This is a genomic window from Flavobacterium phragmitis (assembly GCF_900112575.1).
GTDB lineage: Bacteria > Bacteroidota > Bacteroidia > Flavobacteriales > Flavobacteriaceae > Flavobacterium > Flavobacterium phragmitis.
In genome coordinates, this window is record NZ_FOMH01000006.1 from 1 (window position 1) to 57,671 (window position 57,671).

50 protein-coding genes, 2 tRNA genes, 1 pseudogene and 1 riboswitch (1 of these 54 running past the window's edge) are annotated in these 57,671 nt (G+C 34.6%); of the genes and pseudogenes, 25 read left to right on the forward strand and 28 right to left on the reverse strand.

Translation table 11 applies throughout. The features are described from left to right. The 12 genes and pseudogenes from BM289_RS11550 to BM289_RS11605 form a co-directional block, all read right to left on the reverse strand. Positions 1-2,273 (reverse strand): annotated as a pseudogene (locus tag BM289_RS11550) (DUF11 domain-containing protein); the annotation flags it as partial. A gap of 489 nt (positions 2,274-2,762) precedes the next feature. Next, positions 2,763-3,686: a tRNA epoxyqueuosine(34) reductase QueG gene (gene queG, locus BM289_RS11555; protein ID WP_091493422.1), complete on the reverse strand. Its 924-nt coding sequence runs from the start codon at positions 3,684-3,686 to the stop codon at positions 2,763-2,765. Further along, positions 3,686-5,032, reverse strand: a complete 1,347-nt coding sequence (locus tag BM289_RS11560; RefSeq protein WP_091493425.1) for a cytochrome P450 — start codon at positions 5,030-5,032, stop codon at positions 3,686-3,688. The genes queG and BM289_RS11560 overlap by 1 nt, the downstream gene beginning before the upstream one ends. 10 nt (positions 5,033-5,042) lie before the next feature. Further along, positions 5,043-6,065, reverse strand: coding sequence for a Holliday junction branch migration DNA helicase RuvB (gene ruvB, locus BM289_RS11565; RefSeq protein ID WP_091493427.1), 1,023 nt, complete (start codon positions 6,063-6,065; stop codon positions 5,043-5,045). Between the two features lie 106 nt (positions 6,066-6,171). Beyond that, complete coding sequence (locus tag BM289_RS11570; protein ID WP_091493430.1) at positions 6,172-7,974, reverse strand: cytochrome c oxidase subunit I; 1,803 nt, start codon at positions 7,972-7,974, stop codon at positions 6,172-6,174. A gap of 32 nt (positions 7,975-8,006) precedes the next feature. Further along, positions 8,007-9,197 carry a cytochrome c oxidase subunit II gene (locus tag BM289_RS11575; RefSeq protein WP_091493433.1) on the reverse strand — a complete coding sequence of 397 codons (1,191 nt, stop codon included), beginning with the start codon at positions 9,195-9,197 and terminating at the stop codon, positions 8,007-8,009. Positions 9,198-9,216: 19 nt separating this feature from the next. Beyond that, positions 9,217-10,611 carry a cation-translocating P-type ATPase gene (locus tag BM289_RS11580; RefSeq protein WP_091493436.1) on the reverse strand — a complete coding sequence of 465 codons (1,395 nt, stop codon included), beginning with the start codon at positions 10,609-10,611 and terminating at the stop codon, positions 9,217-9,219. A 27-nt stretch (positions 10,612-10,638) separates the two neighbouring features. After that, a complete protein-coding gene (locus BM289_RS11585; RefSeq protein WP_091493439.1) occupies positions 10,639-11,184 on the reverse strand; it encodes a c-type cytochrome in 546 nt (181 codons plus the stop codon). 8 nt (positions 11,185-11,192) lie between these two features. Beyond that, positions 11,193-11,717, reverse strand: coding sequence for a DUF3341 domain-containing protein (locus tag BM289_RS11590; RefSeq protein WP_008466841.1), 525 nt, complete (start codon positions 11,715-11,717; stop codon positions 11,193-11,195). Further along, positions 11,710-13,113: an NrfD/PsrC family molybdoenzyme membrane anchor subunit gene (nrfD, locus tag BM289_RS11595; RefSeq protein ID WP_008466839.1), complete on the reverse strand. Its 1,404-nt coding sequence runs from the start codon at positions 13,111-13,113 to the stop codon at positions 11,710-11,712. Before nrfD ends, BM289_RS11590 begins: the two co-directional genes overlap by 8 nt. A 34-nt stretch (positions 13,114-13,147) precedes the next feature. Continuing rightward, a complete protein-coding gene (locus BM289_RS11600) occupies positions 13,148-16,198 on the reverse strand; it encodes a TAT-variant-translocated molybdopterin oxidoreductase (RefSeq protein WP_091493442.1) in 3,051 nt (1,016 codons plus the stop codon). 32 nt (positions 16,199-16,230) lie between these two features. Continuing rightward, a complete protein-coding gene (locus BM289_RS11605; RefSeq protein WP_091494214.1) occupies positions 16,231-17,565 on the reverse strand; it encodes a c-type cytochrome in 1,335 nt (444 codons plus the stop codon). A 220-nt stretch (positions 17,566-17,785) separates the two neighbouring features. On the opposite strand from BM289_RS11605, the gene BM289_RS11610 reads away from it, so the two are divergent. Further along, positions 17,786-18,175, forward strand: a complete 390-nt coding sequence (locus BM289_RS11610; protein WP_091493445.1) for an SPOR domain-containing protein — start codon at positions 17,786-17,788, stop codon at positions 18,173-18,175. 90 nt (positions 18,176-18,265) lie between these two features. On the opposite strand, the gene BM289_RS11615 is transcribed toward BM289_RS11610, so the two are convergent. The 4 genes from BM289_RS11615 to rimP form a co-directional block, all read right to left on the reverse strand. Next, a complete protein-coding gene (locus BM289_RS11615) occupies positions 18,266-18,775 on the reverse strand; it encodes a DUF4920 domain-containing protein (protein ID WP_091493448.1) in 510 nt (169 codons plus the stop codon). Between the two features lie 135 nt (positions 18,776-18,910). Then, a complete protein-coding gene (infB, locus tag BM289_RS11620) occupies positions 18,911-21,793 on the reverse strand; it encodes a translation initiation factor IF-2 (RefSeq protein WP_091493450.1) in 2,883 nt (960 codons plus the stop codon). A 60-nt stretch (positions 21,794-21,853) separates the two neighbouring features. Then, positions 21,854-23,107, reverse strand: coding sequence for a transcription termination factor NusA (gene nusA, locus BM289_RS11625; RefSeq protein ID WP_091493453.1), 1,254 nt, complete (start codon positions 23,105-23,107; stop codon positions 21,854-21,856). A 19-nt stretch (positions 23,108-23,126) separates the two neighbouring features. Then, complete coding sequence (gene rimP, locus BM289_RS11630) at positions 23,127-23,591, reverse strand: ribosome assembly cofactor RimP (RefSeq protein WP_167365417.1); 465 nt, start codon at positions 23,589-23,591, stop codon at positions 23,127-23,129. Positions 23,592-23,765: 174 nt separating this feature from the next. Here rimP and BM289_RS11635 point away from each other — a divergent pair, with 174 nt between their 5' ends. The 3 genes from BM289_RS11635 (at position 23,766) to BM289_RS11645 (ending at position 27,082) form a co-directional block, all read left to right on the forward strand. Then, positions 23,766-24,590, forward strand: coding sequence for a universal stress protein (locus BM289_RS11635; RefSeq protein WP_091493460.1), 825 nt, complete (start codon positions 23,766-23,768; stop codon positions 24,588-24,590). A gap of 187 nt (positions 24,591-24,777) precedes the next feature. Continuing rightward, a complete protein-coding gene (locus BM289_RS11640; RefSeq protein ID WP_091493463.1) occupies positions 24,778-26,199 on the forward strand; it encodes an aldehyde dehydrogenase family protein in 1,422 nt (473 codons plus the stop codon). Between the two features lie 61 nt (positions 26,200-26,260). Next, positions 26,261-27,082 (forward strand): helix-turn-helix domain-containing protein, encoded by an 822-nt coding sequence (locus BM289_RS11645; protein WP_091493466.1) that lies wholly within the window; start codon positions 26,261-26,263, stop codon positions 27,080-27,082. Positions 27,083-27,267: 185 nt separating this feature from the next. Here BM289_RS11645 and BM289_RS11650 read toward each other — a convergent pair. Both BM289_RS11650 and BM289_RS11655 read right to left on the reverse strand, forming a co-directional pair. Continuing rightward, positions 27,268-27,338: transfer RNA gene (locus BM289_RS11650), tRNA-Gln, on the reverse strand. A gap of 110 nt (positions 27,339-27,448) precedes the next feature. Then, positions 27,449-27,519 (reverse strand) — tRNA-Gln (locus BM289_RS11655). 245 nt (positions 27,520-27,764) lie between these two features. Here BM289_RS11655 and BM289_RS11660 point away from each other — a divergent pair. Together BM289_RS11660 and BM289_RS11665 are read left to right on the forward strand one after the other, a co-directional pair. Further along, entirely contained in the window at positions 27,765-31,043 is a 3,279-nt protein-coding gene (locus BM289_RS11660) for a glycosyltransferase family 117 protein (RefSeq protein WP_091493469.1), read from the forward strand. A gap of 97 nt (positions 31,044-31,140) precedes the next feature. After that, on the forward strand, positions 31,141-31,782 hold the full coding sequence (locus BM289_RS11665) for a polysaccharide deacetylase family protein (protein WP_091493472.1): 642 nt from the start codon (positions 31,141-31,143) through the stop codon (positions 31,780-31,782). Positions 31,783-31,805: 23 nt separating this feature from the next. Here the strand turns inward: BM289_RS11665 and BM289_RS11670 are convergent, their stop codons facing one another. The 7 genes from BM289_RS11670 to BM289_RS11700 form a co-directional block, all read right to left on the reverse strand. Beyond that, positions 31,806-32,108 carry a thioredoxin family protein gene (locus BM289_RS11670; protein WP_008466807.1) on the reverse strand — a complete coding sequence of 101 codons (303 nt, stop codon included), beginning with the start codon at positions 32,106-32,108 and terminating at the stop codon, positions 31,806-31,808. 73 nt (positions 32,109-32,181) lie between these two features. Further along, the gene (locus BM289_RS11675; protein ID WP_091493474.1) at positions 32,182-33,417 is read right to left on the reverse strand and encodes a metallophosphoesterase; all 1,236 of its coding nucleotides are present in this window, start codon (positions 33,415-33,417) and stop codon (positions 32,182-32,184) included. Positions 33,418-33,577: 160 nt separating this feature from the next. Beyond that, positions 33,578-33,772 carry a hypothetical protein gene (locus BM289_RS11680; protein ID WP_091493477.1) on the reverse strand — a complete coding sequence of 65 codons (195 nt, stop codon included), beginning with the start codon at positions 33,770-33,772 and terminating at the stop codon, positions 33,578-33,580. Between the two features lie 105 nt (positions 33,773-33,877). Beyond that, positions 33,878-35,206, reverse strand: coding sequence for a sensor histidine kinase (locus BM289_RS11685; RefSeq protein ID WP_244165365.1), 1,329 nt, complete (start codon positions 35,204-35,206; stop codon positions 33,878-33,880). A 9-nt stretch (positions 35,207-35,215) separates the two neighbouring features. Beyond that, positions 35,216-35,890 (reverse strand): response regulator transcription factor, encoded by a 675-nt coding sequence (locus BM289_RS11690; protein ID WP_091493482.1) that lies wholly within the window; start codon positions 35,888-35,890, stop codon positions 35,216-35,218. 179 nt (positions 35,891-36,069) lie between these two features. Then, on the reverse strand, positions 36,070-36,252 hold the full coding sequence (locus BM289_RS11695; protein WP_091493484.1) for a hypothetical protein: 183 nt from the start codon (positions 36,250-36,252) through the stop codon (positions 36,070-36,072). 52 nt (positions 36,253-36,304) lie between these two features. Then, on the reverse strand, positions 36,305-36,523 hold the full coding sequence (locus tag BM289_RS11700; protein ID WP_091493487.1) for a hypothetical protein: 219 nt from the start codon (positions 36,521-36,523) through the stop codon (positions 36,305-36,307). A gap of 293 nt (positions 36,524-36,816) precedes the next feature. Here BM289_RS11700 and polA point away from each other — a divergent pair, with 293 nt between their 5' ends. Further along, entirely contained in the window at positions 36,817-39,654 is a 2,838-nt protein-coding gene (gene polA / locus BM289_RS11705) for a DNA polymerase I (RefSeq protein WP_091493490.1), read from the forward strand. A 237-nt stretch (positions 39,655-39,891) separates the two neighbouring features. Here the strand turns inward: polA and BM289_RS11710 are convergent, their stop codons facing one another. Both BM289_RS11710 and BM289_RS11715 read right to left on the reverse strand, forming a co-directional pair. Next, entirely contained in the window at positions 39,892-40,413 is a 522-nt protein-coding gene (locus tag BM289_RS11710) for a CatB-related O-acetyltransferase (protein ID WP_091493492.1), read from the reverse strand. Positions 40,414-40,540: 127 nt separating this feature from the next. Beyond that, complete coding sequence (locus BM289_RS11715) at positions 40,541-41,566, reverse strand: LacI family DNA-binding transcriptional regulator (protein ID WP_091493493.1); 1,026 nt, start codon at positions 41,564-41,566, stop codon at positions 40,541-40,543. Positions 41,567-41,776: 210 nt separating this feature from the next. On the opposite strand from BM289_RS11715, the gene BM289_RS11720 reads away from it, so the two are divergent. The 6 genes from BM289_RS11720 (at position 41,777) to tsf (ending at position 46,443) form a co-directional block, all read left to right on the forward strand. Next, positions 41,777-42,523, forward strand: coding sequence for a ferritin-like domain-containing protein (locus BM289_RS11720; protein ID WP_091493494.1), 747 nt, complete (start codon positions 41,777-41,779; stop codon positions 42,521-42,523). Between the two features lie 25 nt (positions 42,524-42,548). Beyond that, positions 42,549-43,361 carry a ferritin-like domain-containing protein gene (locus BM289_RS11725; protein WP_091493495.1) on the forward strand — a complete coding sequence of 271 codons (813 nt, stop codon included), beginning with the start codon at positions 42,549-42,551 and terminating at the stop codon, positions 43,359-43,361. Positions 43,362-43,554: 193 nt separating this feature from the next. Then, positions 43,555-44,010: a 50S ribosomal protein L13 gene (rplM, locus tag BM289_RS11730; protein ID WP_091493496.1), complete on the forward strand. Its 456-nt coding sequence runs from the start codon at positions 43,555-43,557 to the stop codon at positions 44,008-44,010. Then, positions 44,010-44,396: a 30S ribosomal protein S9 gene (gene rpsI, locus BM289_RS11735; RefSeq protein ID WP_026728618.1), complete on the forward strand. Its 387-nt coding sequence runs from the start codon at positions 44,010-44,012 to the stop codon at positions 44,394-44,396. The genes rplM and rpsI overlap by 1 nt, the downstream gene beginning before the upstream one ends. 176 nt (positions 44,397-44,572) lie before the next feature. Beyond that, the gene (gene rpsB / locus BM289_RS11740) at positions 44,573-45,340 is read left to right on the forward strand and encodes a 30S ribosomal protein S2 (RefSeq protein WP_091493499.1); all 768 of its coding nucleotides are present in this window, start codon (positions 44,573-44,575) and stop codon (positions 45,338-45,340) included. Between the two features lie 140 nt (positions 45,341-45,480). After that, a complete protein-coding gene (tsf, locus tag BM289_RS11745) occupies positions 45,481-46,443 on the forward strand; it encodes a translation elongation factor Ts (RefSeq protein ID WP_091493501.1) in 963 nt (320 codons plus the stop codon). Between the two features lie 60 nt (positions 46,444-46,503). On the opposite strand, the gene BM289_RS11750 is transcribed toward tsf, so the two are convergent. Continuing rightward, positions 46,504-48,558, reverse strand: a complete 2,055-nt coding sequence (locus BM289_RS11750) for a M3 family metallopeptidase (protein ID WP_091493504.1) — start codon at positions 48,556-48,558, stop codon at positions 46,504-46,506. A 170-nt stretch (positions 48,559-48,728) separates the two neighbouring features. Between BM289_RS11750 and BM289_RS11755 the strand changes: the two genes are divergently transcribed. The 12 genes from BM289_RS11755 to thiH all read left to right on the forward strand — a co-directional run. After that, positions 48,729-49,400, forward strand: a complete 672-nt coding sequence (locus BM289_RS11755) for a queuosine precursor transporter (RefSeq protein WP_091493507.1) — start codon at positions 48,729-48,731, stop codon at positions 49,398-49,400. 31 nt (positions 49,401-49,431) lie between these two features. Then, entirely contained in the window at positions 49,432-50,025 is a 594-nt protein-coding gene (locus tag BM289_RS11760) for a hypothetical protein (protein ID WP_091493509.1), read from the forward strand. Between the two features lie 173 nt (positions 50,026-50,198). Continuing rightward, a complete protein-coding gene (locus BM289_RS11765; RefSeq protein WP_091493512.1) occupies positions 50,199-50,660 on the forward strand; it encodes a hypothetical protein in 462 nt (153 codons plus the stop codon). A gap of 86 nt (positions 50,661-50,746) precedes the next feature. Next, positions 50,747-51,310 (forward strand): DNA-3-methyladenine glycosylase I, encoded by a 564-nt coding sequence (locus tag BM289_RS11770; protein WP_091493514.1) that lies wholly within the window; start codon positions 50,747-50,749, stop codon positions 51,308-51,310. Positions 51,311-51,418: 108 nt separating this feature from the next. Then, positions 51,419-51,515, forward strand: a riboswitch (TPP riboswitch). A gap of 68 nt (positions 51,516-51,583) precedes the next feature. Continuing rightward, on the forward strand, positions 51,584-51,790 hold the full coding sequence (thiS, locus tag BM289_RS11775; RefSeq protein WP_091493517.1) for a sulfur carrier protein ThiS: 207 nt from the start codon (positions 51,584-51,586) through the stop codon (positions 51,788-51,790). A 112-nt stretch (positions 51,791-51,902) separates the two neighbouring features. Then, the gene (gene thiC / locus BM289_RS11780) at positions 51,903-53,726 is read left to right on the forward strand and encodes a phosphomethylpyrimidine synthase ThiC (RefSeq protein ID WP_091493520.1); all 1,824 of its coding nucleotides are present in this window, start codon (positions 51,903-51,905) and stop codon (positions 53,724-53,726) included. Positions 53,727-53,808: 82 nt separating this feature from the next. After that, positions 53,809-54,432 (forward strand): thiamine phosphate synthase, encoded by a 624-nt coding sequence (locus BM289_RS11785; RefSeq protein WP_091493522.1) that lies wholly within the window; start codon positions 53,809-53,811, stop codon positions 54,430-54,432. After that, positions 54,390-55,142: a hydroxymethylpyrimidine/phosphomethylpyrimidine kinase gene (locus tag BM289_RS11790; RefSeq protein WP_091493526.1), complete on the forward strand. Its 753-nt coding sequence runs from the start codon at positions 54,390-54,392 to the stop codon at positions 55,140-55,142. Before BM289_RS11785 ends, BM289_RS11790 begins: the two co-directional genes overlap by 43 nt. Beyond that, positions 55,135-55,773, forward strand: a complete 639-nt coding sequence (locus BM289_RS11795; protein WP_091493529.1) for a thiamine phosphate synthase — start codon at positions 55,135-55,137, stop codon at positions 55,771-55,773. Before BM289_RS11790 ends, BM289_RS11795 begins: the two co-directional genes overlap by 8 nt. Next, the gene (locus BM289_RS11800; protein ID WP_091493531.1) at positions 55,754-56,530 is read left to right on the forward strand and encodes a thiazole synthase; all 777 of its coding nucleotides are present in this window, start codon (positions 55,754-55,756) and stop codon (positions 56,528-56,530) included. The genes BM289_RS11795 and BM289_RS11800 overlap by 20 nt, the downstream gene beginning before the upstream one ends. 131 nt (positions 56,531-56,661) lie before the next feature. Continuing rightward, entirely contained in the window at positions 56,662-57,039 is a 378-nt protein-coding gene (locus tag BM289_RS11805; protein WP_091493534.1) for a GxxExxY protein, read from the forward strand. 40 nt (positions 57,040-57,079) lie between these two features. Then, on the forward strand, positions 57,080-57,671 hold the 5' portion of the coding sequence (gene thiH / locus BM289_RS11810; RefSeq protein WP_091493537.1) for a 2-iminoacetate synthase ThiH. Its footprint extends 521 nt past the window's final position; 592 of the gene's 1,113 nt are visible here — the first part of the coding sequence; the start codon lies at positions 57,080-57,082; its stop codon lies beyond the right edge, outside the window.

Sequence of the window (57,671 nt, forward strand, 5' to 3'; positions counted from 1 at the left end):
GCTGCAACAGTCGGTGCCGATGGTGTCGGGTTTACCGTAATTGTAGCAGTAACCGATAACGCACGGTTACAAGTCCCATTACTAACATTTGTTAAATTTAAAGTAGAATTGGCAGTTACATTTGATATTGTAACTGTAGCCTTTCCATCAGTTCCTATTGTAGCGGTTCCGGAAGCAGCTCCTGTATAAGTAACAACATTTCCTTGCGTACCTGATATTGTAAAAATAGCATTCGAGCCTGAACAAACAGGGCTATTTGTGCTAAGTGTAGCTGCAACTGGTAAAGCATTGGCTGTTACTGTTGCTGTAGCAGTATTATTACCTGTCGGATCATCCACATTAGATGATGTAATTGTTGCTGTGTTGGCATAAGTTCCAGAATCTTTAACCGTTCCAGTTATTGTAAGAACAGCACTTGCTCCACTATCTAAACCAGAAATTGTCCAAACTCCGGTACTACTGTCATAAGTAGTCCCAGTTGGAGCTACTGAAGAAACGTAAGTATATCCTGAAGGAAGTTTATCTGTTACCGAAACACCTTCTGCGTTGGATGGCCCTAAATTTTTAGCCGTTACAGTAAAAACAATATTTGATCCAACACACTGGCTGGAAACATTCACCTTATTTTCCACTGCAACATCACTACAAAGCGTAACTGTAATAGGAGTAGATTGCGAACTAACACCACAAGACAATGTTGATGTTACAGTATAAGTTCCTGTTTTAGTAACTGTTATAGAATTTAAAACTTGTCCTGAAATAACTGTACCATTATAACGCCACACATATGGCGCAAAACCAGGATCTGTAGTTAATGTCGCTGATTGTTTTAGACAACCAGCTACCCCAATATAAGTTTCTTTGGGAGCAGATGGCTGTTGTGCAAAGTTTGAAAAAAATGCAGCCATCGAATAACCATTACCTTGTTGCGCTATAGAAACTGTAAGCTTTGAATCACTATTAAGAGAAATTGTATTAGGATTTCCAATTTTATCTCTATTAAAGTCTATTATATACCAGCCCGTTGTCCCTAATTGACGTCGGTTAGTCCCCATAGTCTGTTCCAGATCAGTACCATTAAGGAAAACCTTATTCGAAGCACTTTTTAATAATACATAAGCAAAATAATCTAATGAGGCATTGGTATATCCTTTAAAAGCTGAAGTTTCAACAAAAATAGATCCTCCACATTCTGAAACTGGCGCAATTGTAGAAATATCTACTTCACAACCATCAGCTGTACCGGAATAAACCGCAACGTTATTGTTCGCTGAAATTCTTGATGAAGTAAATTGCGTGCCAGAAACACCGTTTTTAAAAGTATAATACTCCCCAGCATTTCGTGATACTGTTACAGGCGAACCTACTTCATTACCATTAGTAGCATTATAAGTATTTATTGTTATTGTTGTCCCATCTTTGGTTGCTACAACAGTTGTTTGCTCAGCAGTATCATTACCTTTCCCTCTTTCAAGGAAATATTCTTTCCCTAAAACAGATACTGGTGGTAATTGATCAAACGTTCCATCCCCGCACGCCACTGGAGTATCTATTCGTACACCAGTATTCATCACAACTGGCCCTGAAGTCTCAACCAAAGAACCAATCGTTGCATTAAACAAATAACTTTGTCCAGCTCCTAATGTGGTTACCACACTTCCATTTACTTTTACTTGTGTATTATTACCAATTGCCATTACACTGTAAAATGGTCGTTCTTGGTCAGATGTTCCCATATTACGATAATACCCAACTCGAAATTCCACACCTATACCTGCATCACCGAAACTAGTCAATGAGGCATTACCTTTAATATTAGAGTCGCCACCACTTCCTATTGCATCAGACGCAATATTTCTTAAATTTACAGAAATAGCTCCGCCATTAGTAGTACTTGTAACTATTATACCTCTATCATTATAAACAGTACCAGCACTATTATAAGTTAAAGCGGCAGTATTAGGATCTCCAACAAATCTATAAACTGCAGGAGCTCCTTTTACAGTAGTAAGAGAAGATGAACTAATTGTTGTACCATCTTTTGTCAAACTTACAGCACTACCGTCACTTTTGGTTATAGTAAAAGTAACAGGGCTTGTAGAATTAGTAGCAATAACAATTTCATTTGCCCTACTAAAATATTGCCATGGTGCTGGAGCAATATAATGTTTCGTAAAAAACTGAGCTGAAGCATTATAACTAATGAATAACAAAGAAAAAACAAGAAAAATTAGTCTAAAAAATTTAGACTGATTAAAAGTAAAGTTACGCATAGACAACTTGAGTTTGTGGAACAGAAATATAAGACGCTGAAAAACTGATGATCGTTTTTAGCATATAGGTGAAATACGAAAAATTGTAAAAATTGGATTTTGATTGGCTGAAAAAAGTTTTTTCAACACCGAAAAAGTAAAGTTTTACCATAAGCCTTTCATAGCACAAGACTAACATAAACAGTCGTCTCAGGATTAAATTAGTAGTTTTGGAGGTACGAAAGTATAGGAAAGACTAGGTTTCCGACGATATTAGTCGACAAAATGCAAAGAAAGTCGTCGAACAACATAATTTAACAAGTGTTCATAACTTTGTGATGTTAAAAACGTAAAGATTTGACAATGAAGAGTTCATAATTTCTTAAAGAATTATGAATAAATCAAATTCTTACAGAAAACATTGACAAAAAATCAAAAATTGTAAGATTTAAAAATAAGCTTTAACTTACAATAAAAGCGCAATGTGTTGAAATATAAATATTTAAAAAATTAATCTAAAAATTTAATATTACGTTTAAGTCCCTCAAATTTTGTTCTTTTGATTGGAGAGTTTTTAAAAACAAGTTTAAATGTTTCTTCTGTTATTTCAATCCAGTCTTTTTTTGTAAAAGAGAGTAAATCTGGATTAGGGTTAAATAAAGGTTCTGAATGAGATTTAGAAAATCGATTCCATGGGCAGACATCTTGGCAAGTATCGCAACCAAACATCCAATCATCAAATTTTCCCTTCATTTCGTGAGGAATATTTTCTTTTAATTCAATAGTATAGTAAGATATACATTTGCTTCCATCTACCACATAGGGTGCAACAATTGCTTGGGTTGGACATGCATCGATACAAGCTGTACAGCTTCCGCAATGATCTGTTACCGCATGATCATATTCTAAATCTAAATCAATGATAAGTTCGGCTATAAAGTAAAAAGAGCCTACTTTCTGAGTAATTAAATTGCTGTTTTTCCCTATCCATCCTAAACCGCTTTTTGCTGCCCAAGCCTTATCTAAAACCGGAGCCGAATCAACAAAAGCACGTCCTGAAACTTCGCCAATATTCTCTTGAATTGAGTGTAAAAATTCTTTTAATTTATCCTTAATCACAAAATGGTAATCTTGTCCGTAAGCATATTTTGAAATTTTAAAACTCTCTTCATTTTGAACTGAATCTGGATAATAATTAAGCAAAAGAGAAACCACACTTTTACCATCATCAACCAATAAAGTAGGATCCAAACGTTTGTCGAAATGATTCGCCATATAGGCCATCTGACCATTATAGTTGTTGTTTAGCCATTTTTCGAGCCTTGGTGCTTCTTGTTCGAGAAATCCAGCCTTGGATATTCCACAAGAAAGAAAACCAAGTCTTTTAGCTTCAGCTTTTATAAACTTTGTATATTTCTCTTTAGAATCAATCATTATCTCTCAGAAAAAACAACTTTTACACCAACAGGTTTTAAGGTAATTAGTGTATTAAAATTAACATCGGTTCCAACTGAAGTAATCTTATATTTTTTTATAATATAAGAAACAGCCAAACACATTTCGTAAATAGCAAAACCAGCACCGATACACATTCTTGGTCCAGCACCAAAAGGATAGAAATACTGCATCGAATGTTTTTTTTGTTCTCCTAAAAAACGTTCAGGAATGAACATATGAGGATTATTCCAATATTTAGGATTTCGATGTAATTCATAAAAAGAAACCCCGATTAAAGTCCCCTCTTTTATATTAAATCCAGCCAAAGTATCATCTTCAACATTCTGACGATCTGTAATCCAAGCTGGAGGATACAAGCGCATTGATTCGTTTAAAACGGCATTTGTATAGGTCATTTTTTGAAGTTGTTCAACAACGTTATCAGTTTCAGATTCAATCATTAAAATTTCTTCTAAAACCTGTTGCTGCACTTCGGGATTATTACCTAACAAGTACAAAGTAAAAGTTAGGGCATTAGCAGTTGTTTCATGTCCCGCAATAAATAGGATTTTTATTTCGTCTATTAATTGTTCTACAGACATTCCTTCACCAGTATCTTCATATCTGGTTTCCAATAGCATATTAAGCAAATCATTAAATTCCTCTTTTGAAGCATTTCTAACCTCAATAATTTCTCTGATAATGTTATTATTTTCTTCTGCTAATTGGAGATGTTTTTTTACTTGCCCGCTAATAGAAAACCACCAAGCTTTATGTGGAAGTCTAATTTCTTTAATCAAAAAGTTTTGAACTTCTTCAATAATGAATTTTATTCGATTTAGCTTTTCATCTGATATTGAAAACTCAAATAGAGATTTGGCTACAACATTAAATGCTAGCTCACTCATTACAGGAAAAAGATTCATTTCTTCATCAGTTTTAATCTGATCTAACTCTGAAATAATGGTTGCTTTCATATTTTCAACCAACTGATTCATTTTTTGTTTATGAAAAGCTGGCTGAATAAGTCTTCTCTGTTTCAACCAAAAATCGCCATCAACAGTTAAAAGTCCCTTTCCAAGATATTTCGAAAGATAAAAAGATTGAAATTTAGATTTATGATAGTTCTTTTGATTCTTTTGTAGAATATACTGAGCTACTTCATTGTCTCGCGACAAAATAATATGCCTTGAACTTCCAATTTTGATAGAAAAAGAATCCCCAAACTTTCTGAAATATTTCTCATGGTAAGGTATAGGATTTCTTCGGACTCCTTCTGCATCCAAAAAGAATCTAAGAATAGAAAGTTTTGGCGGGTAATTATATTTTGTTTTAAAAGGCATTTTACTTAAATTAAAACAACTCCCCCTGATTGTTCATATTTATCTTTCCGAGATGTTTATAAGCTTTATCCGTCACTTCTCTTCCGCGCGGTGTACGCATAATAAATCCCTCTTGAATCAAGAAAGGTTCATAAACTTCTTCAATCGTTTCACTACTTTCAGATACGGCAGTCGCCAAAGTAGAAAGACCAACTGGTCCACCCTTAAATTTATTAATGATAGTCAATAATATCTTATTATCCATTTCATCAAGACCGTGGGCATCTACATTCAATGCTCTTAGTGCATACTTAGAAATTTCAAGGTCTATAGTTCCATTACCCTTTATCTGTGCAAAGTCTCTAACTCTTCTCAATAAAGCATTAGCAATACGAGGAGTTCCACGACTACGACCAGCAATTTCAATAGCGGCTTCAAGATCAATAGGCATTTTTAATATACCTGCACTTCGTTCAACAATTGTTGTTAAAAGTTCAGTAGAATAATATTGTAAACGAGAAGAAATTCCAAAACGCGCTCTCATCGGAGCAGTCAATAATCCTGAACGAGTTGTAGCTCCAATAAGCGTGAATGGATTCAAATTGATTTGAACCGTTCTGGCATTTGGCCCCGATTCAATCATAATATCAATCTTGAAATCCTCCATAGCCGAATACAAATACTCCTCAACAACTGGACTTAACCGATGGATCTCATCAATGAATAAAACATCTCTTTCATCTAAGTTTGTCAGCAAACCAGCCAAATCGCCAGGTTTATCCAATACAGGACCAGAAGTAATTTTAATACCAACCTGCAACTCATTGGCTAAAATATTTGCCAGTGTAGTTTTTCCTAAACCTGGAGGACCATGAAAAAGGGCATGGTCAAGCGCTTCTCCACGTTGATTAGCTGCGGCAACAAAGACTTTCAAATTTTCCAAAACTTGATCTTGTCCGGCAAAATCATCAAATGACAGCGGACGCAATCTTTTTTCAAGATCTAATTCTTCTGAGTTGTATCCTTTTGTTGTAGGATCAAGATTTTCATTCATCCCACAAAGATATATAAACTAATCAGTTTCTAAAATAGTTAAACTGAACGATTAAAACTTTAACTAAACAAAAAAGGCCGTCATTTCTGACAGCCTTCGATTATTTTTAGTGGTGTAAAACTTCTTCACCTTCTTTCATTGGTACATTTTGAGGAACAAAATCTACATCGTGATTAGGGTTACTGTAGTCATACGGCCAACGATATACGTGAGGAATTTCTCCTGGCCAGTTTCCGTGAATATGCTCAACTGGTGTAGTCCACTCTAAAGTTGTAGATTTCCATGGGTTCTGAACTGCTTTCTTACCATAGAAAATACTGCTAAAGAAGTTGTATAAGAATACTAACTGGAACGCACCTCCTACAAGAGCAAATGTTGTAATTAAAACATTCACATTTTGTAAATCATCAAATAATGGGAAGTTTGTATTAGTATAGTAACGTCTTGGTAAACCAGCTAATCCGATAAAGTGCATTGGGAAGAAAACTCCATAAGCACAAACTGCAGTTACCCAGAAGTGGATGTAACCTAAGTTTTTGTTTAACATTCTTCCATACATTTTAGGGAACCAGTGGTAAATACCAGCAAACATTCCATAAAGTGCAGAGATACCCATTACTAAGTGAAAGTGAGCAATTACAAAGTACGTATCGTGAACGTTAATATCCAAGGTACTATCTCCTAAAATAATTCCTGTTAAACCTCCAGTGATGAAAGTAGAAACCATTCCGATAGAGAATAACATCGCTGGGTTGAATTGTAAGTTACCTTTCCATAAAGTTGTAATCCAGTTAAATGCTTTTACAGCAGAAGGGATTGCAATCAATAAAGTTGTGAAAGTAAATACAGATCCTAAGAAAGGATTCATCCCAGAAATAAACATGTGGTGACCCCAAACGATAGTTGATAAGAATGCAATTGCAAGAACTGACATAATCATCGCTCTGTAACCGAAAATTGGTTTACGAGCATTTGTTGCCATAATTTCTGAAACAAGACCCATCGCTGGTAAGATTACGATGTAAACCTCAGGGTGACCTAAGAACCAGAATAAGTGCTCAAACAATACAGGAGAACCTCCTTGGTAGTGTAAAACCTCTCCTGCAATATAAATGTCAGATAAGAAGAATGAAGTTCCAAAACTTCTATCAAAAATCAATAATAATGCAGCAGATAATAATACTGGGAATGAAATAACACCAATAATAGCTGTTACGAAAAATGTCCAGATTGTAAGAGGAAGTCTAGTCATAGACATTCCTTTAGTTCTTAAGTTAAGTACAGTAACAATGTAATTTAAAGATCCCATCAATGAAGATGCGATGAAAATAGCCATAGAAACTAACCATAATGTCATACCTGTTCCAGATCCAGGAATCGCTTGTGGTAAAGCACTTAATGGAGGGTAGATTGTCCATCCTGCAGAAGCTGGACCAGCTTCAACAAATAAAGAACATAACATTACAACAGCAGACAAGAAAAATAACCAATATGAAATCATATTCATGAATCCAGAAGCCATATCTCGTGCTCCAATCTGAAGTGGAATAAGTAAGTTACTAAAAGTCCCACTCAAACCAGCCGTCAGTACAAAGAATACCATGATGGTACCGTGAATTGTAACCAAAGCTAAATAAATATCATTTGCCATTACACCATCAGGTGCAAATTTATCTCCTAATAAAACATTAAATATCTTAAAAGACTCTTCTGGCCACGCCAATTGCATTCTAAAAAGCAAGGACATTGCAATACCAATTACTCCCATAACAATACCGGTAATCAAGTATTGTTTAGCAATCATTTTGTGATCAATACTAAAAATATATTTAGTAATGAACGTGTCTTTATGATGATGTTCGTGCTCGTGATCGTGTCCGTGATCGTGATCGTGCGCTTCTGCTGACATATATGTGTACTTTAAATTTTCTAAATAATATTTTATTTCATTGCCACTTTAGCTACAGCTGCTTTAACAGTATCAACAACAGCTTTAACTGTGTCGATTACTTTAGCAGTAGAGTCTGTAGTTGGTGCAGCTCCTTCAGCTGGTTTCTCAGCAGCTTTTGCAGCTGCGATATCCTGTGCTAAAGTAGTTTTTTCACTTAACCATTTTTTATAGTCTTCTGGAGTATCTACAACAACCTTCATTTGCATATTGTAGTGTGAAGCTCCACAAATTTTATTACATAATAATAAATAATCAAATGTGTAAGGATCTAAAGCTGTTCCTCCTTTTGCAACTAATTCAATACTTTTTTCAGCTCTAAGTTTGTTGATGTTTGCAACTTTCTCAACCATAAATGGCAACTCTCTGTATTCAGCAGTAGTATAAGTTGGAACAAAAGCAAATTCAGTAACCATACCCGGAACACAGTTCATTTGTGCTCTAAAGTGAGGAAAGTAAGCAGAGTGCAATACATCCTGAGAACGCATTTTAAAGTGAACTTTTTTACCTTTAGGGATGTGCAATTCTGAAACTACAATATCATCTTGAGCATTAGGATCAGACATGTCAACTCCTAATGTATTAACTCCTTCAATTAAACGAACGTTAGCTTTACCTAAAACATTGTCTTGTCCAGCATATCTAGCTGTCCATTTAAATTGTTGAGCGTATAATTCGATTTCGATTACATCTTCATCTTTATCAACAAACATAATGTTATTCCAAGCATACAATCCATAAAGGATCAAACAAGCCAAAACAACAGATGGGATAATACTCCAGATAGCTTCAAGTTTATTACTATCAGCAAAGAACAATGCTTTTCTATCTTTATTTCCTCTATTTTTAAAAGAAAACCAGTAAAGCAAACCTTGCGTAATAACCTGAACTGTAAAGATTAAAACCCAAGTAATATTCATTAAATTATCTACTAAACCGCCGTGCTCAGAAGCAGGAGTATGAAGTACCAAATTACCCCATTTTAGTAAACCATAAATCGTAAATATATAAATGAAAGCTAAAAAGCCAAACATAATATATCCCTGAACGTTATTGTCATTATCTGATGCAACCTGAGAATCATCAGAAGATGCTCCTACCTGAGTAAGATCAAATATCTTCGTCAATTGCCATAATGCAACCGCTAATAAAACTAAAACTATAATTACCAACAAACTTGTCATCTGTTTACTTCTTTAAATATTAATAATGAAAATGTTTACTTTCTTCGATGAAAGGATTTCTTTTTGCAAGCAAAGGAGATTTAGTTAATGCAGTAAATACAACAAATATAAATAAACCTAAGAAGAAAAGAATCGATGCAATTTCAGGAACTCCAATAAACCATTTGTCTCCTACTGTACCAGGCATAATCATATTAAAGAAATCAACATAATGTCCTAATAATATTACAATACCTGCCATTACAACAACCCAGTTAAGACGTTTGAAGTCAGTATTTATTAATATTAATAATGGGAAAACAAAGTTCATAACAACCGCTCCAAAGAAAGGAAGGTTATATAATTGAATTCTTGTTACAAAATAAGTTACCTCTTCTGGGATGTTTGCATACCAGATTAACATAAACTGAGAGAACCATAAATAAGTCCAGAATACACTGATACCAAACATGAATTTAGCTAAATCATGAATATGGCTGTTATTTACATACTCTAAATATCCTTTAGATTTTAAGTAGATTGTAACCAAAGCTATAGTTGTAATACCACTTACAAAGAAAGAAGCGAATACATACCAAGCAAACAAAGTACTGAACCAATGTGGATCAAAAGACATAATCCAATCCCAAGCCATGATAGACTCAGAAACGATAAAGAACACTAAGAACCCAGCAGAAGCTTTGAAATTCTTTTTGTAGTAAAGATCATCATTAGCCTCATCTTGAGCTAAGCAGTTCTTTCTAGAAAAATGACGGTAGATATTCCATCCTAATAAAAAGATAAAAGCTCTTACAATCCAGAATGGGAAATTTAAATATCCTGATTTTCCAGCAATGATAGCATCATAATTTGGGCTTTTAGGATCTGTTACACCTTCACCTAACCATACGAAGATATGATTAAAATGTAGTCCACATAAAACTAAAATAATAAAGAAAACTACAGAACCAGCTGGTAAATAAGCTGTTATACCTTGCATTACTCTAAATAAGACTGGAGACCAACCTGCTTGAGCAACTTGTTGAATAGCATAAAAAGCTAAAACCCCCATTGAAAGTAGTAAAAAGAAAATACAAGCTACATATACTGCAGACCAAGGCTTATTTTGCAATTGGTGCAATACATGCTCTAAATGTTTTTCGTGCTCATTTGCACCAGAAACTTCAGCATGTCCTGCTGCCTTGTGAGCATCATGCGATGCTTCAGCAGATTCATGATGACCTGCTTCTTTCTGAGATGCCTCCGCTTTTTCTTCATGCGCAGCACCATGAGAACCATGTTCATCTGCAGCTAGTATTTTTTCAACTTCTTGAATATCTTTTGGCGCACTTAAAAAACCATACCCAATTCCTAATAAACCAACGGCCATTAAGATAAAAGAAAAAGTTTTTAATTTACTTGAAAATGTATACATATCTATTACGATCAGTTTGTTCAACAATTATAATTGGCTTTTTAGTTTCAGAACATAGTCAGCAACTAACCAACGTTCGTGAGCACTTAATTGATTTGCATGTGAACCCATTGCATTTAAACCATAAGTCTCAACGTGAAAGATACTTCCTTCAGTGATCTCTCTGTCTTTATAGCTAGGTACTCCAAGAAATTTCTCTCTTTCAACCAATTTACCTTTACCGTTACCAGTTGCACCATGGCAGCTGATACAGTAAATTTCGAAAAGTTCTTTCCCTTTTCCAGAATTTTTTTCTTCTTCTGTTAAAGGCGATTTCAAATTAGCTTTCGCTGCTTCGTAACCAGCAGTTGAATTTTCATATTCATAAGGTTCAAAACCTCTATTGATAGTTCCTGCAACAGGAAGCTGTCCTTCTTTTCCTCCTTTAAATACTTTAGCTTCTGTATATGGCTCGTAAGCTACAGACTCATACATATTAGGGAAATACTGATAGTTTGGTGCCGAATTATTGTGGCAAGATGAAACTAAAATAGTTAAACCAACTAATAGTGTTATTTTATATATCTTTTTCATAGCTACAATTAATTCTTTTCAATTACTTTAACTTCAACAGCTCCAGTTCCTTCAAAGAAAGATACTAACTCTGCTTCGTTATCATTTACTGCAACTTCCATTAAGAAATGGTCATCAGTTGTTCTTACATCTGGATTTTCAGCTTCTTTGAAAGGCCATAATCTACTTCTCATATAAAAAGTAATTACCATTAAGTGAGCTGCAAAAAACACAGTCATCTCAAACATAATCGGCACAAAAGATGGCATATTTTGGATAAAACTAAAACTTGGTTTACCTCCAATATCCTGTGGCCAGTCATGAATCATGATGTATCCCATCATTGTTGTTGCAACAGAAATACCAACACATCCATATAAAAAAGCACATATTGCTAATCTTGTTGGTGCTAATCCCATGGCTTTATCCAATCCGTGAACTGGGAATGGAGTAAAAACCTCTTCAATATGATGATGAGCAGCTCTAGTTTTCTTTACTGCATTCATCAAAACGTCATCGTCATTATAAATGGCGTATATAACTTTATTACTCATGATGTGAATCTTTACTGTTTGCTCTTTCTCTAATATAATTATCTCCTGTTCCTTTCAAAATTGTTTTAACCTCTGCCTGAGCAATCACAGGGAATGTTCTAGAGTACAATAAAAACAATACGAAGAAGAAACCAATTGTTCCAATGAAAATTCCGATATCAACAAATGTTGGTGAGAACATTGTCCAAGAAGATGGAAGGTAATCTCTATGTAAAGAAGTAACAATAATTACGAATCTTTCGAACCACATTCCGATGTTTACTACAATCGAAATGATGAATGAGAACATGATACTAGTTCTTAATTTTTTAAACCACATGAACTGAGGAGAGAACACGTTACATGTCATCATCGACCAATATGCCCACCAGTAAGGTCCAGTAGCTCTGTTTAAGAATGCATATTGCTCATACTCTACTCCTGAATACCAAGCTACGAATAACTCAGTGATGTAAGCTACACCAACAATAGATCCAGTAATCATGATAATGATGTTCATTAACTCGATATGCTGTAATGTGATGTATGCTTCAAGGTTAGATACTTTTCTCATAACGATCAACAAGGTATTTACCATCGCGAATCCAGAGAAAACCGCTCCAGCAACGAAGTATGGAGGGAAAATTGTTGTATGCCATCCAGGAATTACAGAAGTAGCAAAGTCCATAGATACAATTGTGTGTACAGAAAGTACAAGTGGAGTAGCTAAACCAGCTAATACTAAAGATACTTCTTCAAAACGTTGCCAGTCTTTTGCTCTACCGCTCCATCCAAAACTTAAGATAGAATAAACTCTTTTGTTAAAAGGAGTAATAGCTCTATCACGAAGCATTGCAAAGTCAGGTAACAAACCAGTCCACCAGAAAACTAATGATACCGAAAGATACGTTGAAATCGCGAATACGTCCCAAAGTAAAGGTGAGTTAAAGTTTACCCATAAAGATCCAAATTGGTTTGGAATAGGTAATACCCAATATGCTAACCATGGACGTCCCATGTGAATGATTGGGAAAAGACCTGCTTGAACTACAGAGAAAATAGTCATAGCTTCTGCAGAACGGTTGATGGCCATTCTCCAACGTTGACGGAAAAGTAATAATACCGCAGAAATTAATGTTCCAGCGTGACCAATACCAACCCACCAAACGAAGTTAGTAATATCCCAAGCCCAGCCAACTGTTTTATTTAATCCCCATGTTCCGATACCGGTAGATACGGTGTAAATTATACAACCTAACCCCCAAAGGAAGGCTATTAATGCGATTGAAAATACAATCCACCATTGCTTGTTTGCAGGCCCCTCAACAGGTGCAGCTACATCTACAGTTACATCGTGATAAGATTTATCACCTATAACTAAAGGTTTTCTAATGGGTGCTTCGTAGTGAGACGACATAATCCTTTATATTGTTTCTTAATTAATAATTTTACTAAGTATTTCTAACTTTAACATGGTAAACCACATTAGGTTTTGTACCTACATGCTCTAATAAGTGGTATGATCTTTCGTCAGCCACTAATTTAGCGACTTTACTTTCTTTATCATTTACATCACCAAATATCATCGCTCCTGAAGAACAAGCACTAGAACAAGCTGTTTGGAATTCACCATCTCTTACTGGACGGCCTTCGTTTTTAGCTTTTAATTTAGTAGCTTGTGTCATTTGGATACACATAGAACATTTCTCCATAACACCACGAGAACGTACGTTAACGTCAGGATTAAGAACCATACGTCCTAAATCATCGTTCATATGATAATCGAACTCGCTGTTTTTGTTGTATAAGAACCAGTTAAAACGACGTACTTTATATGGACAGTTGTTTGCACAGTAACGAGTACCAACACATCTGTTGTAAGCCATATGATTTTGACCTTCACGACCATGAGAAGTTGCAGCAACAGGACAAACCGTTTCACAAGGTGCGTGGTTACAGTGCTGACACATTACAGGTTGGAAAGCAACTTGAGGATTATCTCCTGCTTTTTCCATTTCATTAAATGTAGATAATGAACTAGATAAACCAGCAATTCCTTCTTTTCTTTCATTATCACCTTCAAAAGTGCTTTCAGAAGAGTAGTATCTATCGATACGTAACCAGTGCATATCACGGCTTCTTCTTACCTCTGCTTTACCTACAACAGGAACGTTGTTCTCAGCGTGACAAGCGATAACGCAAGCTCCACATCCAGTACAAGCATTTAAGTCAATTGAAAGATTGAAGTGGTGACCAGTTGTACGATCAAATGATTCCCAAAGATCTACAGTAGTAGCCTCTACTTCTTGGTGATCTAAAGATACCATTGGTTTTTCATTCCAATGTTCAGCATCTTTAGTATTGAATATTTCTAAAGTAGTTTCTTTAATAATATCTCCTCTACCCATTAAAGTTTTCTGACCTTGAACACAAGCGAATTCGTGTACTCCACCAGCCTTAACGATAGACACAGATTGAACATTATTGAAACCTTTATATAAAGCGTAAGCGTTTAAACCTACTTGCATTTCTTCTTTAAGAGCAGCTTTACGTCCATAACCAAGAGCTAGACCTAAAGTACCAACTGCTTGACCTGGCTGAACAATAACTGGAACATTTTCTAATTTAGCTCCGTCTACTGTAATAGTAGCATAGCTACCATTTAAACCTCCGTTTGCAACAATTTCGTTAGTCAAACCAAGTTTTTTAGCATCTGCATTAGAAACTGTTACATAGTTATCCCAAGAAACTCTCGTGATTGGATCTGGAAACTCTTGCAACCATGGGTTGTTAGCATGTTGCCCATCTCCTAATCCTGTTTTAGTATATAATACTAATTCAAAATCACCTGCAGATTTAGATTTTGCAACAGCATTTGCAGCAGTAGCAGCATCAATAGCTCCTCCTGATAATGCTGAAGTTCCCAAAACAGCTACACCATCGTGTAATACTTTATTCCAAGAAGCACCTGCAGTATAAGCTCCAGAATTTGCTTTTAAGTAGTCATAATAAGTACCTGCAGTACCGTTTACTGACAATAAAACATCTTGAAATTGTTTTGTATTGAAGATAGGACGAATTGTAGGCTGAGTTAAGCTATATGTTCCGCTTGTAAGCTCAAGATCTCCCCAAGACTCTAAATAGTGAGGAGCTGGTGCAGCAATTGAAACAATCGATGCAGTCTCATCTTCTTTTAATGAAAATGCAACTGATGTTTTAACTTTTTTCAATCCAGATACAAAAGAAGCCGAATCAGCTAAAGTGTAAACTGGGTTAACTCCACTCATAATTAAAGTATGAACACTTCCTGCATTCAAATCTTTAACTAATTGCGCAACTGCAGCATTAGAACCTTTTCTAATTTGTCTTGCTCCAGCAGTACTAAAAGCTTCACTAGCCAATACTTGATTGATAGCTAAAACTAATAATTGAGCATTTTTATCTTCAATTCCAGATACTAAAACTCCTTTTGAACCAGCAGCTTTAAGCTGTTGCGCAGCTTTTACTACTTCAGTTTTAAAGTTTCCTTCTAAAGCTACAGGAACAGAAGCACCTACAACAATATTATAAATTTGAACTAAAGCTTGCTTTTGAGCAGCTACAGTCATTGGAACACGCTTATCAGCAGCAGCTCCAGATAATGTCATGTTTGATTCAAACTGAAAATGACGAGACATTTTTCCGTTTTGAGGAATGCGTCCTTGTGCATATCCAGCATCATATCCTCCACCTTGCCAGTCTCCTAAGAAATCAGCACCAACAGATACAATTAAAGAAGCTTTTGAAAAATCGTAATCAACTAAAGCTCTTTGACCATAAACAGCCTCAAAAGCATCTAAAGCTTCAGATGAAGAAACTGCATCATATACAACGTGCTTAGCGTTTGGATTTTTTGCAATAAATTCGCCAATTAATTTTTCTGTAGATGGACTAGCCAAAGTATTAGTTAATAACACTACTTGACCACCCTTAGCTTTAGCATCTGCTAAACTTGATTTGATTTTTAAATCAACAGCTGACCAAGAAGAATTTTGACCGTCTACTTTTGGCTCTTTCAAACGAGCGCTATCATACAGACCTAAGATAGATGCATGAATTCTAGCATTCGCAGAAAATTTAGCTCCAGCAATTGTATTGTTTTCAATTTTAATTGGACGACCCTCACGAGTTTTCACCAAAAGATTCGCAAAATCAAATCCATCAAAAACTGTTGTTGCATAGTAATCTGCAACACCAGGAATGATTTGCTCTGGTTGTAATACATAAGGGATAGACTTGTGAACCGGACCTTCGCAAGCAGCTAATGTTACAGCCGCCGTACTAAACCCTACGTACTTTAAAAAGTCACGACGTGAAGTTCCTGAAGTAGATAAAGCCTCAGCATTACCTAAAAACTCATCAGTAGGAATTTCTTCAACAAATTCGTTATTTCTAAGCGCCTCAACAATAGAGCTATTTTCTAGCTCCTCAACACTTTTCCAGTATTTTTTGTTTGATGACATTGTATATATATATTAAAATCTTAATAAATCGATTAATAGTGGCATTTACCACACTCTAAACCTCCCATTTGCGCTGCAGTTAATTTCTCTACACCGTATTTTTTAGAAAGTTCAGCATGAATTTTGTCATAGTAAGCATTACCTTCCATCTTAACATCAGTTTTTCTATGGCAATCAACACACCATCCCATTGTTAATTTAGAGTATTGCTTCATGATTTCAAATTCTTGTACTGGTCCGTGACAAGTTTGACATTCAATACCAGCAACAGAAACGTGTTGAGAGTGGTTGAAGTAAACGAAGTCAGGCAAGTTGTGAATACGAACCCATTTTACAGGCATTGTTTTTCCAGTATAAGCTTGTTTAGTCTTATCCCATCCAACAGCATCATATAATTTTTGGATTTGAGCATCATAGAACGCTTTGCTGTACTCAGGAGTAGCAGTAGTTTCAGCAACCTCAGAAATGTTTTTATGACAATTCATACAAACATTTAAAGAAGGAATACCAGCTGTTTTACTTACACGAGCAGCAGAGTGGCAATATTTACAATTGATCTCGTTATCTCCAGCGTGAATTTTGTGAGAGTAGTGAATTGGCTGAATTGGCTCATAATTTTGATCTACACCTACTTGCATTAAGTACCCGTAAACAAAATAACCACTAGCCAAAAGCAAGAAGATTGCAGTTACTAAAACCAAGAATTGATTTTTAGCGAAAGCTTTCCAAATTGGAAGCCTTGCTTCTTTTGGAGCAATCTCAATACCGTTTTTATTTGCAACTTTAGTTAAAACTTTGTTTACCATAAACAACATCACAACTAAAATAGCCATTACAAGAGCAAGAGCTCCTAAAATAATGTTATTTGAAATAGCACCATCCTGAACATTTGTTCCAGGAGGAGTTGCAGCACCTCCCGCAGCCACAGCAGGCTCAGCTTTAGGCTCAGAAGTATACGCTATAATGTTATCAATATCTCCTTCAGACAATTGAGGAAACGAAGTCATAACAGCTTTGTTATTTTCCTCAAAAAGTTTAACAGCAACAGGATCACCTGACTTAATCATGTCAGAACTGTTATGCACCCACTTGTAAATCCAAGCCATATCATGCTTAGAAGCAACTCCCCTTAAAGCAGGACCAGTTGATTTAGCATCTAATTTGTGACATGCAGCGCAATTTGCATTAAAAAGTTCCTTCCCTTTTACTGGATCACCGCCTCCTGCAGCCGGAGCAGCAGCAGCAGCCTCAGGCGCCGCCGGAGCAGCAGCATCTTGAGCAAATGAAGTTAGGGAGAAAATTAACGTTAGCGATAAGCCAAGCAGCAATTTTCTTGAGATCGAATTATGGTTACCCACCTTTTTCATATAGTATAAATAATTGTCTACTAATTTTTGGTATGATTTTTTCTGTACTAAATCCAGCAAAAACCTATACCCTCTTTTAAAACTTGCACAAAAATACGACTTATGAGCTATTCTCAAAACCTTAAAATAGTCTTAATTATCAATTTATATCAATTCTAAATAATATTAAAATTTTACACTCAAACTTTAAATAGTATTTTTGCATAAAAACCATCACATTATGAGAATTTTAAGTCCTTCTAAAAGCCTTTTATTAACAATTACAACGATTGCTTTTACACACAATATTAATGCTCAAGACCAAATTTTAACACTAAATCAAGATCCCAAATTTGAGCAATTATTAAACGAGAAGCGCAAAATTAACACGTCAATAAATACAAACGATACTTATAGAATCCAAATCTTCAGCGGCAAAAGCGATGAAGCCAAAAAGACACTTTCGGATTTTAAAAGAGAGAACCCAAGTATTGACGGAACCATCATTTTCAGCACTCCAAACTACAAAGTAATAGTTGGCAACTTCAAAACCAGAATTGAAGCTGAAAGGAATCTTGCCGAGATTAAAAACAGATACAAAAGTGTTTTCCTGCTTAAGCCTGGGAAATAATTTTTTTTCAAAAACCACAAAAAAAGCGAGATAATTATCTCGCTTTTTTTATACATCCTGAAGAAGGTTAAACCAAAATTGGATAAAATCCTAATTCACAACCTTTATTCCGTTTGCCATAAACCTTATTTCTTCTTTAGGCATTTTTATTGCATCTATTTCTGCTTTAGATTTTTTAGCATCTTTTGCATAATGCTTCAATTCTTCTACCGAAGTAACTTTCTTTTCTGCCACACCTTCTAAAACAACATTTTTTCCTTTTGCCGCCGTAGGAACAAAAAAAGCATAATCTTTCATTTTAACAAAAAAAGAAGAACCATCTTCCGTCTTAATACTAATCCAGCATCCTCTTTTAGGACAAACCCCTGTCACCTCTCCTTTCACAGCAACATTTTCAATCTTACTATCCTTCTTTAATTTATCCTCCAATTTATCAACAGAGATAGCATTTTTCAAAGATACATCTGAAATATCGGCACCATAATAATCCCCCACTAATGCATTTCCAGGCGGAGGCGAAGGCTTTTCAACATCTTCTTGCGCAAAACAAAAAGACGAAACACTTAACAGCAAAGCTGTCATATATAAACTTAATTTCATATTCTACCGATTTAGTTTAATCAAAAATAAGATTAAAAATTGACATTTATTACCACCGTAACAACAAAACCAATATCACATAAACAAAAAAAGCCCCAACTAACATTGGGACTTTTTAAATATATCTATTGAATATTATTTCAATTTCTTTTTGATTGCTACTTCATGGTAAGCCTCAATAACATCATTAATTTCGATATCATTAAATCCCTTAATCTGGATACCACAATCGTAACCTTTAGTTACTTCTTTCACATCGTCTTTGAAACGTTTCAAGGCAACTAATTCACCTGTATGAACTACAACTCCATCTCTAATAACTCTAATTTTAGAAGTTCTCAAGATTTTACCATCAGTCACCATACATCCAGCAATTGAACCCACTTTAGAAATTTTGAAAATCTCACGAATTTCAGCATTACCTAAAACTTCTTCTTTCATTTCTGGCGCTAACATTCCTTCCATCGCATCTTTCAAGTCATCGATTGCCGCATAAATAATAGAATAGTAACGGATATCAATTTCTTCTTTATCGGCAAGCTGTCTTGCATTTCCTGCAGGACGAACGTTAAATCCGATAATGATTGCATCTGATGCAGAAGCCAAATTAACATCGGTTTCTGTAATCGCACCAACTCCCTTATGAATGATATTAATTTGAACCTCTTCTGTAGACAATTTAGAGAACGAATCAGACAATGCCTCAACAGATCCATCAACGTCTCCTTTAAGAATTACATTCAACTCTTTAAATTGACCAAGAGCAATACGACGACCAATTTCATCCAGCGTAATATGTCTTTGAGTACGAACAGACTGCTCACGCATTAATTGAGAACGCTTAGATGCAATTTGCTTAGCCTCTTTTTCGTCTTCAAAAACGTTAAACTTATCACCTGCTGTCGGCGCTCCATCTAGACCTAGAACAGAAACTGGAGTTGAAGGTCCTGCTGATAAAACAGTATGCCCTCTCTCATCATGCATTGCTTTAACCTTACCATGATGCTTACCAGCAAGCATATAATCTCCAATTTTCAAAGTACCTTGTTGTACTAAAATTGTAGAAACATATCCTTTTCCTTTATCCAAGAAAGCTTCAACAACGGTTCCCTGCGCCGCTTTATTTGGATTTGCTTTCAAATCTAAGATTTCAGCCTCCAATAAAACTTTCTCTAACAATTCTTTAACTCCTGTTCCTACTTTTGCAGAAATATCATGTGACTGAATTTTTCCACCCCAATCTTCAACAAGTAAATTCATACCAGCCAAACGCTCTTTAATTTTATCAACATTGGCATTTGGTTTATCAATTTTATTGATTGCAAATATAATTGGTACTCCCGCAGCTTGTGCGTGAGAAATTGCCTCTTTTGTCTGTGGCATGATATCATCATCCGCCGCAACTACGATAATAGCAATATCCGTAACTTGAGCTCCACGTGCACGCATCGCGGTAAACGCCTCGTGACCCGGAGTATCCAAGAATGCAATTTTCTGCCCGTTATCTAAAGTAACTCCGTATGCTCCAATGTGCTGTGTAATACCTCCAGACTCACCAGCAATAACATTTTCTTTACGAATATAATCCAGTAAAGATGTTTTACCGTGGTCAACGTGACCCATTACTGTCACAATTGGCGCTCTAGTTACTAAATCTTCTTCTTTATCTTCTACAACTTCAATCGCTTCTTCGATATCAACTGTGATAAATTCAACATCATAACCAAACTCATCAGCAACAATCGTTAAAGTTTCAGCATCTAAACGCTGATTCATGGTTACCATGATACCAAGAGACATACAAGTTCCAATCACTTTAGTAATCGGCACATCCATCATGATAGCAATTTCACCTACTGTAACGAATTCTGTAACTTTAATAGTCTTACTTCCTTCATCAAGAGCTCTTTGCTCATCATCAGATTTCTGACGGTGCGTCTCTCTTTTATCTCTTCTATATTTAGCCGCCTTAGATTTACCTCCTTTACCTTGAAGTTTTTCAAGAGTTTCTCTAATTTGGTTTTTCACCTCTTCTTCTGTAGGCTCAACTTTAGCTACAATTGCAGGGCGGTTTCCTTTTACAAAACCTGGTCTCTGACTTCTGTTAGCATTAAAACCACCACCATTATTATTTTGATTTGGCTTATTAGGATTTTGATTCCCACCTTGAGGATTATTCCCTGTTACAGGTTTTGGCGCTCCAGGCGTACCTGGTTTAGGAGCAATTCTTTTACGCTTATTTTTATTTGCGTTATTATTGTTTCCAACTCCAGGAGTTCCAGGTTTATTCTGAGCCGCTTTTGGATCCTCTTTCTTTTTCTTTGGTTTATTAAATTGAGATAAATCAATTGTTTGACCAGTAAGAGTTGTTCCAGAAAGTTTTTGATATTGAGTCGTAATTGTTTCTTCTGAAGTTGTTGGATCAGTTGACACAATTGGTTCCTGCGCCACTCTAGAAGACTCTGCTTTAACTTCTTTTTTCTCAGTAATAATAGGATCGTTCTTTTTAACCTCAGAAACTGGCTGCGTTACAGCTTGTTCAGTTTTTGGAGCTTCATTTTGAACAGGTTTTTCTGTCTGCGCTGGCGCAACAACAGTTTTTGGCTCTTCAGCTTTAACTGTTTCCTCAGAAGGAGCAATTGCAGGTTTTTTCGGATTTAGGTCAATTTTACCAACTTGTACAGGTCCAGAAACAACCGCTCTCGCTTTGATTATTTCCTGCTGTTTTTGACGCTCTTCTTCTTGTCTGCGTTTGTCTTCAATTTCTTTCTCACGCTCTACGCGTAATGCTTCTTTTTCTTTTCTTTTCTCTTCTCCAACTTCTTTAGAAGCCTCCTTATTCCCCTTATCGCCCGCAAATTGGCTTTGAAGGATATTAAACTCGCTATCAGAAATTTTTGCGTTTGGATTTGCATCAATAGCAATTCCCTTATCTTTTAGATAATCTACAGCTCTTTCTAACGAAATATTTAATTCCCTTAAAACCTTGTTTATTCTTATTACTCTCTCTTCAGACATATAACCTTTTTATTATTACCTTTTTCGTTGTGTTGTTAGAGCAGACATTCAGCTTATTGCTTAACTATCAAACTCTTCTTTTAGTATTTTCATAACATCCAGAATCGTTTCCTCTTCTAAATCCGTTCTTCTTACTAAATCTTCTACATCGTGTTTCAAGATACTTTTTGCAGTATCCAAACCGATTTTTGCAAACTCTTCAATTACCCACTCTTCAATTTCATCTGAGAACTCTGTTAATTCAACATCGTCTTCATCTGCAACAGCACCAGCAACATCTCCTTCACGAATAACATCCAACTCATAACCGGTCAATTGACCTGCTAATTTGATATTGTGACCACCTCTACCAATTGCTTTAGAAACCTCTTCTAATTTCAAGAACACTTCAGCGCGTTTATTGTCTTCATCAATTTTGATAGAAGAAACTTTAGCAGGGCTTAAAGCTCTTGTAATAAATAATTGAATATTGTTTGTATAATTGATTACATCAATATTTTCATTTCCTAATTCGCGAACAATTCCGTGAATACGAGAACCCTTCATTCCCACACAAGCTCCAACTGGATCAATTCTATCATCATACGAATCAACAGCTACTTTTGCTTTTTCACCTGGAATACGAACTACATTTTTAACTGTAATTAATCCGTCGAAAACCTCTGGAATTTCTTGTTCAAATAATTTTTCTAAGAACTTTTCTGAAGTTCTAGACATAATAATTTGAGGTTTATTTCCTTTTAACTCAACGCTTTCAATGATTCCACGAACGTTATCTCCTTTACGGAAAAAGTCAGACGGAATTTGTTTTTCTTTTGGAAGTACAATTTCATTTCCTTCATCATCAACCAAGATTACAACTCTTGGACGCACGTGGTGCACTTCTGCTGTATAAATATCACCGATAATATCTTTAAATTGTTTGTACAAGTTTGTATTATCGTGTTCGTGAATTTTAGATATAAGATTCTGACGAAGCGCTAAGATAGCTCTTCTTCCTAAATCAATCAATTTTACTTCTTCAGAAACTTCTTCTCCAATTTCAAAATCCGCTTCAATCTTTCTCGCTTCAGTCAATGTAATTTCTTCATTTTCAAAATCAAGATCCTCATCAGCAACAATTACTCTTCTTCTCCAAATTTCCATATCACCTTTATCAGGGTTTATGATGATATCGAAATTTTCATCTGAACCGTATTTTTTCTTTAATGCATTTCTAAATACGTCCTCTAAAATTGCCATAAGCGTTACACGATCAATAAGTTTATTATCTTTAAACTCTGAGAATGAATCGATTAATGCTAAATTTTCCATGCGAATTTTTTAATTAAAATTAAAATGTTACCGTAACAACTGCCTCTTTAATTTCTGTATAAGGTATTTGTTGCTCTTTTTGAACTGTTTCTTTTCCTTTTCCTACTTTTTTCGGTTCTCTTGCTTTCCAAGACAAAATTATGAAAACATCATTAGCTTCTACCAATTCTGCTTCTATTTTTTCTGTATTTGTGGTAACAATCAACGTTCTACCAACATTTTTTTTGTATTGTCTTATCATTTTAAGAGGAGTTCCTACTCCGACTGACGCTACTTCAAGCGAAAAATCCTGCTCTTCACGATCCAGATTATTCTCGATTGCACGACTCACATCAATACAGTCTTGCAACGCCACTCCATTATCACCGTCTAAACCAACACTAATTTTAAAAGAATCCGAAACGGCCAAATCAACCAAAAAGACTGATGGCTTTTCCAGAAGAGCTTCTGTAATTAATCCGTTTACTTTTTCTTTAAATGTCATAATTTTATAAAAAGAGGGGACACTTAGTCCCCTCATTATTTAGATTTTAATAAATAACAGTGCAAATATAGTGTTTTTTTTATAAATCAAATAAATAGATTGCTCTAAAAATATTTCTTACCTTTATAATAGCATTTAAAAAATGAATTATTCATATTATCAACCCTCAAAATCATGAAACGAATTTTAGTACCTACTGACTTTTCAGAACACGCAGAAGATGCCCTAAAAGTCGCTACTCAAATCGCCAAAAAAAACAATTCAGAAATCATTATCCTGCACATGCTCGAATTACCGCATCAAACAAATGATGCTATTTTGGGCGGAATCAGCATTCCTGAAAGCATGCTTTTTATGAAAAAAGCCAACGAAATGCTGGATAAAATTTCTGAAAAACCTTATTTAGACGGAATAGAGGTGACTGAAATCGTTAAAATGGATAAACCTATTCACGGCATTACACAAATTAGCAAAGAACATGACATCGACTTAATTGTAATGGGTTCACACGGATCTTCTGGTGTTGAAGAATTATTAATTGGATCTAACACCGAAAAAGTAGTCCGCAATTCAGAAATTCCAGTTTTAGTAATCAAAAATGATATTCCGAATTTTACCGCAGCCAATGTTGTATTCGCGTCTGATTTTTCTGAAGAAGCAAAAAAACCATTTGAAAAACTTTTAAACTTTACCAAATTATTTGATTCAAAAATACACCTTGTAAATATCTGCACACCAAACAGCTTCAAACCAACACATGTTGCTGAAGAAGCCATCAATGAGTTTGTAGATCAATTTAACATCAGCAATTACACTACTCAAACCTACAATGACACTAATATCGAAAAAGGAATTATCAATTTTGCCAACAGAATTAACGCCGATATAATCGGAATGTGCACTCATGGCAGAACTGGGTTCGCGCATTTCTTCAACGGAAGCATTAGCGAAGGATTAGTAAATCATGCCGTTAGACCTGTAATTACTTTGAAAATATAAAGAACACAAAACATAAACAACAGAAAAGCTTCTCAATCGAGAAGCTTTTTTTACGCACTCCTTTTTCACTTAAATTTCATCAATCAAAAATGAGCTTTTCAACAAAGTCTTTTTGAGCTTTTCAACAAAACCAAGCATCTAATTAATAGAGAAATTTGTCAAATAAAAATTCATTAAAACTTACAATATGAAAACAATAGACAAAATTTACATTAATGGAGAATTTGTTACTCCAAAAGGAACTGAATATTTCGATCTTATCAGCCCAACAACAAATGAAAAACTCGGAAAAGTACTTTTAGGAAATACTGAAGACACACAAAACGCAATTAATGCTGCCAAAACCGCTTTCAAATCTTTTTCCAAAACAACAACAAGCGAAAGAATTCAATATCTCGAAAACATCAAAACAGCAATTGAAAAAAGAAAAGACGAATTTATAAATGTAGTCACAGAAGAATATGGAGGAACATTTCAGTTCGCAGCCAACAGTTTCACTTATATGCAAAAAAGCTTCGACTCAGCAATTCAATTGCTAAAAACTTACGATTTTACCAAAACAATGGGAGAATCTGAAGTTCAAATGACACCAATTGGCGTTGTCGGAATCATCATTCCCTGGAATTCCAGCAATGGTTTTATCTGCAGCAAACTTTCAACCGCAATTGTGGCAGGATGCACAGTAGTTGTAAAACCAAGTGAAATGAGCGCACAGCAAACACAGTTAATCACAGAATGCCTACACGAAGCCAAACTTCCAAAAGGTGTTTTCAACATCGTAAACGGCTTAGGAGAAGTAGTTGGAGCCGAAATAAGCCGCAATCCCGATGTTGCTAAAATCTCTTTCACAGGATCCACAACTGTTGGAAAAATCATAGCAAAAGAAGCGGTCAACACTATGAAACGTGTTACATTAGAACTTGGCGGAAAATCTCCAAACATCATTTTAGACGATGCTGATTTTTCCAAAGCCGTTCCATTGGCAGTAATCGCCGCATTTATGAACAGCGGACAAGCTTGTATAGCAGGAACCAGATTATTGATTCCAGAAAGCAAATTAGAAGAAACAAAAATCATTATTAAAGAAGTAATCTCAAATACAATTGTCGGCGACCCAAAAAAACCAAACACCGCAGTTGGACCAATGGTAAGCGAGAAACAATTTAATCGTGTCCAGGACTATATTCAAATCGGAATGAATGAAGGTGCAGAAATTTTAGCTGGTGGATTGGGAAAACCTGAAGGATTGGAAAAAGGAAATTTCGTAAAACCAACCGTTTTCATCCATGTAAACAACAAAATGAGAATTGCACAAGAAGAAATATTCGGCCCAGTATTATCTATTATCACTTATAAAACAGAAGAAGAAGCAATTGAGATCGCCAACGACACCAATTACGGACTACAAGCTTATGTAAGCTCAGCCGATTTAGATAGAGCACATCGTGTTGCCTCTCAAATTAATGCAGGAAGAATTCAAATAAATGGAATCAGTCATGATCCAATGGCCCCTTTTGGAGGTTTTAAACAATCCGGAATTGGTCGTGAATTTGGAGTATTGGGACTTGAAGCTTATTTAGAACCAAAAGCACTAATTCAGCAAAAATAATTTTACAGATCCGAAAATCTTTTCCCAAAAAGATTTTCGGATCTTTTAGTAACTTTACAATATGAGTCCAAAAAACAATACAAAACCGAAGATTCTTTACTCCTGTTATTATTCGCGCAGCCGCGAAGGAGAACATTTCATACCCGAGCATGTTTTCAGCTACCAGATTTCTGGAGAAATGACTGCGTCTGACAACAAAACCACTTTTCATTCTAAACCAGGAGATTTTCGATTCAGCAGAAGAAATCATTTAGCAAAATTCACCAAAATTCCGCCCGAAGGAGGAGAATTCAAGACTATTTCTCTTTTTCTAGATCAGGAAATTCTACGTGAAATCAGCAAAGAATACAATTATAAATCCGAAAAGAAAGTAGATTCAGAAGCTATGTTTTCATTAGCTCCAAACCCGCTCTACCAATCTTTCATGGAATCCTTATTAACGTATCTCGAAGTGGAACAGGAAAGCAATGAAACTTTGTTTAATTTAAAAATCAAAGAAGCCGTTCATCTTTTACTAAAAGCAAACCCAGAATTAAAAGATATTTTATTCGACTTTAACGAACCTGGCAAAATTGACTTGGAAGCCTTTATGAATAAAAATTTCCATTTCAATGTACAAATGCAACGATTTGCTTATTTAACCGGCAGAAGTTTAGCAACTTTTAAAAGAGATTTTCAGAAAGTATTCCAAGAAACACCTGGTAAATGGCTTTTAAACAAAAGACTTCAGGAAGCCTATTATCTCATCAGTCAAGGAAAACTGCCTTCTGAAGTTTATATCGGAGTTGGTTTTGAGGATTTATCTCATTTTTCATTTTCTTTTAAAAAGAAATTTGGAATCGTTCCTTCTTCCTTAAATCCAAAATATGTTTCCCGTGGTTGAAACCACAAGCTATGTTAAAAAAACTTGAAAAACATCGCAGACAAAGCTTTGCGAACTATGCGCCCTAAAAAAACGTAGCGAACTTTGCGTATACCTTAGCGTGCATTGCGGTAAAAAAAATATCTAAAAAAAGCCTGAGTTTACAACATAAAAAAAAGCCTCTCATTTCTGAGAAGCTTTTTATGTTGGTCTACTAGGACTCGAACCTAGAAAGACGGCACCAAAAACCGTAGTGTTACCATTACACCATAGACCAGCAGTGCGGTTAAGCGGGTGCAAAATTAAAACTTTATTTAGTTTATGCAAATTTTAAAACAACTTTTTTTGCATAAAAAAAAGTCTCTCATTTCTGAGAGACTTTTTATGTTGGTCTACTAGGACTCGAACCTAGAAAGACGGCACCAAAAACCGTAGTGTTACCATTACACCATAGACCAGCAGTGCTGTAAAGCGAGTGCAAATTTAAGGCTTTATTTAGTTTGTGCAAACTTTTTAGCCAAAAAAAATCATTTTTTAAGTTTTTTTTCACTTTGAAATTCTTAACGACTTCAGAAGCTATTCAGAAACAACAAATTAGTATCACTTGATAGTTTTATAGAATTTTTTGTTAATGGTCGATTCTTTACGTAAAAAAACATTTTCTTTGTAGGATAGAAAACTTTCAAATTTTTAACACCTAAATATGGCACAATTCAATTTCAATAAATGGAATACAATTATTGGTTGGTTTGCATTTGCAATCGCTTTAATTACCTACACATTAACAGTTGAACCTACAATGAGCTTTTGGGATTGCGGAGAATATATTGCTACCGCAGCCAAACTTGAAGTGGGTCACCCACCGGGAGCTCCTCTATTTCAAATGATGGGTGCATTTTTTGCAATGTTTGCAATAGATGCTCAGCATGTAGCTGTGATGGTTAACATGATGTCTGTTTTTTCTAGCGCATTTACCATATTATTTATGTTCTGGTCTTCTTCTATGATCTTAAAAAAGATTGTAGCTCGTTTTGCCGAAATTGATCAAAACAATTCTATTGTTATTTTAGGAAGCTCCTTTGTTGGTGCTTTAGCTTATACATTCTCTGACAGTTTCTGGTTTAATGCCGTAGAAGCCGAAGTTTATGCTATGGCATCTTTATTAATTGCATTGCTTTTCTGGCTTGGTTTACGCTGGGAACAAGACATGGACAAACCAAAAGGAAACAAATGGCTTTTGATTATTTCTTTGGTTGTCGGACTTTCTTTTGGAGTTCACTTCATGGCTCTTTTAACAATTCCTTCAATCGGATTTTTATATTATTTCAAACATTACGAAAAAGTTACCATCAAAAACTTTATCATTGCCAATGTAGTAGTTATCGGAATCTTATTGTTTATCTTTAAATTACTTCTTCCATTAACTATGGCTTTTTTCGGAAAAACCGAAATTTTCATGGTAAACAGCATGGGACTTCCATTTAACTCAGGAACTATATTTGTAGCTTTATTATTTGTAGCTTTCTTCTATTTTGGATTAAAATTCACCAAACAAAAAGGATTAATATTTTACAACACTATTATATTGTGTATTTTATTTATTTTGATTGGTTTCTCAACTTGGATAATGCTTCCAGTTCGTGCAAATGCTAATACTGTTATCAACGAAAACAAACCTTCGGATGCTACTGAGGTTTTAGCTTATTACAATCGTGAGCAATATGGTGTAAATCCATTATTTTACGGCCCACAGTATACTGAACTTTTTGCTGGTCTTGATGCTAAAACTCCATATTTAGACAAAAAACCAAACTACGAAAGAGATTATAAAACCGGTAAATACGTTATTACCAATAATTATAAAAATGCCGAACAAAATTCTGATGACAACCAGAAAGCAGTTCTGCCAAGAATGTGGAGCACAGAAACTGCTCATATTCAAAACTATATCAACTTTACCAATCCTCCTAAATTCAGAATTGATCCAAATCACAGTTATGATGAAGATTTAGCCGAATATGGGATTGACGCAAGCCAATTGAGCGAAGACGAATACAACAAAGCAACGGCTCAATTACGCAATGAAGTTGAAAAAACGGTTTCAGAATTCAGACATGCCTACGCTCAAAAACAAATTGACAATGAAGGATATGTGAAATTCCTAAGAAGCTACGGCAAATATCTCTTGGTTGAAAAACCAACTACAGCTGACAACTTCAGTTTTATGTTCGAGTATCAATTTGGATACATGTACTGGAGATATTTGATGTGGAACTTTGTTGGACGCCAAAATGATATTCAAGGAAAATATGACAATTTAGACGGCAATTGGATTAGCGGTATCAAACCTTTAGATTCTATTCACTTAGGATCTCAAGACAATCTTCCTTCTGATGTATTAAACAATAAAGGCCGTAATGCTTATTACTTCCTTCCGTTTATTCTTGGTTTAATTGGTTTAATGTACCATGCAAACAAAGACTTAAAAAGCTTTTATGTTCTTTTGGCTTTATTCTTATTTACAGGAATTGCATTAAAAATATATTTGAACGAAAGACCTTTTGAACCTCGTGAAAGAGATTATGCACTTGTAGGTTCCTTCTATGTTTTTGCCATCTGGATCGGATTTGGAGTTTACTCACTCTACGAAAGTTTCCAGAAATATCTAGCCCCAAAAATTGCAGGGCCTGTAATTATTGCTGGTAGTTTACTTGCAGCTCCCGTTTTAATGGCCGCTCAAAACTGGGATGATCATGACAGATCTGGAAGATATACTGCTGTTGCAATGGCGAAAGCTTATTTAAGTTCTTGTGATAAAGATGCCATTTTATTTACTATTGGAGATAATGATACTTTCCCTCTTTGGTATGCACAGGAAATTGAACACTTTAGAACCGATGTCAAGATTGTAAATACAAGCTTATTTATGACAGATTGGTACATTGATCAAATGAAAGCGAAAGCATACGAATCTGATCCGCTTCCAATTTCTTTTACACACGATCAGTATGTTGGGGATAGACTTGATTATACTGTTTATATTCAGAAAATTGACACGCGTTGGAACATTAAAGATTTTATTGATTTTATAAAAAACCCTAAGTCAACTGTTGGATTACAAAATGGACAAACAATTCACTTTTATCCAACTAACAAGATTAGAGTAAATGTAGATAAAGATGCCATCATTAAAAACAAAGTAGTAAACCCTAAATACAATGATTCAATTGTTCCATATTTAGACATTAACATCAAAGGAAGCGCGTTATACAAAAACCGTTTAATGATGCTTGATATCTTAGCGAATAACAATTGGAAAAGACCAATTTATTTCAGTGGTGGTGCTTTTGATGATGAAGATTACTTGTGGTTGAAAGACTATCTGCAATTGGATGGAATGGTTTATAAATTAGTTCCAATAAAAAACACCCCTTCTAAAGATGGAGGGCCATTAGATATGGGACAAATTGATGCAGATAAAATGTATGATATTGTTATGAAATGGGATTGGGGAAATAGTAATGGAAATATTTACCACGATCCTGAAACAAGAAGAAATAGTATTACATACCGCACTAATCTTTCTAGATTAATGTATCAGCTTATTAAAGAAGGTAAGATTGACAAAGCTAAAAACGTAATTAATTTAGCGATTACCCAAATGCCTTTGGATAAATATGGATATTATTCTCTAGTGGAAGCTTTTGGTGACGGATATTATAAAGTAGGAGAAAAAGCAAAAGCGCAAGATCTCCTAAACAAACTGGTTCAGAAGTATAAAGAAAACTTAAATTATTATGCTACGTTGACTCCTTCTGACCAAACTGATTTAGCAGTAGATATTATTACAGATATTGAGCGTTACAGAAGTTTATTACACGTAATGCAGGACAATAAAGACACTGTTTTCTACAATCAACACAAAACAACATTTAACACTTATGTAAATGTTTTTGAGCGTTTTGGACGTGAAAAAGAGTAATTAATATACGAAAATCTTAACAATTAAAAAAATGCAGCACTGTTTGATAAATAGCGCTGCATTTTTTATTTTTACATACATGTAAATTCAATTCAAGATGAGCTTTTATTGGGTAAAAACTAATTCATTTATTAAAACGGTGTTTTCTAAATATTGCTGGGACATTCCTAACAATGAAAAGAAAATATACCTAACATTTGATGATGGCCCTACTCCAGAAATTACTGACTGGGTTTTATCTGAATTGAAAAAGTTTGATGCAAAAGCTACTTTTTTCTGCATCGGAAAAAACATCAAAGCCAATTTAGCCTTATTTGAAAAGTTAATTACTGACGGACATTCTATTGGCAACCACACCATGAATCATGTCAACGGATGGAAAATTCACACTAACGAATACATCGAAAATGTAAAAAACTGTGCTGAAATTTTAGGCGAACAAGAAAAAGCTCCTCACCGTTTATTATTTCGCCCTCCTTACGGGAAAATTAAAAAAGCGCAATCTAAAATTCTAAGAAGTTTAGGTTACAAAATTGTAATGTGGGATGTTTTAAGCGCAGATTTCGACCAAAACATTACGCCTGAAAAATGTCTCGAAAACGTAACAAAGAATGTAAAATCTGGAAGCGTGATTGTTTTTCATGACAGTATAAAAGCTTCTCCTAATTTGAGATTTGCTTTACCTAGAACACTGCATTTTTTAAAAGAAAACGGATATAAGTTTGATATTATCCATTAGAGAATATCCGCAAAGGAAGTAATTTATACGTTAAATTGTTCTTGAACAATTCCTATTATAGTATTCGCATCAAGTTCTCCAGATTGTCTCCAGATCATTTGTCCTTCTTTATAAATCATTAAAGTTGGAAGTCCTTTTATACGAAGTGCTTCAGCTAATTCTTGATTTTTATCGACATCTATTTTAATTACTTTGGCCTTATCGCCAAGCGCAGCTGCAACATCCTTAATAACAGGATGCATAGAAACTGACGATTCATTCCAATCTGTGTAAAAATCAATTAACACTGGAACTTGAGCATTTATTAGTTCTCCAAATTTTGACATAAAACCAAAAAATTAAGTTTTTTAAATCTATTAAAAGAAATAAATATAATACAAATTTAGCATTTTTAACGAATTAAGCGACATTACGGCCTTTTTTTAGTTCAATGACTGTTATTTCCGGCATAATACCAACTCGCCCCGGATAGGCATGAAAACCAAAGCCACGGTTAACATAAACGTATCTTCCGACGTTTTCGTATAAACCTGCCCACTGTTTGTAAATATACTGTGCCAAGCTCCATTTGAAATATCCTGGAATTTCGATTCCGAATTGCATTCCGTGTGTATGGCCAGCAAAAGTCAAATGAAAGTTCTTTGGATGATCTTTAATTTCGGCATCCCAATGACTTGGATCATGACTCATTAAAACTTTAAAATCGTCCTTATGCACATTTTCAGAAGCTTTATTCAAATCTCCAGCTTTTTTAAAATTCACTCCCCAGTTTTCTACTCCGATAAGCGCAATTTTGTCATCGCCTTTTTGGATATAAGTGTGCTCATTTAACATAAGCTTAAAACCAATCTGACCGTACAGTTTTTTAATAGCCCGAAAGTTTTCATCTTTTTCCTTTTCCGAAGGCCAGGTAACATACTCTCCGTAATCATGATTACCTAAAACAGCAAACTTTCCGTATTTATAATCTTTAATACGATTGAACGTTTCCAGCCATGGATGCATTTCTTTTGCATGAGTATTTACAATATCACCCGTAAACAAGATTATATCCGATTCCTGTTGATTGATTAAATCGATAGCATAATTTATTTTCTCAGGGTTATCAAAACTACCGCTGTGAACATCTGAAATCTGAGTGATTTTAAAACCATCAAAAGCATCTGGAAGATCTGGGAAAAACACAGTCTGTTTAATTACTTTGAAATTGTATTTACCTTCAAATATTCCATAAATTATAGACAGGAAAGGAATTGCTGCTAATCCTAACGCAATCTGACTTACAAATTTTCGCCTATCTGGCATCATTTCTTTTCTTGGAGCGTTGTAAACAAAATAGTTCACAATACTAGCTCCAATTCTAAAAATATCTTCACCAAACATTATCAGTGTAAGTACAATTTTAGGAACATAAATTGTCAACATCAAACCAGTCGTAAACATAAATTGTCTGGTCTGACCAACTGAACGATCTATTTGAGAAAAAGAATATATGATAAAAATTAAAAGCAATGCACTTATAACCTGATAGCTTATTAAAGCCCATCTTATTTTGATTAAAGTTCGAAAAGCCTGATAAGAATAGAACTCAATAAATAAGAAAAGAGCGCATAGAATTACAAAACGAAGGATCATTTGTTATAGTTTTAAGCAAAGTAACAAAGAATGAAAATTTTATTTCTTTTTATTATAAAAAATTTAACGCTGTAAAATATAAAAAAAGCTGAAAGAGGACTCTTTCAGCTTTAACCTACCAACCTTTTAAAACTATTTAATTCTACAACTTAATGTTGTTTTATTTTGCTTTTGGAGCTTCTGTTTTCACAGCTGCTTCTGCTTTTTTATCGCCTTTGGCTTTTTTATTTCCTTTTTTATCGTGTTTAGCGACTTTTACTTCTTTTGATTGAGCTGGTGCTGCTGGAGTTGTTTGAGCGTTTACCATTGAAAATGTTCCTAGAACTGCTACTGCTAAAATTGCTAATTTTTTCATGACTTTAAATTTTATGATTATTATTGTTTCATTATTTATAAGTCAAAGATAGAATCGTAAAATGAAGACAAAATGAAGATAAAGCCTTACAAATAAATTTAACTTTTAATTAGCTTTTTCAAACAACAAAGTAAAAGTTGTTCCAACATTCAAAACAGATTCAACCTTAATTTGCACATGATGAAATGAGGCAATACTTTGAGCAATTGCAAGTCCCAATCCCTGCCCTTCCTGATCTGAACTGATTCGGGCAAATCGGCTGAATATTCTTTCGAGCTGTGATTCATCCATTCCTATTCCAGAATCTTTTACTGAAATAAAATATTGTTCTTCCGTAAAACCATCTTCGATAATAATATCCCCATTGGGTTTATTGTATTTTATGGCATTGGTTACCAAATTATAAATCAGAATATGAATTAAAGTTTTATTCCCTGTAAAAATAAAGTGCTCCTGCATTGTATTCACAAACCGAATTTCTCTATCCTCGATACGGTCCTCAAGATCTTCCTGTACATCTAAAACTACTTCGCGAAGATTTATTTCTTCATTTGCTTCATATTGATTATTGTCAATTCTAGAAATAAGCAATAAATTATTGATGATTTTTTTCAGCATATCCAATGTCTTTAATGATCCTGCAATTTTATCGACTGCGTTATCATCTAAAGATTCGTTCTGCAATAAATTTTCCAACTTGTTTTTAAGGAGTGCAATTGGCGTTAGCAATTCGTGTGAAACATTAGAAATAAACTGTTTTTCTTTTTTAAAAACTTCTACAATACGATCCATCATTTGATTTAAAACAAAATCGAGTTCTCTAAAATCTCTCGAAGCTGCTTTGATTGGCGTATGATCAAAAGTTTCTGGTTCGTTAACACGCCTAATTTTTGTATCGATAATTTTATAGAAAGGTTTAAGAAGATATTCTATATAAAAGGTGTCTGCCAAAAATGTAATGAGTAGAATGACAACAAAAACAATCAATATAAAAAATCGAATCACAAAAGTTAAGTCGTTGACTTCGCTCAAACTGCTTCCAATTTCCAGTTGATAATCTTCTCCTTCGTAAGTAAAATGATGCTGTAGAATTCGATATTCATTTTCCTCACCTTCAATTACACGATTTTCATTGCTAAAAGTTGTTTTCTTCTGCTGTAGATTTATTGGAACACGCGAAAGCACTAAAAATTCACTGTGAAGTGTAGAGAACTCAGAGAAAGCCTCTGTTGAGTCATCTGGATTTTCCAGAAACTCATTAATTTCTTCTGGATTTAAATGTTCAATAAATTTCTTCTTTTTCTCCAGAAGACTATTATTAATATGATGATAAACCACATTTTTCACCAAAATAGGAAGCATCAGCCATAAAATTAAAATCACCAACAATCTTGTCAGTGCATTAAAAATGGCTAATTGATGTTTTATTTTCACAGGAATACTTTATTCGTTTATACGATAACCTACATTTCGAACCGTTTCAAACCAATCGATCGGCGCATGTTTGTCCAGTTTTTTTCGGAGATTTCGAACATGAACGTCAATAAAATTAGAATCAGAATTGACTTCCAGAATATCTCCCCAAATATGTTCTGTAAGCTGTAAACGCGTTATGACTCGATTTTTATTCAAAACTAGATATTGAAAAATATCAAACTCTTTCTTCGTCAAGTTAATCGGATTATCATTAAAACTCACTTTATAATCCTGAAGTTGCAAAACAAAACCATTGATAGTAAGATTGTTTAAAGTAAAACCGTGAATTCTTCTAATCACAGCAAACAATCTTGCGCTGAGTTCTGTCAACGCAAAAGGTTTTGTCAAATAATCATCGGCACCTAAATGCAAACCATTAATCCTGTCATCTAGTTCGCCTCTTGCTGTTAAAACAATAACTGCCATTTTTGATTTTGTTTTTCTAACGGTCTGCAAGACCTCAAAACCATCTCCGTCCGGAAGCCCTAAGTCCAAAAGCATGGCATCATAATCATTGCTTCCAAATTCCTCTAAAGCATCGGCACACGTATGCGTAATCTTACAGATGTAACCTGCATTACACAAAAAATCATAAACTTCTACCGCAAGTTCCCGATTATCTTCAACAATCAAAATATTCATAAAAATATACTTAAGCGTAATTAAAATTAATCATTTAAAAAGTAGAAAAGTCTGCATTCTTAAAACATTAACGCAAAAAGCTGATAAATTTCTTCATCAGCTTTTCTCAATCGCATTAATAATCATTATTCCTGTTTTGTCTCCGTTACAATGCTTCGAAAACAAAACCTGAACAATTTTTATTTTTTTGCGCTTGCAGATTCTTCTTTTGGAGCATCAGCTTTTGCTTTTTTATTTCCTTTATGATGATGTTTTGTTCCTTTTACTTCTTTTGCCGGAGCATTCTGAGCCGGAGTTGTTTGAGCATTTACCATTACACTTGTACCTAAAATTGCTACAGCCAATAACATTAATTTTTTCATGATTTCTAAATTTTTAAATTAACAACCTTTTATTTCTAAAGTAGTTTACTGCTTATTTTTTTACTTTAGCAGTCTCTGTTTTTGGAGCTTCACTTTTTGTTTTTAAAACTTCCTTTTTTTCTGATTTTACTTTTTTGTCAGCTTTATTTTTTGAGCGTTTTGTTGCTTTTACTTCTTTAGCAGGAGTTTCTTTTCCTGTTTTTGCGGGAAAAGCATGAACCATAACACTTGTTCCTAAAACTGCTACTAATAACATCAATAAATTTCTCATGATTTCTAAGATTTAAATTAAATACCTTTTATTTTACATTTCAAAATTACCTCTGCAACATGAAGAAAAAATGAAGAAATATCCGAATAAAAAATTTTAACTTGATATTAACGCTTTTCGTTTTTTTCACCATATTAAATGATATAAGTTCATTTAATATTACATTATGAGATTAGACACAGTACTGTGCATCTCTGCTAAATGAGCTTGTATCACTTATATGGCAAAAATTTTCTTTTTTGATTATTTTTCAAACCTCAATTGTTTATTTTTACAGACTAATATTTTTAAATATGTCAACTCAAAAACGCCTTTTTCTTCTAGATGCTTATGCATTAATTTTTCGTGGTTATTATGCCTTTATTAAAAACCCGAGAATCAACTCAAAAGGGATGGATACATCAGCAATTATGGGTTTTATGAACTCACTTTTGGATGTTATTAAAAGAGAAAAACCAGATCATCTGGCTGTTGCTTTCGATAAAGAAGGCAGTCACGTTAGAACAGAAATGTACTCTGACTATAAAGCAAATCGAGACGAAACTCCTGAAGCAATTAAAATTGCCGTTCCGTATATTCAGGAATTATTAAGAGCCATGCATATTCCGATTATCGAACTTGCAGGCTGTGAAGCCGATGATTTAATTGGAACAATTGCCAAACAAGCCGAAAAACAGAACTATAAAGTCTATATGGTTACTCCCGATAAAGATTTTGCGCAATTGGTTTCTGAAAATATTTTTATGTATAAACCTGCCCGTATGGGTAACGGAATCGAAATATGGGGAATTCCTGAGGTTTTGGCAAAATTTGAAGTGGAACGACCTGAGCAGGTAATTGATTTTCTTGGAATGATGGGTGATGCTGTCGATAATATTCCAGGATTACCTGGTGTTGGTGAAGTTACTGCAAAAAAATTCCTTAAAGAATTTGGTTCAATGGAAAATCTTTTGGCTAATACAGATAAGCTGAAAGGTAAAATGAAAGAAAACATTGAGGCCAATAAAGAAAAAGGTATTTTATCTAAAAAACTGGCGGCGATAATGTGTGATTGTGATGTAACTTTTAACGAAGAAGATTACGAACTTTCTCGCCCAGACATTGAAAAAACAGATGCTATTTTTCAGGAATTAGAATTCAGAAGAATGGCAGAACAGTTTGACAATTTGTTTAAAACAGATGGAACTCAGACCGCAGCTCCAGCTTCTGACGCTAAATTATACAAAAAACCACAGCCTAAAAACGAAGACCAATTTGATCTTTTTGGAAGCACTTTAACAGAAGACAATGAAGATGCACCAAGAACTTCATTCTATAACACTTTAGAAGATACCCCACATTCTTACCAGACAGTTCAAGGTGATTTGGGTGTAAAACTGCTTTTACAGAATTTAGAAAAACAGACTTCAGTTTGTTTTGATACCGAAACCACAGGGATTGATGCTTTACATGCAGAATTGGTTGGAATGTCGTTTTCTTACGAAAAAGGAAAAGCTTTTTATGTGCCATTTCCGGAAAATCAAGAAGAAGCAAAAGCTTTGATTGAGAAATTTGTTCCGTTTTTTGAAAATGAAAACATTGAAAAAATCGGTCAGAATTTAAAATACGATTTAAAAATACTTTCTAATTATGGTGTAACTGTAAAAGGAAAACTTTTCGACACGATGATTGCACATTATCTGATCAACCCAGACATGCGTCATAATATGGATATTTTGGCAGAAACCTATTTAAAATATTCTCCAAAATCTATTGAAACCTTAATTGGCAAAAAAGGAAAAAATCAGATTTCGATGCGTGATGTTTCTTTAGAAGACATTAAAGAATATGCTGCTGAAGATGCTGATATTACTTTACAATTAAAAGAAATTTTCACAACAGAATTAGACAAAACTGAGACTAAAAAGTTATTTGACGAAATCGAAATTCCACTAGTAAGCGTTTTGGCTGCCATGGAAACCGAAGGAATTCGTTTGGATGTTGATTTCTTAAAAGAAATGTCTAAAGAGATGGATGTTGAAATCAAATCTCTTGAAGAACAAATCTATGAAACTGCTGGCGAAAAATTCAATCTGGCTTCTCCGAAACAATTAGGAGATATTTTATTTGACAAAATGAAAATTGGTGGTGCTAAACAAAAGAAAACCAAAACAGGACAATACGCAACAGGCGAAGAAGTTCTAACTTATTTAGCAAACGATAACCCAATCGTAAAACAAATTTTGGATTGGCGTCAGATGGTAAAACTACAAAGTACTTATATTTTAGCTTTACCGGAACAAGTTGATAAAAAGACGCAACGCGTTCATACAGATTATATGCAGACAGTTGCCGCAACAGGACGTTTGAGCTCGAATAATCCGAACTTGCAGAATATTCCGATTCGTACTGAAAGAGGTCGTCAGATTCGTAAAGCATTCGTGGCCCGTGATGAAAATTACACTTTAATCTCTGCCGATTACTCGCAGATTGAATTGCGAATTATTGCCGCTTTGAGTGGTGAAGAAAATATGATAAAAGCTTTTCAAGACGGTGAAGACATTCATAAAGCAACTGCCGCAAAGGTATTCAATGTTGCCTTGGACGAAGTATCACGTGAACAAAGAAGCAACGCTAAAACGGTAAACTTCGGAATCATCTACGGTGTTTCTGCTTTTGGATTAAGCAATCAGACTTCATTATCCAGAAGCGAAAGTGCCGCTTTGATTGATGCTTATTACAAAACTTATCCAAGATTGAAATCTTATATCTCTGAACAAGTTGAATTTGCCCGTGAAAAAGGTTATGTACAAACTATTTTAGGTCGTCGTCGTTATTTAAAAGACATTAATTCTGCGAATGCCGTAGTAAGAAGTGCCGCTGAACGAAATGCCGTTAATGCACCAATTCAGGGAAGCGCCGCCGATGTGATTAAAATCGCTATGATTAATATCCACAAAAAACTTCGTGACGAAAACTGGAAATCTAAAATGTTGCTTCAAGTACATGATGAGCTTGTGTTCGATGTTCACAACGATGAACTCGAAAAAATCCAGCCAATGATCAAACACGAAATGGAAAATGCTTTTAAAATGTCTGTTCCTTTAGAAGTTGAACTTGGAATGGGGAAAGACTGGTTAGAAGCGCATTAAAAACAAACTATTTTTTTATACCCTAATAAGCCATTCATCAAATTGAATGGCTTTTTTATTGAGAATAAATGTGATGATAATATTTTTTCAGCTCTCATCTTGAAAATATGCGGAAAAATAACAACCTTTACTTCCTATTTAACAAAAACAAATCGCTCATTCAAAAATCTATCTAAGAAATTAAAAAACGACAAGACTCTTAAATTCCTTATAAATCTAAATCAAAGCTATTTTTAACTAAAGAGCATGCTTTCTTATGAAAGAACCTAAATTTTCATTACACAGCATGCTACATTCCTGATTTATTTTTTCATCATCCCATTCCCACCATTTTATCTTTAATAGTTCATCTATTTGTTCTTTAGAAAATCTGTATTTGATAAATTTTGCAGGATTTCCCCCCACTATAGAATAAGGTTCGACATTTTTTACAACATGGCTATTTGCAGCGATAATAGCTCCATCCCCAATGGTAACACCACTCATAATTGTTACATTTGAGCTTATCCAGACGTCATTTCCAATTGTTATTCCACCATTAGTGGCAGGATGACCATTTCCCAAAAATTTATCAAAGACATCTTGATGAATATGTCCAAAAGGATAAGTTGTAATCCAGTCAGCTCGATGATTCCCACCAAGAAACAATTTCAACCCAATTGCTATTGAACAAAACGAACCAATGGTAACATCGTCCCAAGCACCCCAAAATAATGAGATGTTTTCAAGCCCATATGTATATTTACCTACCTTTAACATTTAAAAAAGAAAAAATTAGAACCGTAAAATTACAAAGAAAAAACCTATAAAAATTAAAACTAAAAAAAAATATTCATTATTACCTATAAAAAAACCATCAGAGTAAACTGATGGTTTTTCTTATTATCTAAACTTTTCTAGTAGATTCCCGTTCTTTCAATTTTGTTTTAATTACGATAGTTTCATATTCTGAAACCGTTCCTTCCGGCTCTTCTAATCTTTCGATTAATCTTTTAGCCGCTACTTCTCCAATTTCAACTCCGTGCTGACTTACAGTTGTCAAACTTGGTGATAAACGTCTTGAAGCTAAGATTCCATCGGCAAAACCAATAATCGAAATATCTTCTGGAACTCTGTATCCCTTTTTCAAACTTACTCTTAATGCCGCAACTGAATCATTTTCGTCCAAAGCAAAGATTCCGTCAATTTTATGATCGAAAATACCTTCGATTTTAGCTTTCATATCTTCTTCAGAATCAGTACGAAGAATGATTTTTTCGTTTATTGGAATATTATTGTCTTTCAAAGCTTTTAGATATCCTTCTGTTCTTAGTTTACCAACACTAATATTATCTACAGAAGAGATCAGAGCAATATTTTTACAACCTAAATTAATTAAATGCTGTGTTGAGTTGATAGCCGAATCATAATCGTCTACTACTACTTTATCACAATCTACTTCATCAGCAATACGGTCAAACATTACGATTGGCGTTCCGTCATTTATAATTTCAGAAAAGTGATTGTAGTCTTGAAGTTTTTGAGCTTCTTGCGAAACCGACAAAATAAATCCGTCTATGGTTCCATTGCTCAGCATTTCTAATGTGTGAACTTCTTTTTCCAGAGATTCATTAGAAATACAGGTAATAACATTATATCCCTTTTTATCGGCAACTTTTTCGATACCGCTAAAAACTTTCGCAAAGAAAGAGTTTAATATATTAGGTATAATTACTCCAATCGTTTTGGTTTTACGATTCTTTAAATTCAGACCAATAACATTTGGCTTATAATTTTTGAGTTTGGCATACTCTTTAATCTTCACCTTCGTTTGTTCGCTAATTTCCGGACTGTCATTCAACGCTTTAGATACAGTCGAAACAGAAACACCAAGTTCTTTCGCAATTTGTTTTAGAGTTGCTTTAGCTTTCATCCATAAAAGTTTAAGTAATTAATACAAATATAGTAGAATTACCGAAAATAAAACAAAAAACAACCAGCAGTATTTCAAATTACCTCCTCTATTCGAAATAATTTTAAAAAAGAATGATTTTTCTGAAACCGTATATCCTAAAATTTCGTTAATAACTAAATACCTATGAACTAAAAACCAATGTTGTTAACCTAATAAAAAAACTTGATTATGAAAAACGAAGTTAAAATTCATGAAGTTGACCCTTCACTGAATAGCAGAAGGAGCTTTCTTAAGCTTAGCGGCTTAACATTAGTAACCACCGGTTTGGTTCTAGCTGGATGCAGCGACAATGATGATGACAATAATATGGAAGACACTTCTCTGCCAGGAATACGAAATGGTGTCTTCGATTTAGGTTCTGGAGATTTTGGCGTTCTTACCTACGCATACGCCCTAGAACAATTAGAAGCCGATTTTTATACTAAAGTTGTCAATGCAAGTAGTTTCAATAGTGTATTCAGCACAGTTGAACGTCAGGTATTGACAGACTTGTACCATCATGAAGTGGTTCACAGAGACTTCTTTAAAGCAGCTTTAACTGGAGCACTTCCTGATCCTAGCTCGCAATTGCTTCCTTCCCTCGCATTTAACTATGGCTCTTTAAACTTCAATAGCCGCACAGAAGTTTTAGCTACAGCAAAAGCATTGGAAGATACAGGAGTTGCTGCTTATAACGGCGCAGGTAAACTAATTAAAACTGCAGACTATTTATTATTAGCAGGAAAAATTGTTTCTGTTGAAGCCAGACATGCTTCAGCAATAAGAAGTTTGATTAATCCAAATTCTAAAGATTTTGCCGGAGATGATATCGTAAATATGTCAACAGGTTTAGATGATGCCAAAGATCCCTCTAAAATCCTGCCAATTGCCGCGAATTTTATTACCACAAAATTTACAGCTAAATATCTGCCTTAATCCTAACCGCTAAAACTTAGAAATTATGAACATTTTAAAATTTATAGAATCTTTTACTGATGACAATTTAATGAACAGTACTGGTTCACGAAGAGACAGCTTTTCTCAGTTTGGGAACATTGGGAAAAATTTAGCCTTAGCATCAATTCCTTTTGGGTTATCGGCTCTAGCCAATAAAGCATTCGCAAAAGACATTACAGCAACACCTGCTACTCCAATTGGAGCTTTGCAATTTGCACTGACTTTAGAATATCTTGAAAATGAATTTTATGCGATGGCATTAGATTCTGGTGTCATTCCAGCCTCTGAAAACGGCGGACGTGATTTAAAAGTATTTCAACAAATTGCTGCACATGAATCTGATCACGTAAAATTCCTGATTGCAGGATTAGGCGGAACTGCAAGTGCTAATTTTGTTGCAAAACCTACTTTTGATTTTACGGTTGGAGGCGCTTTTGATCCTTTTCACGATTACCCAACATTTTTAGCTTTGGCTCAAGCTTTTGAAGACACAGGCGTAAGAGCCTATAAAGGACAAGCTGCAAATCTCATTACTACACCCGATTTATTAACTGCTGCATTACAAATTCATTCCGTTGAAGCTCGCCACGCTTCTGAAGTAAGAAGACTTCGAGGTTTAAAAGGATGGATTTCCAATGCTGAAAGAGGAGCGGGAATGCCAGCCGCAACCCAAGCAGTGTATGATGGTGAAGGTGTAACAATGCAAGCAGGATTCAACACAGCCACCGCTTTTGGCGCTGCAGCAGGTTCAGAAGCTTATGATGAACCACTTACAACGCAACAAGTAGTCGATATTGCCAATATATTTATTGTATAATAATTATTTTTCTAAATATTTAACCGTCTTTACTTTATTGTAGAGACGGTTTTTTTATTCCCTAATTAATCCAAAAACTGAAGGCCTGATTTTCAGCAGATAAAATATTCTTTCAGGTATTTGGTTTTAAAATAATTAATTGTACTTTTGCATCCCCTTTATTGGGGATGGAATGTTTAATTAAAATAATATTATGGACGCATTAAGCTACAAAACAGTTTCAGCAAGTAAAGCCACTGTAACTAAAGAGTGGATTGTTGTTGACGCTGAAGGTCATAACTTAGGACGTCTTGCTTCAAAGGTTGCAATGATCTTAAGAGGTAAGTACAAACCAAGTTACACACCGCACGTTGACTGTGGAGATAACGTAATTGTTATCAACTCAGAGAAAATTAACCTTACAGGTACAAAATTGAATGACAAAATTTACATGCGTCATACAGGTTACCCAGGAGGACAAAGAACTTTAACTGCTAAAGTATTGCAAGCTAAAAACCCTGCATTATTAGTAGAAAAAGCTGTAAAAGGTATGTTACCTAAAAACAAATTAGGAGCAGAACTTTTTAGAAATCTAAATGTTGTTGTAGGAGCTGAGCACAAACACGGAGCTCAAAAACCTAGAACTGTTAACCTAAATGATCTTAAGTAATGGGAGTTATTCACAAAATCGGTAGAAGAAAAACCGCTGTTGCACGTGTATACGTTTCTGAAGGAACTGGAAACATCACTGTAAACAAAAAAGAATTCGCAACTTACTTTCCAACTGCAACTTTACAGTACAAAGTTTTACAACCGCTTTCTATGACAGAAAACGCTGGTAACTTTGACGTAAAAGTAAACGTTTACGGAGGTGGTACAACTGGTCAAGCAGAAGCTGTAAGAATGGCATTAGCACGCGTAATGTGTGAAGTTAACGCTGAAAACAGAGCTATCCTTAAACCAGAAGGTTTATTAACAAGAGACCCTAGAATGGTTGAACGTAAGAAATTCGGTCAGAAGAAAGCTCGTAAGAGATTCCAATTCTCTAAACGTTAATATTACCTGTCTTGTTCAGATCGGACAAGACATTATCAATTATTTATTGAAATTAAAAAACACAGTTATTGTTGCTCTCCTATCGAGGTAGGATATAGTTTAGCATCTAAATGTATGAAGCCAGAGAAATCGCCATTCACACATTGCTAATCAACAGAACGTAAACTAGTACAAAAATGGCAAACAAAATAGAAGTAAAAGAATTACTAGAAGCAGGTGTTCACTTCGGACACATGACTAGAAAATGGGATCCAAACATGGCTCCTTACATTTATATGGAGCGTAATGGTATTCATATCATTAACCTATATAAAACTGCAGCTAAAATTGAAGAAGCTAATGAAGCTTTGAAAAAAATCGCTGCATCAGGTAGAAAAATCTTATTCGTAGCTACCAAAAAACAAGCAAAAGACATCGTTGCTGATAAAGCAAAAGCTGCAAACATGCCTTACATCACTGAAAGATGGCCAGGTGGTATGTTGACTAACTTCGTAACTATCAGAAAGGCAGTTAAAAAAATGTCTTCTATCGATAAAATGAAGAAAGATGGTACTTTCAACACTTTATCTAAAAAAGAGCGTTTACAAGTTGATCGTCTACGTGCTAAATTAGAGAAAAACTTAGGTTCAATTGCTGATATGTCTAGACTACCTGCAGCATTGTTCGTAGTAGATATCAAAGCTGAACACATCGCAATAAAAGAAGCTCAAAAATTAAACATTCCAGTTTTCGCAATGGTTGATACGAATTCTGACCCAAGAGAGGTTGATTACGTGATTCCTGCAAATGATGACGCTTCTAAATCAATTGACAAAATTTTATCTTTAGTGACTACTGCAGTAATCGAAGGTCTTTCTGACAGAGGTGCTGAAAAAGAAGTTGAAGCTGCTGAAGAAGCTCCTGCTGTTGAAGCTGAAGCTGAAGCTCCTGCAACTGAAGAATAAATCAAATTTTAAATTCCAAATTTTAAATTCCAAAATCCAACCAGAATTAAAAACGTTATGTTGATAATTTATTAAAATTGGAGTTTGGGATTTAAAAGCTGGAATTTTTTACTTTTAAACACATTAAAACTTAAAATATTATGGCAACAATTACTGCTGCAGACGTAAATAAATTAAGACAATCTACAGGTGCCGGAATGATGGACTGTAAAAAAGCTCTAGTTGAAGCTGAAGGAGATTTCGACAAAGCGATACAAATCCTTAGAGAAAAAGGACAAAAAGTTGCTGCTAACCGTTCTGACCGTGAGTCTGCTGAAGGAGCTGCTGTTTCTTTTATCAATGCTGACAACACTAAAGGAGCTATTATCACTTTAAACTGTGAAACTGACTTCGTAGGTAAAAACGAAGCTTTCGTTGCTTTAGCTAAAGATTTAGTAGAAAGAGCTATCAATTTCTCTACAAAAGAAGAATTATTAGCTTCTGATTTCAACGGAATTACAGTTGCTGAGAAATTAATCGAGCAAACTGGAGTTATCGGTGAGAAAATCGAAATCGGTGGTTTCGAAATTTTAGAAGGTGCTTACGTTGGATCTTATGTTCACGTTAATAAAATTGCTGCTTTAACTGCAATTTCTGCTCCAGTTGCTAACGCTGAAGCTTTAACAAAAGACATCTCTATGCAAGTTGCTTCTATGGGAGCTGACACATTATCTTACAAAGATTTTGATCCTGCTTTCGTTGAATCTGAACTTGCTGCTCGTATTGCTGTAATCGAAAAAGACAATGAAGAAGCAAAACGTTTAGGAAAAACTTTAAAAAATGTTCCTAAATATATCTCTTTCTCTCAATTAACTCCTGAAGTTATCAAACAAGCTGAAGAAGATGCTAAAGCTGAATTAAAAGCTGAAGGTAAACCAGAGCAAATCTGGGACAAAATCCTTCCAGGAAAAGTGCAACGTTTCATTTCTGACAACACTACTTTAGATCAAGAGAAAGCTCTTTTAGATCAAAACTTCATCAAAGATGACAGTAAAAAAGTTGGTGATTACGTTAAAGGATTCAACGTTGAAATTACAGGTTTCAAAAGAGTTACTTTAGGTTAATATATTATTTCAATATTTAAAAAGCCCGAATATTTAGTTATTTGGGCTTTTTTATATTGATTAATTTTCAACCGGAAAATTTCTCGCACGCATCAATGCATCCGATTTTGGCGCATGCCCTCTAAAATTTTCATACATAGTTTCATTATCAACCGTATTTCCTGCACTTAAAACAACATTGTAAAGGCGTTTGGAAACCTCTTTGTCAAAAGGTCCGTTTCCTTCTAAAAACGCCTCATATGCATCGGCATTGATAACATCTGCCCATAAATAACTGTAGTATCCTGCCGCATATCCGTCACTTGAAAAAATGTGGGCAAATTGTGGAATTCTGTGTCGCATCACAATTTCAGACGGCATATTAATTTCATCCAAAATCTGCTTTTCAAATTGATGCGGATTTACTTTTTCTGTAGTCAAATGCAACTTCATATCTACAAAAGAACTTGAAATCGTTTCGACCGTTGCAAAACCTTCATTAAAATTAGCGGCCTGACCAATTCTATCTACTAAAGACTGAGATAATGGCTCATTTGTTTTATAATGAAGTGCAAACTTGTTCAGTACTTCCGGAGTTGCCAGCCAATGTTCCAACAACTGTGAAGGAAACTCCACATAATCTCTCGCTACAGAAGTTCCCGACAAACTCGGATACGTCACATTCGAACATAAACCATGCAAAGCGTGGCCAAATTCATGAAATAATGTCGTAGCATCATCCCAGGAAATTAAAACAGGATCGCTGGCATTTCCTTTTATAAAATTACAATTGTTTGAAACTATCGGAAGTACATTTCCTTTAATCTTCTGCTGATCTCTATGCGAATTCATCCAAGCTCCCGAGCGTTTGCCTACGCGCGCATAAGGATCAAAATACCAAAGCCCAATTACTTCTCCAGTATTCTTATGATTGACCTCCCAAACCCGAACATCCGAATGATAAACCGGAACATCAAATAATTGTTTAAACCCGAGATCAAACAACTCTCCTGCTGCCCAAAACATTCCTTCACGCAAATTCTCTAATTGTAGATATTGCTTAATTTCGTTCTGATCTAAATCATATTTTGCTTTACGGACTTTCTCAGCATAATAGCGATAATCCCAAGGCTGAATCTTAAAATTTCCACCTTCTTTATCCACCAATTCCTGCATAGCCGAAACATCGTTTTTTACTTTTTCAACAGCCGGTTTCCATACCGAATGCATTAAATCCAATGTTTTTTGAGGATCTTTTGCCATTTTATTAGACAAACTCCACTCAGCAAAATTATTAAATCCAAGTATTTTTGCTTTTTTAGCTCTTAATTCTAATATTGAGACAAGCGTCGCATTTGTATTATTTGAATTATCATTATCGCCTCTTTTCACAAAAATGTCAAACGCTTTTTCTCTTAAATCTCTTTGGTTAGAAAAAGTCAAAAAAGGTTCAATGGAAGATCTAGTGTTTCCAATACACGCCAAAACATTCAATTTTCTTTCCTTTGCTTCGGCAATTGCTGCATTTTTAAATTCTTCAGGAAGTCCTTCCAAATCAATTTCTGAATGCAGTTCCAAATACTGATCATTTTCTTCTGCCAGTAATTTTTGGCTAAAAAGCGTAAAAAGTCCAGCTAGTTCCTGATTAATATTGGCAACCTTCTCTTTGTCTTCTTTATTCAACTCTGCTCCTTCCCTAACAAAATCAGTATAATACAACCAAAGCAAACGCTGTTGTTCAGCGGTCAGCTTTTTACTTTCTTCGGATTTATATAATTGTTCTATTCTTAAAAACAATTTCTCGTTTTGATAGAGTTTATCACTAATTTCAGCCAATTTTGGAGACATTTCTGTATCTACCACATTAAAATCAGGACTGCTTAAATTTGATCTGTAAATTCCGTAAACTGCATGAATTCTATCTAGTTTTTCGCCTGAAAGTTCTAAAGCTTTAATAGTATTATCAAAAGTCGGTTTTTCTAAATTGTTTGCAATGGAATCAATTTCTTCCAATTTTTCCTGAATAGCAAACTCAATGGCTGGTTTAAAATCAGCTATTTTATATTTTGTAAAATCCGGCACGCCTCCATAAGGCCCTGACCATTCCTGAAGTAACGGATTAGTTTCTATTTCCATAATCAAATCATTTTATAAAATTCTTCTAAACACTTTTCTCTAAATAACAAGTGTCAGAATCTCAAAAGTAACCAATCAAATTCAAACTTCAAATGGATGTTATTTTAAAAATTTACTAATATCTGTTTTTAAAAAATAGCTTAAATTTGAAACTTCATAACCAAAACAACATGTTTAAAACCAGAAAAGAGATTGTTTTTGTAATTCTTGCAGGAATATTTATCACGAATGCTGTTGTAGCAGAGCTTATTGGAGGAAAATTAATTCAGGTTGGTCCTTTTGTAATGAGTATAGGAATTCTCCCTTGGCCAATCGTTTTTCTGACAACTGATTTAATTAATGAATATTTTGGCGAAAAAGGAGTAAAAAAGCTTTCTTTTATCACAGCCTGTTTAATTGCCTATGCTTTTCTGATTTTATTTATGGCCATTATTATTCCGGCTGCCAAAGGAATCAGTCCTGTCAATGATGATCAGTTTCAAGCTGTTTTTGGACAGAGTATGTGGATTATTGTCGGAAGTTTAATTGCTTTTATGGCATCACAGCTGATTGATGTTTGGATATTCTGGTTCTTTAAAAACAGAACAGGAGAAAAGAAAATATGGCTAAGAGCCACTGGTTCTACGGTAATTTCACAATTATTTGACTCTTTTATCGTACTTGGAATTGCTTTTTGGTTGCCTGGAAAAATTGATTTTGACACTTTTATTTCTTCAGGATTAATTGGTTATACTTTCAAATTAGCCATTGCAATTTTATTAACTCCTGCCATTTATTTGGGACATCACTTAATTAAAAAGTATTTGGAAAACGATAAGCACCATAAAAATCAGGAACAATAGAATGAAGCATTGCAAAATACTACTATCAATCATGCTGTTAAGTTTTGTAAGTTGTTCCAAAGACGTTAAAAAACAACTACTAGAAGTTACTGATAAGATTACGAATAAAATAGAAACCATTTCAGAAAGCACTGTTGAGACCGTAAATGAATATAAACAATCCATTGTAGACAAAATCACAACAACGGAAGCAACTTCTGATGTAAAACCTTTAACTGATAGCATTGCAGTAAATACAGAAGCTGAAAATGAAAAGTTCTTAGGAATTACGGCTTTTAAAAAGTTTATAGCCGACTGTAAAACAGGAGAGACTATAACGCAAAAAGAACTCATTGAAAACCACAATATTCCAGCTGATGGAATTAAATTAATAAAAAGCATTACCAAAACTGCAGAAGATGAAATTGAGGTAAAATGGAAATCGACTTGGTTTATCGAAAAGATTTCAGATGCAAAATTTAACGATGCAAAAATTAAGTTCAAGTTTGAGGCCAATAAAATCTATACTTCAGGACAAGCAATCGGAATTAAGTACAAAAAGAAAGTCTATACCGATTTAATCATCGTTGGAACAAAAGCTTACATACCGAGCGTAAAAGGTTATCACTGGAAAATTGGGAAATAAAATAACTTCAAAAAAATCATATAAGCATCGAAGTATGCACATGTAACTTTTTTTTATCACTAAAGAAAAAAGCATTCTTTTGCATTCCAAAAATAGTGTGTTAAAAAATAATTTTTGCTAAATTTAAAGTAATATTATTCTTATAATTGTATTTAATTTAAAATTGAATACATATGAGAAAGTCACTTTATTATTTTGTAGCACTTCTTTTTATTGTCTTTTTAAATAGTGCCTGCAGCGCTGATGCGGGAGCAAAAGATGACGACCTCCCAATCTGTCCTATTGCAATTCCATTAGAAGGCAAATGGCAAGCTTCTCAGAGCGGTACAGTTATAAATGGTCAGGAAGTACTTAAACCTTATGAAAACAAGGGAAATTGTGGCATTCCAACTATCGAATTTTTACCTAATACGAATTTCATAAGCACTTATTTTGATTATGATGACCAAAATTGCAGTACCAACGTTAAAAAAGGTAAATGGATTGACAGTTCAGACGACAAAGGAGTAATATTGTCTCTGTTGGTTGATGATAAAGTAATTTTACAAGCAGAAGCGTCTATTATCAACACAACTTTAAAACTTAAAAGCCAAAAGGACGGCATAACTTATATTGATGTTTTTGAACGAAAATAATAAGCGTAATGGCAACCCTTTTAACACTATAATTCAGAACCTCAAGCCATTTGGTTTGAGGTTTTTTATATATTTGAAATAAAAAAATGGAGCCAATAAGATGCAGCTGGTGCACCTCCAGTGATTTATACAAAAAATACCATGATGAAGAATGGGGCGTTCCGGTTTATGATGACCCTACTCTATTTGAATTTTTAATTTTGGAAACCTTCCAAGCGGGTTTAAGCTGGATTACGATTTTAAACAAAAGAGAAAATTTCAGGGCCGCTTTTGATTATTTCGATTATAAAAAAATAGCCAATTATTCTGAAGACAAAATCGAAGAATTAATGCAGAATACGGGAATTATCCGAAATAAATTAAAAATTAAAGCTGCGGTTTCTAATGCTCAAGCTTTTATGAAAGTTCAGGAAGAATTTGGAACTTTCTCTGATTATATTTGGAAATATACAGACGGAAAACCAATCGTAAACAATCTGAAAAATTCAAAAGATGCTCCCGCTACTACTCCACTTTCAGATGAAATCAGTAAAGATTTAAAGAAACGCGGATTCAAATTTGTCGGTTCAACCGTTGTTTACGCACACATGCAAGCCACCGGAATGGTCAATGATCATACGGAAGATTGCTTTATCCGAAAAGGAAAATAGTCGAAGTTTTCAGTCTCAGTTTTCAGTTTTTTTGAAACTTGAAATCACAGATTAAAACTGTAAACTGTGACTGAGACTGAAAACTTAAAAAAAATTCATTACATTTGCTTCACACTTTAGGGGTGTCTGCATCGCGCAGGCTGAGATTTTACCCTCTGAACCTGATCTAGTTCATACTAGCGTAGGGAAAAGTAAGATGACTTCTTGAACGCATTTCTGTGCGTTATTGTAGCCATTCCTATTGTGTATCACTATACACTAAACTTTAAAGGAATGGAACTAAAAATCAATCAACAAACCAAAAAATTCGATGCTGAATCGCTAAGCGTTCAATCATTGCTCGATCTCGAAATTCCGCACAAACAAAACGGAATTGCTGTTGCTGTTAACAATACTGTTGTTCCAAAAACCAATTGGAACGAATTCCTCATACAAGAAACCGACGAAATCCTCATTATTTCTGCCACACAGGGAGGATAAAGGTCAAAATTCCAATTTAAAAAATCTAAATTCCAATTGTGTACTGGATGTAGACGCACTGCGGTGCGTCTCTACAACAACACATAACTTATAACTCATAACTTCTTTTCTTATGACAAACGAAGAACAAATATCCAGAACCCCATTTCCCAATTCTAAAAAGGTTTATATCGATGGAGAAATTCATCCAATAAAAGTTGCGATGCGCGAAATTGCTTTGAGCGACACCAAACTTTCAAATGGCGGAGTAGAAAAAAATCCCCCAGTAACTGTTTATGATACTTCCGGACCTTACACAGATCCAAATATCGAAATTGATATTAGAAAAGGATTGCCACGCTTACGCGAAAGCTGGATTCTTGATCGAAATGATGTTGAAATTTTAGATGAAATCACTTCAGATTATGGTCAAAGCCGATTGAAAGATGAAACGCTAAATCATTTACGATTTGAATATTTGCATCAGCCTAAACGTGCCAAAAAAGGCGCCAACGTAACACAGTTATATTACGCTAAACAGGGAATTATTACTCCAGAAATGGAATACATCGCGATTCGCGAAAACCAAAGAATTGAGCTTTTAAACGAACAAACCAAAGCAATGCAATGCCAACATAACGGACAAAGTTTTGGTGCGAATACTCCAAAAAACAAAATCACTCCTGAATTTGTTCGTTCTGAAGTAGCTTGCGGAAGAGCTATTATTCCAAACAACATCAACCATCCAGAAAGTGAACCGATGATTGTGGGTCGTAATTTCCTGGTAAAAATCAATGCCAATATTGGAAATAGCGCCGTGACATCAAGCATTGAAGAGGAAGTTGAAAAAGCAGTTTGGGCTTGCCGTTGGGGAGCAGATACAATAATGGATTTATCTACAGGAAAAAACATTCATGAAACCAGAGAATGGATTATTAGAAATTCTCCTGTTCCAATTGGGACTGTTCCGATTTATCAGGCTTTGGAAAAAGTAAAAGGAATTGCCGAGGATTTAACTTGGGAAATTTTCCGTGATACTTTGATTGAACAAGCTGAACAAGGGGTTTCGTATTTCACAATTCACGCTGGAGTTTTACTTCGTTACATTCATTTAACCGCAAATCGAGTTACCGGAATCGTTTCTCGTGGCGGATCGATTATGGCAAAATGGTGTTTGTTTCATCATAAAGAAAACTTCTTATACACCCATTTTGAGGAAATCTGCGAAATCATGAAACAATATGATGTCGCTTTTTCTCTTGGAGACGGTTTACGTCCGGGGTCAATTGCCGACGCGAATGATGCAGCACAATTTGCCGAATTAGAAACTTTAGGCGAACTAACAAAAATCGCTTGGAAACACGATGTTCAGGTTTTTATTGAAGGTCCAGGACACGTCCCGATGCACATGATTAAAGAAAATATGGACAAACAATTGGAACATTGTCATGAAGCTCCTTTTTATACTCTTGGTCCTTTAACAACCGATATCGCGCCGGGTTACGATCATATTACCTCGGCAATTGGAGCCGCAATGATTGGCTGGTATGGCTGTGCCATGTTGTGTTATGTAACACCAAAAGAGCATCTGGGTTTACCAAATAAAAAAGACGTAAAAGACGGTGTGATCACCTATAAAATTTCGGCTCATGCTGCCGACTTGGCTAAAGGTCATCCGGGAGCACAATATCGTGATAATGCTTTGAGTAAAGCTCGTTTTGAATTCCGTTGGGAAGATCAGTTTAATTTGGCTTTAGATCCAGATACTGCAAGAGAATTTCATGATGAAACCCTTCCTGCTGATGGTGCAAAAGTGGCCCATTTCTGCTCGATGTGCGGACCGAAATTCTGTTCGATGAAAATATCTCAGGAAATCAGAGATGTTGCGGCAGCAGAAAAAGGAATGCAGGAGAAATCAGAGGAATTTATTGAGCAAGGGAAAGAGATTTATATTTAGTAATGTATTAAGATGAAAGTATTAAGACTTAAAATCTGCAAACTCTTAATACTTTCATCTTAATGCTTAATACTTTTTTGAAATGATTGTGATTACGAACCCTTTTTTGGTTGAAGATGAAATAGATATCCTTCATTCTTTGTTTGAAGAAGGATTGTCTTTGCTTCATATTCGGAAACCTGATTTTTCTGAATTGGAAATGGCGCAATTTATTCATCAGATCAAAGTGGAATTTCGTACTAATGTGGTTTTGCATAGTCATCATCAATTAGCAGAAGATTTTGGCATCAACCGATTTCATTTTTCCGAAAAAGAAAGAAAACGCAATCATGATTTTCCTGCAAGGTTTCCAAAACCTTGTAGGTATAAAAACGAATCTAAATCCACATCAACACATTCTATAGAAGATTTTAATTCATTAAAAAATGATTTTGATTATGCCTTCTTAAGCCCTGTTTTTAAAAGCATTTCAAAAGACAATTATCATCCTGAAAAAGATCTTTTCGAAGAAATAAAATCGCGAAAAAATCATAAAACAAAATTGGTCGCTTTAGGCGGAATTGATTCAAAAAACATTCAAGAAGTTTTAGAAAATGGCTTTGATGATGTCGCACTTTTAGGAAGTATTTGGAACAATGAAAATCCATTAAAACAATTTAAATTATGTCAAAAAATCGCCCTTTCGCACTTACAATCGCAGGTTTAGATCCGTCTGGTGGTGCTGGAATTTTGGCTGATATCAAAACATTTGAACAGCATAAAGTCGTTGGTTTTGCCATTTCAACAGCAAATACCATTCAGACCGAAAATAAATTTTATGAAATTCAATGGACTAATTTAAGTTTTGTAATTCGCTCTATTGAAACATTATTTTTAAGTTATAAAATTAGTGTTGTAAAAATTGGGATTGTTCCAACTCTTCATTATTTAAACCGGATTCTTTCAACTATAAAACTTTTATCTCCTTCGACAAAAATTGTCTGGGATCCCGTCTTAAAATCAACTACTGAATTTGATTTTTTAAATATTGAAGATCGTTCGGATTTGACTAAAATTTTATCCAAAATCGATTTGATTACTCCTAATTATAAAGAAATTGAACAATTATTTCAGGGTTTTATAAAAGATAATCTTTGGATTGAAAACGAAATTTCAACAGCCATTTTGCTGAAAGGCGGTCATAATTCAAATGAAGTCGGAAAAGATCAATTGTTTTTAAAAAATATAATAATCGACTTGTTTGCTTCAGAAAAAAATTGCACTGAAAAACATGGCTCAGGCTGTGTGCTTTCTGCAGCAATTGCTTCCAATTTAGCATTAAATCAACCTTTAGTATTGGCTTGTAAAAATGCCAAAACTTACATCGAAAAATACCTGAGTTCAACAGCAACCTTAATCGGATATCATTATGTATAGCAAACTTCAATATATCTCGCAGGGCGAAACTATCGACGAACAATTACGCAACATCCATCAGGCTCTTGATGCCGGATGTAATTGGGTACAAATGCGATTTAAAAATCAAACTGCCAAAAACGCTTATACTTTAGCAGAAGCGGTAAAATCTTTATGCGAAAAATACACAGCCAATTTTATTGTAAACGACGATTTGCATCTTACTAAAGAAATAGATGCTGACGGCGTTCATTTGGGTTTAACTGATGCCAAAATTAATGACGCGAGAATGCTTTTGGGAACTTCGAAAGTGATTGGAGGAACCGCTAATACTTTTGAAGACATTCAAAATCACGTTAAAAATGGATGTAATTATATTGGATTAGGTCCTTTTCGCTTTACTGCTACAAAAGAAAAATTAAGTCCGATTTTAGGTTTGTCGGGTTATTTTGACATTCTGCAAAAAGCAAAAAAAAATAAAATTGAAATTCCGATTTATGCTATTGGAGGCATCACATTACGCGATGTAAGTCCGTTAATGGAAACTGGAATTTTTGGAATTGCCGTTTCTGGAATCATCACAGAAAGTTTGGAAAAGAAAATACTAATTCAACAATTAAACGAAAAATTATATGCAAACGTCATTGTTTAATATTGGAGATAAAAGCTTCAAATCTCGTTTGTTTTTAGGAACGGGGAAATTTGGATCGAACAAAGAAATGGAAAGCGCGATTTTAGCTTCAGAAAGCGAATTGGTTACGGTAGCTCTTAAAAGAATAGATTTAGAAACCGATACCGATGCCATTTTATCACATTTAAAACATCCAAATATTAATTTATTGCCAAATACATCGGGAGCAAGAAATGCTAAAGAAGCCATTTTCGCTGCACAACTAGCTCGTGAAGCTCTGGAAACCAATTGGGTAAAACTGGAAATTCATCCTGATCCAAAATACTTAATGCCAGATCCTATTGAAACTTTAAAAGCAACAGAGGAATTAGCCAAATTAGGTTTCATCGTTCTTCCCTACATTCATGCCGATCCTGTTTTGTGCAAACATTTAGAAAGCGCAGGAACTTCGGCTGTAATGCCTTTGGGCTCGCCAATTGGAAGCAATAAAGGTTTGAAAACCATCGATTTCTTAGAAATTATAATTGAGCAAAGTACTGTTCCTGTTATTGTCGATGCTGGAATCGGAGCGCCTTCTGATGCTGCCAAAGCAATGGAAATTGGTGCCGATGCTGTTTTGGTAAACACTGCGATTGCCGTTGCCGGAAATCCTAAATTAATGGCTGAAGCTTTTAAGGAAGCTGTTATTGCCGGAAGAAAAGCTTTTGAAGCCCGAATTGCTAATCAGCAAAACTTTGCTTCAGCTTCTAGTCCTTTGACTTCTTTTCTTTATGAATAAATTAATTTTCTCTCGCAGATCTCGCAGATTTGGCAGATAATTTTATACTGAAACTATTAAATCTATTGATTATAACTTTTTAGCTAAACAAAAAAGACAGAATTTTCCTTATTTTTGAGTCAAAAAAAAACATGTTTGAAAATGAGATTTCGTATAAAGTTAGAGGAGCAATTTTTAAAGTATATAACACTCTTGGCCCAGGATTATTAGAATCGGTATATGAGAGTGCACTTTACTATCAATTGGAAAAAGATGGACTACGAGTAGTTAGACAAATTGATTTACCAGTTAAATATGATGATGTTTATTTAGACATAACTTTTAAGCTAGATATTTTAGTTGAGGATAAAGTAATTATAGAATTAAAATCAGTAGACGAAATAAAACCTATTCATTTTAAACAGCTAAATACTTATTTAAAATTAACTAATAAAAAACTTGGATTATTAGTCAATTTTAACTGTTCTAATATCCTTGAAAATATTCATCGTGTTGCTAATAAAATTTAATCTGCACGATCTGCCAAATCTGCGGGAAACAAAATAAAAAATGAAAACATTTAAATCTATTTTTGAGCAATATAACTGGGATGAAATTCAATCCAGAATATACCAAACCACAACAAAAGATGTCGAACGAACATTGGCCAAAACCAAATACAATCTTGATGATTTTTTGATTTTGATCTCTCCTATCGCTCAAAACTATTTAGAACAAATGGCACAAAAATGCCATGAAATCACCAAGAAACGTTTCGGAAAAACAATTCAAATGTATGCTCCGCTATATTTAAGCAATGAATGCCAAAATATTTGCACCTATTGTGGTTTTAGTTTAGACAATAAAATCAAAAGAAAAACACTTTCTGATGCTGAAATAAAACTCGAAGTTGACGCCTTAAAAAAAACTGGTTTTGATCATGTTTTACTAGTCACAGGCGAAGCGAATTATACCGTAAACATTAATTATTTCCTGAATGCAATTAATTTAATTAGAAAGGAATTTTCGATTATATCTGTTGAAGTTCAGCCTCTTTCTACTGAAGATTACGAACGTTTGCATGACGCTGGAGTTTACTCGGTTTTGGTTTATCAGGAAACATACCATCAGGAAGTTTACAAAAAGTATCATACAAAAGGAA

Coding starts and splice junctions, on each gene's coding strand:
- queG (WP_091493422.1), bottom strand. CDS start 3,686: ATGATTGATTCTAAAGAGAAATATACAAAGTTTATAAAAGCTGAAGCT.
- BM289_RS11560 (WP_091493425.1), bottom strand. CDS start 5,032: ATGCCTTTTAAAACAAAATATAATTACCCGCCAAAACTTTCTATTCTT.
- ruvB (WP_091493427.1), bottom strand. CDS start 6,065: ATGAATGAAAATCTTGATCCTACAACAAAAGGATACAACTCAGAAGAA.
- BM289_RS11570 (WP_091493430.1), bottom strand. CDS start 7,974: ATGTCAGCAGAAGCGCACGATCACGATCACGGACACGATCACGAGCAC.
- BM289_RS11575 (WP_091493433.1), bottom strand. CDS start 9,197: ATGACAAGTTTGTTGGTAATTATAGTTTTAGTTTTATTAGCGGTTGCA.
- BM289_RS11580 (WP_091493436.1), bottom strand. CDS start 10,611: ATGTATACATTTTCAAGTAAATTAAAAACTTTTTCTTTTATCTTAATG.
- BM289_RS11585 (WP_091493439.1), bottom strand. CDS start 11,184: ATGAAAAAGATATATAAAATAACACTATTAGTTGGTTTAACTATTTTA.
- BM289_RS11590 (WP_008466841.1), bottom strand. CDS start 11,717: ATGAGTAATAAAGTTATATACGCCATTTATAATGACGATGACGTTTTG.
- nrfD (WP_008466839.1), bottom strand. CDS start 13,113: ATGTCGTCTCACTACGAAGCACCCATTAGAAAACCTTTAGTTATAGGT.
- BM289_RS11600 (WP_091493442.1), bottom strand. CDS start 16,198: ATGTCATCAAACAAAAAATACTGGAAAAGTGTTGAGGAGCTAGAAAAT.
- BM289_RS11605 (WP_091494214.1), bottom strand. CDS start 17,565: ATGAAAAAGGTGGGTAACCATAATTCGATCTCAAGAAAATTGCTGCTT.
- BM289_RS11610 (WP_091493445.1), top strand. CDS start 17,786: ATGAGAATTTTAAGTCCTTCTAAAAGCCTTTTATTAACAATTACAACG.
- BM289_RS11615 (WP_091493448.1), bottom strand. CDS start 18,775: ATGAAATTAAGTTTATATATGACAGCTTTGCTGTTAAGTGTTTCGTCT.
- infB (WP_091493450.1), bottom strand. CDS start 21,793: ATGTCTGAAGAGAGAGTAATAAGAATAAACAAGGTTTTAAGGGAATTA.
- nusA (WP_091493453.1), bottom strand. CDS start 23,107: ATGGAAAATTTAGCATTAATCGATTCATTCTCAGAGTTTAAAGATAAT.
- rimP (WP_167365417.1), bottom strand. CDS start 23,591: ATGACATTTAAAGAAAAAGTAAACGGATTAATTACAGAAGCTCTTCTG.
- BM289_RS11635 (WP_091493460.1), top strand. CDS start 23,766: ATGAAACGAATTTTAGTACCTACTGACTTTTCAGAACACGCAGAAGAT.
- BM289_RS11640 (WP_091493463.1), top strand. CDS start 24,778: ATGAAAACAATAGACAAAATTTACATTAATGGAGAATTTGTTACTCCA.
- BM289_RS11645 (WP_091493466.1), top strand. CDS start 26,261: ATGAGTCCAAAAAACAATACAAAACCGAAGATTCTTTACTCCTGTTAT.
- BM289_RS11660 (WP_091493469.1), top strand. CDS start 27,765: ATGGCACAATTCAATTTCAATAAATGGAATACAATTATTGGTTGGTTT.
- BM289_RS11665 (WP_091493472.1), top strand. CDS start 31,141: ATGAGCTTTTATTGGGTAAAAACTAATTCATTTATTAAAACGGTGTTT.
- BM289_RS11670 (WP_008466807.1), bottom strand. CDS start 32,108: ATGTCAAAATTTGGAGAACTAATAAATGCTCAAGTTCCAGTGTTAATT.
- BM289_RS11675 (WP_091493474.1), bottom strand. CDS start 33,417: ATGATCCTTCGTTTTGTAATTCTATGCGCTCTTTTCTTATTTATTGAG.
- BM289_RS11680 (WP_091493477.1), bottom strand. CDS start 33,772: ATGAAAAAATTAGCAATTTTAGCAGTAGCAGTTCTAGGAACATTTTCA.
- BM289_RS11690 (WP_091493482.1), bottom strand. CDS start 35,890: ATGAATATTTTGATTGTTGAAGATAATCGGGAACTTGCGGTAGAAGTT.
- BM289_RS11695 (WP_091493484.1), bottom strand. CDS start 36,252: ATGAAAAAATTAATGTTATTGGCTGTAGCAATTTTAGGTACAAGTGTA.
- BM289_RS11700 (WP_091493487.1), bottom strand. CDS start 36,523: ATGAGAAATTTATTGATGTTATTAGTAGCAGTTTTAGGAACAAGTGTT.
- polA (WP_091493490.1), top strand. CDS start 36,817: ATGTCAACTCAAAAACGCCTTTTTCTTCTAGATGCTTATGCATTAATT.
- BM289_RS11710 (WP_091493492.1), bottom strand. CDS start 40,413: ATGTTAAAGGTAGGTAAATATACATATGGGCTTGAAAACATCTCATTA.
- BM289_RS11715 (WP_091493493.1), bottom strand. CDS start 41,566: ATGAAAGCTAAAGCAACTCTAAAACAAATTGCGAAAGAACTTGGTGTT.
- BM289_RS11720 (WP_091493494.1), top strand. CDS start 41,777: ATGAAAAACGAAGTTAAAATTCATGAAGTTGACCCTTCACTGAATAGC.
- BM289_RS11725 (WP_091493495.1), top strand. CDS start 42,549: ATGAACATTTTAAAATTTATAGAATCTTTTACTGATGACAATTTAATG.
- rplM (WP_091493496.1), top strand. CDS start 43,555: ATGGACGCATTAAGCTACAAAACAGTTTCAGCAAGTAAAGCCACTGTA.
- rpsI (WP_026728618.1), top strand. CDS start 44,010: ATGGGAGTTATTCACAAAATCGGTAGAAGAAAAACCGCTGTTGCACGT.
- rpsB (WP_091493499.1), top strand. CDS start 44,573: ATGGCAAACAAAATAGAAGTAAAAGAATTACTAGAAGCAGGTGTTCAC.
- tsf (WP_091493501.1), top strand. CDS start 45,481: ATGGCAACAATTACTGCTGCAGACGTAAATAAATTAAGACAATCTACA.
- BM289_RS11750 (WP_091493504.1), bottom strand. CDS start 48,558: ATGGAAATAGAAACTAATCCGTTACTTCAGGAATGGTCAGGGCCTTAT.
- BM289_RS11755 (WP_091493507.1), top strand. CDS start 48,729: ATGTTTAAAACCAGAAAAGAGATTGTTTTTGTAATTCTTGCAGGAATA.
- BM289_RS11760 (WP_091493509.1), top strand. CDS start 49,432: ATGCTGTTAAGTTTTGTAAGTTGTTCCAAAGACGTTAAAAAACAACTA.
- BM289_RS11765 (WP_091493512.1), top strand. CDS start 50,199: ATGAGAAAGTCACTTTATTATTTTGTAGCACTTCTTTTTATTGTCTTT.
- BM289_RS11770 (WP_091493514.1), top strand. CDS start 50,747: ATGGAGCCAATAAGATGCAGCTGGTGCACCTCCAGTGATTTATACAAA.
- thiS (WP_091493517.1), top strand. CDS start 51,584: ATGGAACTAAAAATCAATCAACAAACCAAAAAATTCGATGCTGAATCG.
- thiC (WP_091493520.1), top strand. CDS start 51,903: ATGACAAACGAAGAACAAATATCCAGAACCCCATTTCCCAATTCTAAA.
- BM289_RS11785 (WP_091493522.1), top strand. CDS start 53,809: ATGATTGTGATTACGAACCCTTTTTTGGTTGAAGATGAAATAGATATC.
- BM289_RS11790 (WP_091493526.1), top strand. CDS start 54,390: ATGTCAAAAAATCGCCCTTTCGCACTTACAATCGCAGGTTTAGATCCG.
- BM289_RS11795 (WP_091493529.1), top strand. CDS start 55,135: ATGTATAGCAAACTTCAATATATCTCGCAGGGCGAAACTATCGACGAA.
- BM289_RS11800 (WP_091493531.1), top strand. CDS start 55,754: ATGCAAACGTCATTGTTTAATATTGGAGATAAAAGCTTCAAATCTCGT.
- BM289_RS11805 (WP_091493534.1), top strand. CDS start 56,662: ATGTTTGAAAATGAGATTTCGTATAAAGTTAGAGGAGCAATTTTTAAA.